The sequence below is a fragment of the Nocardiopsis sp. NPDC058631 genome, assembly GCF_042716955.1.
Lineage (GTDB): Bacteria > Actinomycetota > Actinomycetes > Streptosporangiales > Streptosporangiaceae > Nocardiopsis.
On sequence record NZ_JBHXQY010000019.1, the window covers coordinates 1 to 55,495 of the forward strand.

56 protein-coding genes are annotated in these 55,495 nt (G+C 69.2%); 33 read left to right on the forward strand and 23 right to left on the reverse strand.

What is annotated here, in order from left to right:
• Positions 1 to 514: 514 nt before the first annotated feature.
• Together ACFWTE_RS09190 and ACFWTE_RS09195 are read left to right on the forward strand one after the other, a co-directional pair.
• Entirely contained in the window at positions 515 to 3,025 is a 2,511-nt protein-coding gene (locus tag ACFWTE_RS09190; RefSeq protein ID WP_378778803.1) for an ATP-dependent Clp protease ATP-binding subunit, read from the forward strand.
• A gap of 378 nt (positions 3,026 to 3,403) precedes the next feature.
• Positions 3,404 to 4,042: a DUF3105 domain-containing protein gene (locus tag ACFWTE_RS09195; RefSeq protein ID WP_378778804.1), complete on the forward strand. Its 639-nt coding sequence runs from the start codon at positions 3,404 to 3,406 to the stop codon at positions 4,040 to 4,042.
• Between the two features lie 25 nt (positions 4,043 to 4,067).
• Here ACFWTE_RS09195 and ACFWTE_RS09200 read toward each other — a convergent pair whose 3' ends face one another.
• A complete protein-coding gene (locus ACFWTE_RS09200) occupies positions 4,068 to 4,943 on the reverse strand; it encodes an A/G-specific adenine glycosylase (RefSeq protein ID WP_378778805.1) in 876 nt (291 codons plus the stop codon).
• Between the two features lie 63 nt (positions 4,944 to 5,006).
• Between ACFWTE_RS09200 and ACFWTE_RS09205 the strand changes: the two genes are divergently transcribed.
• The gene (locus ACFWTE_RS09205) at positions 5,007 to 5,762 is read left to right on the forward strand and encodes a hypothetical protein (protein ID WP_378778806.1); all 756 of its coding nucleotides are present in this window, start codon (positions 5,007 to 5,009) and stop codon (positions 5,760 to 5,762) included.
• A gap of 284 nt (positions 5,763 to 6,046) precedes the next feature.
• Complete coding sequence (locus tag ACFWTE_RS09210) at positions 6,047 to 6,460, forward strand: SSI family serine proteinase inhibitor (RefSeq protein ID WP_378778807.1); 414 nt, start codon at positions 6,047 to 6,049, stop codon at positions 6,458 to 6,460.
• Between the two features lie 236 nt (positions 6,461 to 6,696).
• Here the strand turns inward: ACFWTE_RS09210 and radA are convergent, their stop codons facing one another.
• Positions 6,697 to 8,079 carry a DNA repair protein RadA gene (radA, locus tag ACFWTE_RS09215; protein ID WP_378778808.1) on the reverse strand — a complete coding sequence of 461 codons (1,383 nt, stop codon included), beginning with the start codon at positions 8,077 to 8,079 and terminating at the stop codon, positions 6,697 to 6,699.
• A gap of 170 nt (positions 8,080 to 8,249) precedes the next feature.
• Between radA and ACFWTE_RS09220 the strand changes: the two genes are divergently transcribed.
• Positions 8,250 to 9,167, forward strand: a complete 918-nt coding sequence (locus ACFWTE_RS09220; protein ID WP_378778809.1) for an SGNH/GDSL hydrolase family protein — start codon at positions 8,250 to 8,252, stop codon at positions 9,165 to 9,167.
• Between the two features lie 227 nt (positions 9,168 to 9,394).
• Positions 9,395 to 9,991, forward strand: coding sequence for a C40 family peptidase (locus ACFWTE_RS09225; protein WP_378778810.1), 597 nt, complete (start codon positions 9,395 to 9,397; stop codon positions 9,989 to 9,991).
• A gap of 90 nt (positions 9,992 to 10,081) precedes the next feature.
• On the opposite strand, the gene ACFWTE_RS09230 is transcribed toward ACFWTE_RS09225, so the two are convergent.
• A complete protein-coding gene (locus ACFWTE_RS09230; RefSeq protein WP_378778811.1) occupies positions 10,082 to 10,774 on the reverse strand; it encodes a class I SAM-dependent methyltransferase in 693 nt (230 codons plus the stop codon).
• 184 nt (positions 10,775 to 10,958) lie between these two features.
• Between ACFWTE_RS09230 and ACFWTE_RS09235 the strand changes: the two genes are divergently transcribed.
• The 10 genes from ACFWTE_RS09235 to ccsB all read left to right on the forward strand — a co-directional run bounded on the left by ACFWTE_RS09235 (position 10,959) and on the right by ccsB (position 22,572).
• Positions 10,959 to 11,900, forward strand: a complete 942-nt coding sequence (locus ACFWTE_RS09235; RefSeq protein WP_378778812.1) for a sugar phosphate isomerase/epimerase family protein — start codon at positions 10,959 to 10,961, stop codon at positions 11,898 to 11,900.
• A 143-nt stretch (positions 11,901 to 12,043) separates the two neighbouring features.
• On the forward strand, positions 12,044 to 12,838 hold the full coding sequence (gene proC, locus ACFWTE_RS09240; protein WP_378778813.1) for a pyrroline-5-carboxylate reductase: 795 nt from the start codon (positions 12,044 to 12,046) through the stop codon (positions 12,836 to 12,838).
• A 658-nt stretch (positions 12,839 to 13,496) separates the two neighbouring features.
• Positions 13,497 to 15,020, forward strand: a complete 1,524-nt coding sequence (locus ACFWTE_RS09245; protein WP_378778814.1) for a DUF1109 domain-containing protein — start codon at positions 13,497 to 13,499, stop codon at positions 15,018 to 15,020.
• 213 nt (positions 15,021 to 15,233) lie between these two features.
• Positions 15,234 to 16,394: an acetoin utilization protein AcuC gene (locus ACFWTE_RS09250; RefSeq protein WP_378778815.1), complete on the forward strand. Its 1,161-nt coding sequence runs from the start codon at positions 15,234 to 15,236 to the stop codon at positions 16,392 to 16,394.
• Positions 16,395 to 16,824: 430 nt separating this feature from the next.
• A complete protein-coding gene (locus ACFWTE_RS09255) occupies positions 16,825 to 17,622 on the forward strand; it encodes a phosphatase (protein ID WP_378778816.1) in 798 nt (265 codons plus the stop codon).
• 254 nt (positions 17,623 to 17,876) lie between these two features.
• A complete protein-coding gene (locus ACFWTE_RS09260) occupies positions 17,877 to 18,080 on the forward strand; it encodes a helix-turn-helix domain-containing protein (protein WP_013155995.1) in 204 nt (67 codons plus the stop codon).
• Positions 18,081 to 18,317: 237 nt separating this feature from the next.
• Complete coding sequence (locus ACFWTE_RS09265; RefSeq protein WP_378778817.1) at positions 18,318 to 19,061, forward strand: TlpA family protein disulfide reductase; 744 nt, start codon at positions 18,318 to 18,320, stop codon at positions 19,059 to 19,061.
• Positions 19,061 to 19,888, forward strand: a complete 828-nt coding sequence (locus ACFWTE_RS09270; protein WP_378778818.1) for a cytochrome c biogenesis CcdA family protein — start codon at positions 19,061 to 19,063, stop codon at positions 19,886 to 19,888. The genes ACFWTE_RS09265 and ACFWTE_RS09270 overlap by 1 nt, the downstream gene beginning before the upstream one ends.
• A complete protein-coding gene (locus ACFWTE_RS09275; RefSeq protein ID WP_378778819.1) occupies positions 19,888 to 21,552 on the forward strand; it encodes a cytochrome c biogenesis protein ResB in 1,665 nt (554 codons plus the stop codon). Before ACFWTE_RS09270 ends, ACFWTE_RS09275 begins: the two co-directional genes overlap by 1 nt.
• Positions 21,553 to 21,555: 3 nt before the next feature.
• Positions 21,556 to 22,572: a c-type cytochrome biogenesis protein CcsB gene (gene ccsB, locus ACFWTE_RS09280; protein WP_378778820.1), complete on the forward strand. Its 1,017-nt coding sequence runs from the start codon at positions 21,556 to 21,558 to the stop codon at positions 22,570 to 22,572.
• Between the two features lie 109 nt (positions 22,573 to 22,681).
• Here ccsB and ACFWTE_RS09285 read toward each other — a convergent pair whose 3' ends face one another.
• Entirely contained in the window at positions 22,682 to 23,680 is a 999-nt protein-coding gene (locus ACFWTE_RS09285) for a LacI family DNA-binding transcriptional regulator (protein ID WP_378778821.1), read from the reverse strand.
• Positions 23,681 to 23,938: 258 nt separating this feature from the next.
• Here ACFWTE_RS09285 and ACFWTE_RS09290 point away from each other — a divergent pair, with 258 nt between their 5' ends.
• On the forward strand, positions 23,939 to 25,237 hold the full coding sequence (locus ACFWTE_RS09290) for a polysaccharide lyase family 1 protein (protein ID WP_378778822.1): 1,299 nt from the start codon (positions 23,939 to 23,941) through the stop codon (positions 25,235 to 25,237).
• A gap of 218 nt (positions 25,238 to 25,455) precedes the next feature.
• Here ACFWTE_RS09290 and ACFWTE_RS09295 read toward each other — a convergent pair whose 3' ends face one another.
• Together ACFWTE_RS09295 and ACFWTE_RS09300 are read right to left on the reverse strand one after the other, a co-directional pair.
• Complete coding sequence (locus ACFWTE_RS09295) at positions 25,456 to 25,812, reverse strand: PLD nuclease N-terminal domain-containing protein (protein WP_378778823.1); 357 nt, start codon at positions 25,810 to 25,812, stop codon at positions 25,456 to 25,458.
• 117 nt (positions 25,813 to 25,929) lie between these two features.
• Positions 25,930 to 26,130 (reverse strand): BldC family transcriptional regulator, encoded by a 201-nt coding sequence (locus ACFWTE_RS09300; protein WP_017535950.1) that lies wholly within the window; start codon positions 26,128 to 26,130, stop codon positions 25,930 to 25,932.
• A gap of 424 nt (positions 26,131 to 26,554) precedes the next feature.
• Between ACFWTE_RS09300 and ACFWTE_RS09305 the strand changes: the two genes are divergently transcribed.
• Positions 26,555 to 26,980 (forward strand): DUF4229 domain-containing protein, encoded by a 426-nt coding sequence (locus tag ACFWTE_RS09305; RefSeq protein WP_378778824.1) that lies wholly within the window; start codon positions 26,555 to 26,557, stop codon positions 26,978 to 26,980.
• A gap of 101 nt (positions 26,981 to 27,081) precedes the next feature.
• Here ACFWTE_RS09305 and ACFWTE_RS09310 read toward each other — a convergent pair whose 3' ends face one another.
• Together ACFWTE_RS09310 and ACFWTE_RS09315 are read right to left on the reverse strand one after the other, a co-directional pair.
• Positions 27,082 to 28,347, reverse strand: a complete 1,266-nt coding sequence (locus ACFWTE_RS09310; RefSeq protein WP_378778825.1) for a hypothetical protein — start codon at positions 28,345 to 28,347, stop codon at positions 27,082 to 27,084.
• 259 nt (positions 28,348 to 28,606) lie between these two features.
• Positions 28,607 to 29,995 (reverse strand): DUF6177 family protein, encoded by a 1,389-nt coding sequence (locus ACFWTE_RS09315; RefSeq protein WP_378778826.1) that lies wholly within the window; start codon positions 29,993 to 29,995, stop codon positions 28,607 to 28,609.
• A 384-nt stretch (positions 29,996 to 30,379) separates the two neighbouring features.
• Between ACFWTE_RS09315 and ACFWTE_RS09320 the strand changes: the two genes are divergently transcribed.
• The 8 genes from ACFWTE_RS09320 to ACFWTE_RS09355 all read left to right on the forward strand — a co-directional run bounded on the left by ACFWTE_RS09320 (position 30,380) and on the right by ACFWTE_RS09355 (position 38,121).
• Positions 30,380 to 30,694: a hypothetical protein gene (locus tag ACFWTE_RS09320; protein ID WP_378778827.1), complete on the forward strand. Its 315-nt coding sequence runs from the start codon at positions 30,380 to 30,382 to the stop codon at positions 30,692 to 30,694.
• Positions 30,691 to 31,038: a DUF6507 family protein gene (locus ACFWTE_RS09325; RefSeq protein ID WP_378778828.1), complete on the forward strand. Its 348-nt coding sequence runs from the start codon at positions 30,691 to 30,693 to the stop codon at positions 31,036 to 31,038. Before ACFWTE_RS09320 ends, ACFWTE_RS09325 begins: the two co-directional genes overlap by 4 nt.
• Positions 31,039 to 31,184: 146 nt before the next feature.
• Entirely contained in the window at positions 31,185 to 34,400 is a 3,216-nt protein-coding gene (locus ACFWTE_RS09330; protein ID WP_378778829.1) for a hypothetical protein, read from the forward strand.
• Positions 34,401 to 34,540: 140 nt separating this feature from the next.
• On the forward strand, positions 34,541 to 35,290 hold the full coding sequence (locus ACFWTE_RS09335) for an immunity 49 family protein (protein WP_378778830.1): 750 nt from the start codon (positions 34,541 to 34,543) through the stop codon (positions 35,288 to 35,290).
• 414 nt (positions 35,291 to 35,704) lie between these two features.
• Positions 35,705 to 36,568, forward strand: a complete 864-nt coding sequence (locus ACFWTE_RS09340) for a hypothetical protein (protein ID WP_378778831.1) — start codon at positions 35,705 to 35,707, stop codon at positions 36,566 to 36,568.
• 129 nt (positions 36,569 to 36,697) lie between these two features.
• A complete protein-coding gene (locus tag ACFWTE_RS09345; protein ID WP_378778832.1) occupies positions 36,698 to 37,153 on the forward strand; it encodes a toxin-antitoxin system YwqK family antitoxin in 456 nt (151 codons plus the stop codon).
• Between the two features lie 21 nt (positions 37,154 to 37,174).
• A complete protein-coding gene (locus ACFWTE_RS09350) occupies positions 37,175 to 37,594 on the forward strand; it encodes a hypothetical protein (protein WP_378778833.1) in 420 nt (139 codons plus the stop codon).
• A 98-nt stretch (positions 37,595 to 37,692) separates the two neighbouring features.
• On the forward strand, positions 37,693 to 38,121 hold the full coding sequence (locus ACFWTE_RS09355; protein ID WP_378778834.1) for a hypothetical protein: 429 nt from the start codon (positions 37,693 to 37,695) through the stop codon (positions 38,119 to 38,121).
• A 44-nt stretch (positions 38,122 to 38,165) separates the two neighbouring features.
• Here ACFWTE_RS09355 and ACFWTE_RS09360 read toward each other — a convergent pair whose 3' ends face one another.
• Positions 38,166 to 38,429 (reverse strand): alpha/beta hydrolase family protein, encoded by a 264-nt coding sequence (locus tag ACFWTE_RS09360; RefSeq protein WP_378778835.1) that lies wholly within the window; start codon positions 38,427 to 38,429, stop codon positions 38,166 to 38,168.
• 270 nt (positions 38,430 to 38,699) lie between these two features.
• Between ACFWTE_RS09360 and ACFWTE_RS09365 the strand changes: the two genes are divergently transcribed.
• Positions 38,700 to 39,467, forward strand: a complete 768-nt coding sequence (locus ACFWTE_RS09365) for a DUF1963 domain-containing protein (protein ID WP_378778836.1) — start codon at positions 38,700 to 38,702, stop codon at positions 39,465 to 39,467.
• A gap of 80 nt (positions 39,468 to 39,547) precedes the next feature.
• On the opposite strand, the gene ACFWTE_RS09370 is transcribed toward ACFWTE_RS09365, so the two are convergent.
• Both ACFWTE_RS09370 and ACFWTE_RS09375 read right to left on the reverse strand, forming a co-directional pair.
• On the reverse strand, positions 39,548 to 40,702 hold the full coding sequence (locus ACFWTE_RS09370) for a PP2C family protein-serine/threonine phosphatase (protein ID WP_378778837.1): 1,155 nt from the start codon (positions 40,700 to 40,702) through the stop codon (positions 39,548 to 39,550).
• Positions 40,703 to 40,969: 267 nt separating this feature from the next.
• Positions 40,970 to 41,518 carry a TetR/AcrR family transcriptional regulator gene (locus ACFWTE_RS09375; RefSeq protein ID WP_378778838.1) on the reverse strand — a complete coding sequence of 183 codons (549 nt, stop codon included), beginning with the start codon at positions 41,516 to 41,518 and terminating at the stop codon, positions 40,970 to 40,972.
• A gap of 96 nt (positions 41,519 to 41,614) precedes the next feature.
• Between ACFWTE_RS09375 and ACFWTE_RS09380 the strand changes: the two genes are divergently transcribed.
• A complete protein-coding gene (locus ACFWTE_RS09380) occupies positions 41,615 to 42,364 on the forward strand; it encodes an alpha/beta fold hydrolase (RefSeq protein WP_378778839.1) in 750 nt (249 codons plus the stop codon).
• A 105-nt stretch (positions 42,365 to 42,469) separates the two neighbouring features.
• Here the strand turns inward: ACFWTE_RS09380 and ACFWTE_RS09385 are convergent, their stop codons facing one another.
• The 6 genes from ACFWTE_RS09385 to ACFWTE_RS09410 all read right to left on the reverse strand — a co-directional run bounded on the left by ACFWTE_RS09385 (position 42,470) and on the right by ACFWTE_RS09410 (position 45,461).
• Positions 42,470 to 42,832, reverse strand: a complete 363-nt coding sequence (locus ACFWTE_RS09385; protein WP_378778840.1) for a hypothetical protein — start codon at positions 42,830 to 42,832, stop codon at positions 42,470 to 42,472.
• Positions 42,833 to 43,086: 254 nt separating this feature from the next.
• Positions 43,087 to 43,563, reverse strand: coding sequence for an ATP-binding protein (locus ACFWTE_RS09390; protein WP_378778841.1), 477 nt, complete (start codon positions 43,561 to 43,563; stop codon positions 43,087 to 43,089).
• Positions 43,560 to 44,054, reverse strand: coding sequence for a hypothetical protein (locus ACFWTE_RS09395; RefSeq protein WP_378778842.1), 495 nt, complete (start codon positions 44,052 to 44,054; stop codon positions 43,560 to 43,562). The genes ACFWTE_RS09390 and ACFWTE_RS09395 overlap by 4 nt, the downstream gene beginning before the upstream one ends.
• A gap of 210 nt (positions 44,055 to 44,264) precedes the next feature.
• Complete coding sequence (locus ACFWTE_RS09400) at positions 44,265 to 44,438, reverse strand: DUF397 domain-containing protein (protein WP_378778843.1); 174 nt, start codon at positions 44,436 to 44,438, stop codon at positions 44,265 to 44,267.
• A gap of 23 nt (positions 44,439 to 44,461) precedes the next feature.
• Positions 44,462 to 44,647 (reverse strand): DUF397 domain-containing protein, encoded by a 186-nt coding sequence (locus tag ACFWTE_RS09405; RefSeq protein ID WP_378778844.1) that lies wholly within the window; start codon positions 44,645 to 44,647, stop codon positions 44,462 to 44,464.
• Positions 44,634 to 45,461, reverse strand: a complete 828-nt coding sequence (locus ACFWTE_RS09410) for a helix-turn-helix domain-containing protein (RefSeq protein WP_378778845.1) — start codon at positions 45,459 to 45,461, stop codon at positions 44,634 to 44,636. The genes ACFWTE_RS09405 and ACFWTE_RS09410 overlap by 14 nt, the downstream gene beginning before the upstream one ends.
• 197 nt (positions 45,462 to 45,658) lie before the next feature.
• Between ACFWTE_RS09410 and ACFWTE_RS09415 the strand changes: the two genes are divergently transcribed.
• Entirely contained in the window at positions 45,659 to 46,162 is a 504-nt protein-coding gene (locus ACFWTE_RS09415; protein WP_378778846.1) for an ATP-binding protein, read from the forward strand.
• A gap of 10 nt (positions 46,163 to 46,172) precedes the next feature.
• A complete protein-coding gene (locus ACFWTE_RS09420; protein ID WP_378778847.1) occupies positions 46,173 to 46,565 on the forward strand; it encodes a MerR family DNA-binding transcriptional regulator in 393 nt (130 codons plus the stop codon).
• Between the two features lie 44 nt (positions 46,566 to 46,609).
• Here ACFWTE_RS09420 and ACFWTE_RS09425 read toward each other — a convergent pair whose 3' ends face one another.
• The 6 genes from ACFWTE_RS09425 to ACFWTE_RS09450 all read right to left on the reverse strand — a co-directional run bounded on the left by ACFWTE_RS09425 (position 46,610) and on the right by ACFWTE_RS09450 (position 52,180).
• A complete protein-coding gene (locus ACFWTE_RS09425; RefSeq protein WP_378778848.1) occupies positions 46,610 to 46,774 on the reverse strand; it encodes a hypothetical protein in 165 nt (54 codons plus the stop codon).
• On the reverse strand, positions 46,771 to 47,235 hold the full coding sequence (locus ACFWTE_RS09430) for an immunity protein YezG family protein (protein WP_378778849.1): 465 nt from the start codon (positions 47,233 to 47,235) through the stop codon (positions 46,771 to 46,773). Before ACFWTE_RS09430 ends, ACFWTE_RS09425 begins: the two co-directional genes overlap by 4 nt.
• Before the next feature lie 18 nt (positions 47,236 to 47,253).
• The gene (locus ACFWTE_RS09435; RefSeq protein ID WP_378778850.1) at positions 47,254 to 48,138 is read right to left on the reverse strand and encodes an immunity 49 family protein; all 885 of its coding nucleotides are present in this window, start codon (positions 48,136 to 48,138) and stop codon (positions 47,254 to 47,256) included.
• Entirely contained in the window at positions 48,135 to 51,368 is a 3,234-nt protein-coding gene (locus ACFWTE_RS09440) for a hypothetical protein (protein ID WP_378778873.1), read from the reverse strand. The genes ACFWTE_RS09435 and ACFWTE_RS09440 overlap by 4 nt, the downstream gene beginning before the upstream one ends.
• Positions 51,369 to 51,483: 115 nt before the next feature.
• A complete protein-coding gene (locus ACFWTE_RS09445; protein WP_378778851.1) occupies positions 51,484 to 51,855 on the reverse strand; it encodes a DUF6507 family protein in 372 nt (123 codons plus the stop codon).
• 25 nt (positions 51,856 to 51,880) lie between these two features.
• Positions 51,881 to 52,180, reverse strand: a complete 300-nt coding sequence (locus tag ACFWTE_RS09450) for a hypothetical protein (protein WP_378778852.1) — start codon at positions 52,178 to 52,180, stop codon at positions 51,881 to 51,883.
• A 254-nt stretch (positions 52,181 to 52,434) separates the two neighbouring features.
• On the opposite strand from ACFWTE_RS09450, the gene ACFWTE_RS09455 reads away from it, so the two are divergent.
• The 3 genes from ACFWTE_RS09455 to ACFWTE_RS09465 all read left to right on the forward strand — a co-directional run bounded on the left by ACFWTE_RS09455 (position 52,435) and on the right by ACFWTE_RS09465 (position 55,440).
• On the forward strand, positions 52,435 to 53,145 hold the full coding sequence (locus ACFWTE_RS09455) for a demethylmenaquinone methyltransferase (RefSeq protein ID WP_378778853.1): 711 nt from the start codon (positions 52,435 to 52,437) through the stop codon (positions 53,143 to 53,145).
• 429 nt (positions 53,146 to 53,574) lie between these two features.
• The gene (locus tag ACFWTE_RS09460; protein ID WP_378778854.1) at positions 53,575 to 54,879 is read left to right on the forward strand and encodes a geranylgeranyl reductase family protein; all 1,305 of its coding nucleotides are present in this window, start codon (positions 53,575 to 53,577) and stop codon (positions 54,877 to 54,879) included.
• A 201-nt stretch (positions 54,880 to 55,080) separates the two neighbouring features.
• Positions 55,081 to 55,440, forward strand: coding sequence for an NADH-quinone oxidoreductase subunit A (locus ACFWTE_RS09465; RefSeq protein ID WP_378778855.1), 360 nt, complete (start codon positions 55,081 to 55,083; stop codon positions 55,438 to 55,440).
• The last annotated feature ends 55 nt before the right edge of the window (positions 55,441 to 55,495 follow it).

Sequence of the window (55,495 nt, forward strand, 5' to 3'; positions counted from 1 at the left end):
GGGCCCCCCCCCCCCCCCCCGGGGGTGCTCTGGGTGTGCCCGCCCGGCCCCCGGCGGGCCCGGGGGGCGGGGGGGTTGGCGGCCGCGGGGGGGCCGGGGGGGGGCCCCCCCGCCCGACGCGCATTTCCCGCTTTCCCGGCCGTCTGATCCGGCCGGAAGAACAACACGCGGTTCGGCTTGTTCGCTCAGAGCCGATTATTCGGCTTGTACACGTGCGGTCCGGGCACTCTCGTGATGGATGGGAGTGTCCGGGCCGTTCGCCTTCGGCGTACAGGGAAATCTGACGCGCCAATTGGTAGTTGGATGTTGGGTGAACGCCCTATCGTCGGGGAAAGTCTCTGGCACGGACGGCTGGGAGGTCGGCCATGCGGAGAGGTTCGCCCGGTCGGCAGCCTGTCGACCGGCGGGTGCGACAGTGCTCCCCTGGGCGGTTATCCCTGTGGGGCCGATATGCGGAAGAGTTGGGTCGGCGAGACCGTCCCTGCCTGACCGCTCTGTAGAGGAGCGACGAGACATGTTCGAGAGGTTTACCGACCGCGCACGGCGAGTGGTGGTTCTGGCCCAGGAAGAGGCCAGGATGCTCAACCACAACTACATCGGTACGGAGCACATCCTGCTCGGCCTCATCCACGAGGGTGAGGGCGTCGCCGCCAAGGCTCTGGAAAGCCTCGGTATCAGCCTCGAAGCGGTTCGGCAGCAGGTTGAGGAGATCATCGGCCAGGGCCAGCAGGCGCCGTCGGGGCACATCCCCTTCACCCCGCGTGCCAAGAAGGTCCTTGAGCTGTCGCTGCGCGAGGCGCTCCAGCTCGGCCACAACTACATCGGTACCGAGCACATACTGCTGGGCCTGATCCGTGAGGGCGAGGGCGTCGCCGCCCAGGTCCTGGTCAAGCTCGGCGCGGACCTCAACCGCGTCCGCCAGCAGGTCATCCAGCTGCTGCACGGTTACCAGGGCAAGGAGCCGCAGGCCACGGCCGGCTCCTCCGAGTCCACCCCCTCCACCTCGCTGGTCCTGGACCAGTTCGGTCGCAACCTGACCCAGGCCGCCCGGGAGAGCAAGCTCGACCCGGTCATCGGCCGGGACAAGGAGATCGAGCGCGTCATGCAGGTGCTCTCGAGGCGGACCAAGAACAACCCGGTCCTCATCGGTGAGCCCGGCGTCGGCAAGACGGCCGTGGTCGAGGGCCTGGCGCAGAAGATCGTCAAGGGTGAGATCCCCGAGACGCTCAAGGACAAGCAGCTGTACACGCTGGACCTGGGCGCGCTGGTCGCGGGCAGCCGGTACCGCGGTGACTTCGAGGAGCGCCTCAAGAAGGTGCTCAAGGAGATCCGCACCCGCGGCGACATCATCCTGTTCATCGACGAGCTGCACACGCTCGTCGGAGCGGGAGCGGCCGAGGGTGCCATAGACGCCGCCTCCATCCTCAAGCCCATGCTGGCCCGGGGTGAGCTCCAGACCATCGGCGCCACCACCCTGGACGAGTACCGCAAGTACCTGGAGAAGGACGCCGCCCTGGAGCGGCGCTTCCAGCCCATCCAGGTGGACGAGCCGACCATCAAGCACGCCATCGAGATCCTCAAGGGGCTGCGCGACCGGTACGAGGCCCACCACCGGGTCTCCATCACCGACAGCGCCCTGGTGGCTGCGGCGCAGCTGGCCGACCGCTACATCAGCGACCGGTTCCTGCCGGACAAGGCGATCGACCTCATCGACGAGGCCGGTTCGCGGATGCGCATCCGCCGGATGACCGCTCCGCCGGACCTGCGCGAGTTCGACGAGAAGATCGCGGGCGTGCGCCGGGACAAGGAGTCCGCGATCGACGCGCAGGACTTCGAGAAGGCCGCGTCGCTGCGCGACGACGAGAAGCAGCTCCTCAACAAGAAGGCGCAGCGGGAGAAGGAGTGGAAGGCCGGCGACATGGACGTCGTGGCCGAGGTCGACGAGGAGCTCATCGCCGAGGTCCTGGCCGCGTCCACCGGCATCCCGGTCTTCAAGCTCACCGAGGAGGAGAGCTCCCGGCTGCTGCGCATGGAGGACGAGCTGCACCGCCGGGTCATCGGCCAGGAGGACGCCATCAAGGCGCTCTCCCAGGCGATCCGGCGTACCCGCGCCGGCCTGAAGGACCCCAAGCGCCCCGGTGGTTCGTTCATCTTCGCCGGCCCGTCCGGTGTCGGTAAGACCGAGCTGTCCAAGACCCTGGCCGAGTTCCTGTTCGGGGACGAGGACGCGCTGATCCAGCTGGACATGTCCGAGTTCATGGAGAAGCACACGGTCTCCCGGCTGTTCGGCTCGCCTCCCGGCTACGTCGGCTACGAGGAGGGCGGCCAGCTCACCGAGAAGGTGCGCCGCAAGCCGTTCTCCGTGGTCCTCTTCGACGAGATCGAGAAGGCCCACAGCGACATCTTCAACTCCCTGCTCCAGGTGCTGGAGGAGGGCCGTCTCACCGACGCCCAGGGTCGCAACGTCGACTTCAAGAACACGGTCATCATCATGACGACCAACCTGGGCACGCGGGACATCTCCAAGGGCCAGGCCATGGGCTTCGCCAAGGAGGACAACGCCCAGACGAACTACGAGCGGATGAAGGCGAAGGTCAGCGAGGAGCTCAAGACCAACTTCCGTCCCGAGTTCCTCAACCGTGTGGACGACATCATCGTCTTCCACCAGCTGACGGAGGGGGAGATCTTCCAGATCGTGGACCTCATGATCACGAGTCTGGACGGTCGCCTCAAGGAGCGGGACATGGGGATCGAGCTGCGCCCGAAGGCGAAGCAGATCCTGTCCGAGCGCGGTTTCGACCCCGTGCTGGGCGCCCGTCCGCTGCGCAGGACCATCCAGCGGGAGATCGAGGACCAGCTGTCCGAGAAGATCCTGTTCGGCGACCTCAAGGCCGGCCAGATCGTCGTGATCGACGCCGAGGGCGAGGGCACGGACGCCAAGTTCACGTTCAAGGGAGTGCCGAAGCCGGCCGCGGTTCCGGACACCCCCGAGGTCGAGGAGCCGGCCGCCGGTAAGAGCGACTGACACCGCTGAACCGGGCGACGTCCGTCACGGGGGCATCCCTTCGGGGTGCCCCCGTCGGCGTTCGGCCGTTAGTGTGCGAGCGTGACTCATCCAGATCCCCAGCAGCACGGTCCGTGGCCGCCCCACGGCCGCCCGCCGCAGCAGCCCCCGTCCGCGCAGCAGCCCCAGTACCCGCAGCAGCCCCCGTACCCGCAGCAGGGCCCGGTCGGCGGCCCCCCGCAGGGGGGTCCCGCGGGGCCTCCCCCCGGCCAGTACGGCGCCGTTCCCCCCGCAGGGATGCCTCCGGGCGGAGTACCGCCGGGTGGCGGGTACCCCCCGCCCGGCCCCCAGGGCCACTACGGTCCCTATGGCCCGCAGGGCCCGTACCCCCCGCAGCAGGTGCGGAAGAAACGCGGTGCCGGCCTCGCCCTGATCATCGGGGCGGTCGTGCTGGCCGTACTGCTCGTCGTCGGCGGCGGCCTCCTCTACGTGGTGACGACACCCGGAAGCGGCGGCGGGTCCGGAGAGGCCGGCACCTCCGCCGGAGGCAGCCTGGAGGCGGTCGAACACTACGAGGACCTGTCCGCCGACCACGTCGAGGAGGGCGAGACCGTCGAGTACGACGTGTTCCCGCCCGTGGGCGGGGAGCACTACCCGGTGTGGCAGGACTGCGGCGTCTACTCGGAGCCCCTGCGCACCGAGTACGCCGTGCACTCCCTGGAGCACGGGGCCGTGTGGATCGCCTACGACCCGGGGCTGCCCGCCGACCAGGTGGAGGTGCTCGCCGGACTGTACTCCCCGGGCGACTACCTGGTGATCAGCCCGGTCGAGGGCCTGCCCTCGCCGGTGGTGGCGTCGGCCTGGGGCTCCCAGATCCTGTTGGAGGGTGCTGAGGACCCCCGGCTCGTCGAGTACCTGGTCGAGTACGTCCAGGGCGAGAACACCCCGGAACCGGGTGCCCCGTGCAGCGGCGGTTTCGCGGGGACCGAGGCGGAGTTCGACGCGGGCACCGGTACGAGCGCCCGCATGGCCGACTGACCCCGCCCCGGCAGGTGGTGCGGGATCAGGCGGGGAGGGCGTACCGGCCGTCGTCGAGCGGGTCCACCAGGCCGTCGGACACGAGCGCGTCCAACGCGCGCTCACGCTGGACGTGGTCGTCCCAGACGGCGTCCAGGGCCCGCTTGGCCACCGGGTGCGCGGAGTCGCGGAGCACGGCGAGCAGACGGCCGCGCACCTGGCGGTCGGTGCCCTCGTAGGTCTGGCCCCGCCGGGGCGGCCCGTCGTAGGCGGGCTTGCCCGCGAGCTTCCACGCGCACTGTCCGGCGATCGGGCAGGCCGCGCACGCGGGGGTACGCGCGGTGCACACCAGGGCGCCGAGCTCCATCACGGCCACTCCCCAGCGCGCCGCGACCGAGGCGGTGGGCGGCAGCAGCGACTCCGCGAGTGCCGTCTCCGCCTTGGTCTGGGTTTTCGGCGGGTACTCAACTCCTGTTTCGGCCCTGGCCAGGACACGGCGGACATTGGTGTCCAGAATGGCGTGCCGCTGTCCGTAGGCGAAGCTCGCCACGGCCGCGGCAGTGTAGGCACCGACCCCCGGCAGGGAGAGCAGTGTGGCGTGGTCGTCCGGGACGCGGCCGCCGTGCTCCTCGGTGACGGCCACGGCGCAGGCGTGCAGGCGCAGCGCCCGGCGCGGGTACCCGAGCCTGTTCCACATGCGCACCGCCTCCCCCGAGGCCTCGGCGGCCAGGTGGGCGGGGGTGGGCCAGCGTTCCATCCAGGCGCGCCAGGCGGGCAGGACCCGCACGACGGGTGTCTGCTGGAGCATGATCTCGCTGACCAGGATCGACCAGGGGGTCGCGTCCGGCGCGCGCCAGGGGAGGTCGCGCGCGTGCGACTCGTACCACGCCAGAACGGCGGTGCTGTAAGGGTTATCGCTCATCTTTAACAGGGAATCGGCGGGTTGAGTAGGTGAGTGGCACGCAAAACCGCAATACTACGGCCCATGGCGTCAAGTACCGGACATCCAGGAGCCGTCAGCCGAGAGACCTACTGGAAGCGGCGTGCCTTCGTCCTGCTCGGGTTCCTGATGGTGCTCGCGTTGATCGCGTTCGTCTTCAAGCCCTCGGGCGAGGAGAACGGCGAACCGACCCGGTCCGAAGCCGGGGCCGGCTCCTCGCCTTCTCCCAGTGTCCCACCCGGGGACCCCTCCGCGGCCGAAAGCGCCGAACCCACGGCCGAGGCCTCCGAGGGGGCGGAGGAGAGCGACTCGCCCTCGCCCGGCGGCGGGGAGTCCGGGGGCTCCGGTGGCGGTGAGGGCGGTGAGGGCGGCGGCGTGGCCGCGCCCGAGCGCGCCGAGGACCTCTGCCGCCCGCAGGACGTCGTGGTGACGTTCGAGTTCGCGGAGGAGGACCAGGAGGTCTACGGCGCCGGGTCCGACCCGGGCTTCAGGATCACTGTGGTCAACACGGCGGAGCAGACCTGCACCGTGGACGTGGGCGGCGGCGCCCTGGAGGTGCGGATCCACTCCGGGGACGACCGGGTCTACTCCACCGCGGACTGCCTCAAGGACGGTGGCACCGAGGAGCGCCAGCTCAGCCGGGGTGTCCCGCACGAGTTCACGGTCGAATGGAAGCGCAACCGCTCCTTCACGGACTGCCGTGAGACCAGCTCCACGGCCCAGGCCGGCTGGTATCGGGCCAACCTGCACGGAGACTACGCCGGCGACCAGTCCCAGCTGCCGTTCCAGCTCAAGGCCTGACCCCGGCCGACGCGGCCGGGGAAGAGGCAGGGGCCCTCGGGGGCCGGGAGCCGCGTGCTCCCGGCCCCCGCGCCGTGCCGGCGCCCGTGTGTCGGCCGGACGCGGGCGCGGAACCCCCACGCGCGGATCCTGGTCGCCCAGATCATTCCGATGGACTCGACCGCGGCTGCGCGGGGTGCGGCCAGAATCCACCTCCGGAGGTTCTGGGGCAAAACCGGAGCGTCGTGTAAGAAGGGCCGCGTGTTTTGGTAAAGACGGCTGCTTCTGGTGATCGAATGGTTACGATGCGTGGTGTTCTGATCATTCGCACACCGGGAGCAGCCGTGCACCGCACCGCCCTGGCCCTCGTGGCCACCGCCGCCCTGTCCCTCGCGTTCGCCGCACCCGCGCACGCCGTCCAGACGGAGCGGACCGTGACGACCAGCCATACCCTGAGCATCCGGAGCCTGTCCTCGGGGGAGACCCGGCAGGTCACCCTGGAGTGTCGGCCGACCGGGGGGAACCACCCCGAGGCCGAGAAGGCCTGCGCGGCCATCACCGGGGCCGGGTCGATCGCGCGGACCAAGGGCGAGGACCGGCCGTGCCCGATGATCTACGACCCCGTCGTGGCCACCGCCGAGGGCTCCGAGGACTACGAGGAGGAGTTCGCGAACTCCTGTGTCCTCGTGGGCGGCAAGGGCGCGGTCTACGACTTCTAGGGCGTGGTCCGGGGACGCTTTCGGTTGACTCGGCGCTTGCGCCGATCGACGCGAGCGGCTGCCAGGCCATCTCTCGCAAGACGAGTAGCGCAGGTCAGCCCGGGTTTGGCTGTCCAAGCGCAGTCGGCGCGGCGAGAGGCAGCCCGGGTGACGCGAGCCCGGAATGATCCGCGGAACGCGGCCTAGGCACGCACGCCGTGGCCGGCGGTCCGGGGGCCTCCCCCGGACCGCCGGCCTCAGTCGTCGTCCTGGGACTTCCGGGGCCGGCGCGACCGCCTGGCGACGCGCAGGAGGGCTTCACTCAGCTCCTCCACCTCCTGGGTGCGGATGCCCGGGATCGGATCGCCGAAGTGCTTGGGCACGATCGCCTCGGTGAACCCGAGCCTCTGCGCCTCCGCGACCCTGCGCCGTACACCGGAAACGGTACGCACGTCACCGGCCAGCCCGACCTCGCCGATCGCGATGAACCCGACGGGGAGGGCGACGTCGTTGCTGGAGCTGGCCGCCGCCATGGCCAGGGCCAGGTCCACGGCGGGCTCGGTGAGCTTCACGCCGCCGACCGTCGACGCGTACACGTCCATGTTGGCCAACCGCATGCCCGTGCGCTTCTCCAGCACCGCCAGGATCATGTTGACCCGGGAGGTGTCCAGCCCGGAGGTCGCGCGGCGCGGGGCCGGCAGGGGGGTGGGCGCGACCAGCGCCTGGACCTCGGTGATCAGCGGACGCCGTCCCTCCATGGCGACCGTGACGCAGGTACCCGGCACCGGGTCGGTGCGCTCGGTGAGGAACAGCCCGCTGGGGTCGGGCAGGCCGACGATGCCGCTCTCGGTGAGCTCGAAGCAGCCGATCTCGTCGGTGGGGCCGTACCGGTTCTTGATCGCGCGCAGCAGCCTCAGCTGGGAGTGGCGCTCGCCCTCGAAGTGCAGCACCACGTCGACCAGGTGCTCCAGCATGCGGGGGCCCGCGATGGACCCGTCCTTGGTGACGTGGCCGACCAGGATCGTGGCGATCCCGCGCTCCTTGGCGATCTGGATCAGGGCGCCGGTCACCTGGCGGATCTGCGTGACGCCGCCCGGGACGCCGGTGGCGTCGGGGGAGACCATGGTCTGCACCGAGTCCACGATCAGCAGGCGGGGGCCCACCTGGTCCACGTGGCTGACGAGGGACGCGATGGAGGTCTCGGCGGCGAGGTAGAGCTTGTCGGAGAGCGCACCGAGCCGTTCGGCGCGCAACCGCACCTGACCGGCCGACTCCTCACCGGTGATGTACAGCACCGGGCCCTCCGCGGCCCGCATCGCCGCGACCTCCAGGAGCAGGGTGGACTTGCCGACACCGGGCTCGCCCGCGAGCAGGACCACGCCTCCGGGGACGGCGCCGCCGCCCAGGACCCGGTCGAGTTCACCGACGCCTGTGGGGACGGCCTCGGCGCTCTCCACGCTGATCTCGGTGATGGGGCGGGCCCGGGAGGTGACGGGCGCGGCGGCGACGTAGCCGGCGGCGGGGGCCCCGGCCTCCTCGACCGTGCCCCAGGCCTGGCACTCGCCGCAGCGGCCCACCCACTTGAGGGTGCTCCATCCGCACTCGGCGCACCGGAACGTGGTTTTCGCTGCCTTTGCCATGGTCGCCACGCTAGCGGTTGCCGGGGACAGCTCCGGCGGGCACGGAGCGGATTCCGCGGGACACACGAAAGTTACCTACGGGTTATGGGTAACTTCCGGTAAGCCGTGTTAAAGAATCTGTAAGGGTCCGACTACTCCCTGCCCCCCGCTCCTTGGAGAGGAACACCCGCGTGCCCCGTAACGACGCAAACCCCGCCATCCCCCGTCTCCGGTGGCTCCGCAGAGCCCTGGTCCCCGCGGCCGCCGCGATCCTGGGCCTGTCCCTGGTCTCGCCGCCGTCCGCCGCCGCGGAGGAGGCAGAGGCGGCGGCCTTCCAGCACTACGTGGCGCTCGGCGACTCCTTCGTCGCCGGCCCCCTGGTCCGCCAGCAGCAGGCCAGTGCCCAGGTGCCCCTGCTCGGCTGCATGCAGTCGGCCAACAACTACCCGAAGATGCTCGCCGATAGGATCGGCGTCGCCGAGCTCACCGACGCCAGTTGCTCCGGCGCGCGGATGGAGCACTTCTACGAGCGGCAGTTCAACGACACGCTCCCGCAGTTCGACGCGCTGCGTCCCGAGACCGACCTGGTCACGGTCGGTATCGCGGGCAACGACTTCGGGTTCTCGGATGTCTTCATCGAGTGCGCGAAGCGGAGTCTGGGCAACCCCCTGGGCAGCCCCTGCTCCAACTACTACGGGGACGAGCTGGACGTTCGGATCGACGGCCTCAGGGGTGAGATCTCCCAGGTCTACGCCGACATCGCCGAGCGCAGCCCCGACGCCACGGTGCTCAGCGTCGGCTACCTCCAGATCCTTCCCGAGAGGGGGGGCTGCTGGCCGAGCACGCCCGTCGCCCGGGGGGACGTCCCGTTCCTGGACGCGGCGCAGACGAGGCTCAACACGGTGATCAAGGAGGAGTCGCAGGCGCACGGCGCGGTGTTCGTGGACGTCCTGGAGCGCGGCCGGGACGTGTGCAAGCCCTCCGGCACCCGCTGGGTCGAGGGCCTGATCCCGGAGAACGGGGCTCCGGTGCACCCGAACCGGATCGGTATGGAGGCGACGGCCGACTTCGTCCAGGCCGCGGTCGGGGTGCCCTCGCCGGCTCTGTAGCGGAGGGGTCTTGGCCCACGGGCGGGCTGTCCGGTTATCACTCGGATGACCGTTATGTCCCCTCAAGTAAAGCAGTCTTTGCCGTTTTTAGGAATCAGCCGTACTACGGAGAGTGACATTTTCGGGTGACTGTGTGACGAATGGTGGTGCGACGAGGCGAAGAGATCCGCGTCATAGCGGCGTGGGCGCCTCGACGAGTCGACTCACACGAGTGGAGCGCCACCGTCATGCGACTACCTCGACAGCACGAGCAAGGGCAGGCCTGTCGTCCTACGGACCCGGGGCGACAGGCCGCCCCCGCCCACTCCACACGGGGTGGCGGACCTCGCTCGTTCACCGTCGCGGCGCTCGCCGCGGCAGTCCTGGCCTCCGGCGCCGCACCCGCGTTCGCCCATCCCCCGCAGCCGGCCGGACGCGCAGGGGTCGCCGCGAGCCCCGGAGGACCGGAACGGGTCCACCAGGCCCTGCCCACGCGGACCGTCGAGAAGGCCATCAGGGCCGCCGAGTCCCAGGAGGGCACCCCGTACGGCTGGGGTGGCACCGGGCCGGACGCGTTCGACTGCTCGGGCCTCGTCCAGTGGTCGTTCAAGCAGGCGGGGGTCAGCCTCCCCCGCATCGCCCAGGACCAGGTCCAGGAGGGGACCAGGGTCTCCTACTCCAGCGCGAGGAGGGGCGACATCCTCTACTGGAGCGACGGGGGATACGCCTACCACGTCGCCATCTACCTCGGCGCCGACCGGATGATCGACGCCCCGCACTCCGGGGACCACGTCCGCGAACGGGACGTCAACCACTACAACCTCGCCGGGGCCGTACGGCTGTGACCGGGGCAGGCCTCACGAGTGAGGCTGACAGCCGCTCCGCGGACCCGGGTGGCGGACCCGCAGCCCCGAACGCATCCGTGCGCCGGCCGCTCAGTACCGCCGCCACCACAGGTTGACCGCGTAGTCCACCGTGAGTCCGGGATGGGACTCCACGATCTCCGCGGCCAGCGCGGAGGGGAACTCGATCCGCACCACCGCCTCGAAGCCGCGGCGGTCGGTGAAAGACCAACGCATCGTCAGGGGCTCGCGGGTGAACCCGCGGGCCGACCAGAACCGTTCCACGGCGGACGGGTCGTACGACGGCAGCGAACGCCGGAACCAGGAACCGAAGGTGGAGCGTGTGGCGTCGTTGTCGATCACGAAAGCGACCCCGCCCCGCCGCATCACGCGGTCGAGCTCCGCCAGCCCGGGCTCGCACCCGGGGCCGAAGAAGTAGGCCCAACGCGCGTGCGCGACCTCGACGACGGAGTCGGGGACGGGCAGCCGCTGGGCCGTTCCGTCCAGGACCCGGACGTGGTCCAGATCACGCACCCGGGACCGGGCGGCCTCCGCCAGACCCGGGTGCGGCTCCACACCGGTGACCCGTCGCGCCCGCGCCGCGAACCCCGGCAGGTGGAAGCCGGTGCCGCAGCCGACGTCCAGGACGTGGGCGTCGTCCACCGGCCGGACGCGGTCCATGGCCGCGCCGATCACGCCGTCCGGATCCACCGCGCGGTTCTCCAACTCGTACGTCTGCGGGTTCCGCCAGATGTTGGGGCTGGGGACCGCGTCCCTGGGGATCATGCACCGCACACTAGCCACCACCCGGAGCCCGCCCCACCAGCACGTCCCCGTTCCGGCGGGTTCCCCCGCGCGGGAGCGCGCGCACCGGGCCGGGGCGGAGGGCACCCGGGGCACGGGGACACGGCACGCCGCGTTCACCCGGGCGGAACGCACGAAGGGGGCGATAGCGCATAGTCTGGGTTCCGTGAGTCCTATCCAGGTCCCAGACGCACCCGTCGTCCTGTCGTCGGCGTCGGTCTACCCGGAGAAGACCCCGGCCGCCTTCGAGATCGCGGCGAAGCTGGGGTATGACGGGGTCGAGGTCCTCGTCTCCTCCGATCCGGCCAGCCAGGACATCGATCTCCTGCGGCGCCTCTCGGACTACCACCAGATACCCGTCACCGCCGTCCACTCGCCCTGCCTGGTCCTCACCCAGCGTGTGTGGGGCCGGGAGCCCTGGGGCAAACTCGTGCGCTCCAAGGAGATGGCCGAGGCCCTGGGCGCCAGGACCATCGTCGTCCACCCCGCCTTCCGCTGGCAGCGCGAGTACGCCCGCGAGTTCGAGAGCGGTATCGCCCGCATGCAGGACGAGACCGACGTCGTCTTCGCGGTGGAGAACATGTACCCGGTCCGGGTCCGCGACCGCGAGGTCGTGCCCTACGCGCCGAGCTGGAACCCGCTCGACCGCGACTACCCCGACGTCACGCTCGACCTGTCGCACACCGCCATGTCCGGCTCCGACGCCATGGAGATGGCCAAGCAGCTGGGCGACCGGCTCTCGCACGTCCACGTCACGGACGGCCTCGGTGGCCAGAACCTCGACGAGCACCTCATCCCCGGGCGCGGTACCCAGCCGGTCGGCGAACTCCTGGAGTACCTCGCCGAGGGCGGCTTCGGGGGTCAGCTGGTCCTGGAGGTCAGCACCCGCAAGGCCGCCGACCGCCAGGCGCGCATGCGCGAGCTGGCCGAGGCACTGGCGTTCACGCGGCTGCACTTCGCGCAGACGTCGTCGACCGGCCGCACGCACGACCGCCGCGAACGCATCGCCCTGCTGCGCCGCAGGCCGCCCGCGCCGCCCCGCCGGTTCTCGGTGGACGGCGGCGGAACGGTCGACGACAAGGGGACGGTCGACCCGGGCGGAAGCTGACACGGCCCGGGTGCGCCCGCGGGCCGGAACGGCACCGGTGGGCCCCTCCTCCCCGCACACAGCCGTCCACGGGCTGAGACGACCGGTCCACCCCGGGCCGCGGGGGCGGCTAGCGTGGAGGTGAACCGCAGAGAGGACTCTTCATGATCGCGATCATCGGTGCCGGGAAGATGGGCGAGGCACTGCTCGCCGGAATGCTGGCCAGGGGCCACACCCCGGAGGACGTCCTGGTCACCGAGCCGCGCGAGGAGCACGCGCAGGAACTGCGCCGCCGCTACCTGGTCGAGGTCGTCCCCGCGACGGACGCGGCCAAGCGCGCCGACACGCTCCTGATCGCCCTCAAGCCCCAGGACATGGTGGCCCTCCTGGACACGCTCTCCCCCCACCTGGACTCGGACCGGCTGGTCATCTCGGTCGCGGCCGGCATCACCACCGCCGTCCTGGAGGACCACCTGCCCCCCGGGACTCCCGTCGTACGGGCGATGCCCAACACGCCCGCCCTGATGGGCCAGGGGATGACCGCCGTCGCGGGTGGGGCCCACACCGACGGGGCACACCTGGACCGCGCGGAGGCGCTCCTGGCCACGGTCGGCGAGGTGATCCGGGTCGGCGAACAGCACATGGACACCGTCACCGCCATCTCCGGCAGCGGCCCCGCGTACTTCTACTTCATCGCGGAGACGATGATCGAGGCCGGAGTCGCCATGGGCATGCCGCGCGCCACGGCGCAGCGGCTCGTCGGGCAGACCATCACGGGCGCGGCCGCCATGCTCAACGGTTCGGGGGAGCACCCGGTGGTGCTGCGCGAGGCGGTGACCTCTCCGGGCGGCACCACGGCCGCCGCACTGCGCGAACTGGAGCGGCACGGTGTCCGGACCGCCTTCACGGACGCCATCGAGGCGGCCCGCGACCGGAGCGGCGCGCTCTCCGGAAACTAGGCCGTGGCCCGTGAACCCTTCCGGTCACCGCACCGGCGGGGCGGGACCAGGGGCGGAGCCGCCGCGTCGGACGGGGACTTGGCCGGAAACGGCCTCTTCGTACGAACCGGACGTCGTGGTCCATAGGTACTGTGCATAGGAAAGGTCGCACACGTCCTTTTCTGTCTCGCTCGGGCGAGCCATCCCCCTTCTCCTGCCTCCAGGGTCCTCCATGACATCTCCCCCACCCCCGTTCGACCCCTCCCAGCCGCCCGGCGGGGGACCTCCCCCGGAAGGCCCGCCCCCCGGCGGCGCCCCCTCCGGCGGACCTCCGCAGCACCCGACCGGTGGACACCCCACCGGTGAACACCCCACCGGTGGACACCCCACCGGTGGACACCCCACCGGTGGTCAGCCCTCGGGCGGACCCCACACCGGTGGTCAGCCCTCGGGCGGACATCCCACCGGTGGGACACCGCGCGGCGCTCCTTCCTTCATGCCGGCCGGGGGCCAGACCCCGGGCGGGCGGGGGTTCCCCTCCGGCGGCCACCCCTCCGGCGGCTTCCCCGCGGGTGGCGCCCCCTCCGGCGGCCCGTATCCGGGAGGCATGCCTCCCGGCGGTCCCCCACTCGGTCCGCCGCCCGGAGGGATGCCCCCTGGCGGGATGCCGCCGGGAGGGATGCCCCCCGGCGGGTTCGGCGGCCCACCGCCCCCCAAACCGAGCCGGATGCCGCTCCTCTCCTCACCGTCCGCGGTCCGCGCCTCCCTGCTCAACGCCTCCGGCTTCGGTGCCGGGTACGCCTACCTGCGGCAGTGGCCGTTCTTCGCCGCCGCGATCGTCATCACACTCGGGCTCCTCGTCACCGCCGCGGTCCTGGGCGCGGCCGACAACCTCCTGCTCTGGGTGCCGATCCTCCTCGTCTGGTTCGTGGCGGCCGCCGTGCACGGCCTCTTCGCCGGGCGCTCCCGCGACGAGCGCGCGCTCACCCGGGGCGAGCAGCCCCGCCGGGGCCGGATGGCACTCCTCACCGCGGGCGGGCTCGTGCTCGCCCTGGTCGTCTCCCTCGTCGGTGTGTGGCAGGCAGGGGAGTGGCGGCTGCGCGTCGCCGACGCCGCCCACGCCCGGGGCGAATGCGGCCAGTCGGAGGCCGTCGCCGCCTACGGAAGCGTCGAGGACCTCTTCCAGCTCTCCTTCTCCCCGTCGCTCATGTCCCGGGCCCGCGCGGGCGCCGAGGCCTGCGCGCTGCTGGAGCGGGCCCAGGGCGACGTCGCCGCCGGTGACTTCGAGCAGGCACTCGACTCCTACGCCGCCTACTTCGGCCACGCCTCCTCCCGCTGGGAGGACACCGACGGCGAGATCGCGGACATCCACTTCTCCTACGCGGCCGACCTGGCCTCGACGGCGGAGGAGGGGTTCGGCGGCGAGGTCACCGAGGACTACCGGGAGAGCATGCGGCAGGCGCACGAGGTCTACAGCGTGATCCCGGTGGACTACGAGGGCACCGAGGCCGCGGGCGAGGTGCCCGCCGCGCTGGCCGGGCTCTACGAGAGCGGCACCAGCGAGTACGCGGCCGAGAACTGGTGTGCGGCCTTCGACCAGATCGAGATGTTCAACGACCTGTCCTGGGACAGCACACCGGAGATCACCGAGCGGCTGGCGGCGGAGCGACCCGACGCGGCGTTCAACTGCGGCTGGGAACACGTGGACGAGGGCCGGTTCGAGCCCGCCGAGACCATGGTCGCCCTGCTCGGCGACGAGTACCCCGACCACGAGGCGGACGAGGTGGAGACGATGGTCGTCCACATCGGCGCCGGTCGTATCGAGGCCGAGATGGACGCTCTGACCAGCATCGGCGAGGTGGACTTCGCCCCGGCCGCCACCGGGGGCTCCGGAAACGACAAGGCCGTCCTGGAGGTCACCAACAACACGCCGTACGACATGCGGTTCCTCTACGTCGGCCCGGACAGGGTGCACGACGAGATCATCACCGAGGCGTGCGAGGACTGCGAGACCTACAGTTCGCCTCCGACCGGCAACTCGTGCTTCGAGGACGGCGAGGTCATGCGCGTCGAGCTCGACCCCGGCGAGTACCGGATCCTGCTCACCTCCGAGGACGGGTTCTTCGGTGCCGCGCCACTGCACGGCAACGTCGACCTGGGCGGCGGTGACCTGCACGAGTCCTGCTACTTCATCACCGAGTAGGCGGGGGCGGGCGGGGACGCGGACCGCGTCCCCCCGGACCGGCGCGGGCGTGGACCCCCGCGTTGGTCCGGGGGCCCGACCGGCCCTCCGGAGCCGGTGACCGGGGACCCGGGGTTCGGCCCGGGACCCGGTTTTGCGTACTGTGTGCTTCGGAGCACGCACACCTGAAACGGGGGTCACCACATGGGAGGGCGCACGTCCTGCTCGCTTCGGGTGGCATGGGATGACGAACTGACCGCCTACGACTTCGGGCCGCAGCACCCGATGGCGCCGATCCGGGTCGAGCTGACCATGGCCCTCAGCCGTGAACTCGGTGTCCTGGACGCGCCGGGGGTGGGCCTGCTGGACGTCGAGCCCGCGTCGGACGAACTCCTGTCCCTGGTGCACGACCCCGCCTACATCGAGGCGGTCAAACGCGCCGGCCGGACCCTGGAGCCCGACGAGGCCCACCTGCTCGGTACCTCGGACAACCCCGTCTTCCCGGACATGCACGATGCCGCGGCCCTCATCACGGGCGCGTCCGTGGCCGCCGCGAGAGCCGTGTGGACGGGGGAGTCCGCGCACGCCGCGAACATCGCGGGCGGGCTGCACCACGCCATGCGCAGCAACGCGTGGGGTTTTTGCGTCTACAACGACCCCGCGATCGCCATCGCCTGGCTGCTGGAACAGGGTGCCAAGCGCATCGCCTACGTGGACGTCGACGTCCACCACGGGGACGGCGTGCAGAACGCCTTCTACGACGACCCGCGCGTGCTCACCATCAGCCTGCACGAGTCGCCGGTGACCCTGTTCCCCGGCACCGGTCAGGCGTCCGAGACCGGAGGTCCGGGCGCCGAGGGGTACGCGGTCAACGTCGCCCTCCCGGCGGGGACCGGGGACACCGGGTGGCACCGTGCCTTCGACGCCGTCGTCCCGCCCCTGCTGCACGAGTTCCAACCGGAGATCCTCGTGACCCAGCAGGGTTGCGACACCCACGCCCTCGACCCGCTCGCCAACCTCACCCTCAGCGTGGACGGCCAGCGGCGCGCCTACGCCGAACTGCACAAGCTCGCGCAGAAGACGGCCGGCGGACGGTGGCTGCTCCTCGGCGGCGGGGGCTACGGGCTGGTGCACGTGGTCCCGCGAGCCTGGACCCACCTGCTGGCCGAGGCCGCCGGACACCCGGTCGACCCGGACACCGAGACACCGCAGGCCTGGCGCGACTTCGTGCGGGAGCGCACCGGGGAGCTGGCCCCCCTCTACATGACCGACGGGCGCGAGGTGGCGTTCGCGCCCTTCGTGGACGGCTACGACCCCGGCGACCCGGTGGACCGCGCCATCCACGCCACCCGGACCGCCGTCTTCCCCAGCCACGGTATCGACCCGAGCCTCTGACGGGCTGACCGGAAGCACGCCGGTGTGGTGTGAGGGGAGTGCCCCCGACGGCCCTGTCGTAGCCGGCGCCGGTGCCGGAACCCGCTACGAGGACAGGAGCGCGGCGGAGGGGGCGGGCCCGTGAACCTTTCCGGTCACCGCCCGAGCGGCTCCGGCCGGATCCCCGCCGGACGACTCCGACCCCGGGGAGCGGTTCCGGTACGCCCCTTTCCGCGGCCTTCCCGCGGTCGGCCGCGCGTGCCATGATTCCGGTCCGCTTCCCGGGCAGCGGCGCTGCCCAGGCGTACGGAGGTGAATTCGTGGGGATTGCGCGTTGTGGGCCTCAGAGGGGTAGGACAGAGGTTGAATACCGGGCGAACAGGGGCCGGCGTCGTGGTGGCATCGCGGCGTGGCGCACACCCGGTGCGCAGACGAGGAAGGGGAACGCCAGGTGACGCCGCCGACACGCGCTGAACTCATCACCTATCTGGTTCGCACGGGGATCGCCGGGCACGTCGACACCCCCCGCCAGAACAACCTTCGGCACTATCGGCGGCTCGTACAGAAGGACCCCTACCACCAGTTCGGACTCACCTTCTCCCACGACTGGACGTTCTCCGAAGTCCTCTCCCTGATGAGCAAGCGGTGCGGCGTCGTGGGAGACGAGGAGTACGTGTGGGGGATCGACACCATCGACCCCGACCTGACCGTGGACGCCCTGGAGGCGCTGGGCGACCGGATGGCGTTGGCCGCCGAACGGGGGGAGCGGGTCATGTTCGCCACGGGACACCCCAGCAAGCTCAGGGAGACGTACCGGGTCTGGAAGGACGCACTGGCCTCACGCGGCTGCCAGGTCGTTACCGCAGCGGGTGGCTATTCGTACGAAGTGACCACGGAAAGGCCACCCAACCGTCGAACCGTGGTCTGGAAGGACGAGGTCGCGATCGTCACGGACGGTCACCTCGCGCGTCACAGCCATCACCCCTTCGCCATGCGTGCCATTCTCGGGGACCTGGAGGAGCGCGGTGAGGAGTGGCCGCAGTTGGTCATCGCGGATCACGGGTTCGCGGGTGCGGCAGGGGAGGCCGGGGTGCCGACGATGGGGTTCGCGGACTGCAACGACCCCGCGCTCTTCCTCGCCGAGCACGAGGGAAAGCTCCTGGTCACCGTGCCTCTGGACGACGGATACCTGACCGAGGACTACGCCCCGCTGCGCGAGTACGTGCTCGCCAGAGCCGGTCTGATCTGACCGGGGCCGACCATTTATACCCACCGTTAAACCTCATCCGTCCCGCCGTCAACGTGTATCCCCGAAGACAGGGCAATCGACCTTTCGCAGACGGGGACTCGGCTCTACCCTGAAAACGGACGTGTCAGTAGTGACAGCGTGACACGCTGGCGTGGCGTTGGGACGGGCACATACCGGGGTCGCCCCTACCGCCGTACATCACGCCGGGCTGAAGAGTAGACAATGCTCACGTCCGGGAATGAGGGCGTCGGAAGATGAACGGTAGCAAACCACCTCTCGAAGAGGTCAGGTTCTTGACCGTGGCGGAGGTCGCCACGATCATGCGTGTGTCCAAGATGACCGTTTACCGAATGGTGCACTCGGGAGTTCTCCCCGCGATCCGCGTGGGGCGTTCCTACCGGGTTCCCGAACGGGCCGTGCACGACTACCTCCGCGAGGCTTTCGTCGAGGCTGGTTGAGCCAGGGCCAGGCCGGCCGGGGCGGTGGAACGCCGACCCCGGTCGACCGGTAACCCCCGGGGCGATGGCTGATGGCCGTCGCCCCCGCCGGGGTTCCCCCACCTCGCCGAGCGCCTTCCCGCGCACCGGACCGAAGGTCCCTTGTGCCGGGGCGGCCGAACGGGCTCCAGAGCATCTACTACAATCTGTCGTTGTTGTAGTCCGCCCTGTTCACACCCGGTTCGCGAGGTCCCCTCGATGCCCAGTACCAGCTCCGGTACGCGGTCACGCCGCAGCGTGCCGCGCTTCGCGGCGACCGCGGTGGCCGCCGCCCTCGCCCTCACCGGCTGTGCCGGGGGGAACGAGATCGAGGCCGGCGGCGAGGACGACCGGTTCATCTCCGGCGACGGGAGCGCCACCGCCTTCGACACCGCCGAGCGCGTGGACGCCCCGGAGGTGGACGGCACCACCCTCGACGGGAACGACGTGTCCCTCAGCGACTACGAGGGCGGCATCGTCGTCCTCAACGTCTGGGCGAGCTGGTGCGGCCCCTGCCGCGCCGAGCAGCCCGTGCTCGACGAGGTCCACGCCGAGTACGGCGACCTCGGAGTGGACTTCCTCGGCGTCAACATCAAGGACGACGAGACCGCCGCCCAGGCCTACCTCTCCAACAAGGACGTCGCCTACCCGAGCCTGTACGACCAGCCCGGCGAGGTACCGCAGGCCTTCCGCGACACCGTCCCCCCGCGTGCCATCCCCAGCACCCTCGTCATCGACCCCGACGGCCGCATCGCGGCCCGCGTCATCGGGCCCACCACCTACGGCCAGCTCACGGACCTGCTGAACCCGGTGGTGGTGGAGTTCGACCTCGGCGACCCGGAGGAGCGCCCCCGGGTGGCCGACCAGGAGAACGCCGACGTCTCCGAGGGCGCCGAGGACGCACCCTCCGCCGAGGACGAGGAACAGCCCTCGGACACACCCTCCGCCGAGGACGACCGCTGATGGACCCGATCGGCACCACCGTCCTCACCGGGTCCCTCCTCGCCGCCGTCCCCCTGGCGCTGGCCGCCGGGCTCCTGTCCTTCCTGTCCCCCTGCGTGCTCCCGCTCGTGCCCGGCTACCTGTCCTACGTGACCGGGATGAGCGGTGCCGACATGCGCGAGCGCGCAGCCGTGGCGGCCGGGGCAGAAGGAACGGAAGGGGGCTCCACGGCGACGGCCCTCGCCGACGTCGACACCGAACTGGCCTCGCGCCGGTGGACCATGGTCACCGGCAGCATCCTGTTCATCGCCGGGTTCACCCTCGTGTTCGTCGCCGTGGGCGGCTTCATCGGCTGGCTCGGCGATCTCCTCGTGGACTACACCGACCCCCTCACCCGGGTCCTCGGCGTCCTCACCGTCGTGCTCGGCCTCGCCTTCATGGGCGTCATGCCGGGGTTCGGACGCGAGTTCCGCTTCCACCGCCTGCCCAGGGCCGGGCTGGCCGGAGCACCCCTGCTCGGCGTCCTCTTCGGACTCGGCTGGACCCCGTGCATCGGGCCGACCCTGGCCGCCGTGCAGACCCTCGCCTTCGTCGAGGGCGGCGCGGGGCGGGGCATGCTCCTGTCCCTGGTCTACTGTGTGGGCCTGGGGCTGCCCTTCGTCCTCGCCTCCCTCCTCTACCGGCGCGCCCTGGGCGCCTTCGGCTGGCTCAAGCGCCACACCCGCACCGTCACCGTCGTGGGAGGGGCCATGCTCGTCCTCGTCGGCCTGGCCATGGTGACCGGGCTGTGGACGCAGCTGACCATCGCCATGCAGGGCTGGGCCGCCGACTTCCAAACGGTGATCTGATGAGTACGACGACCACGACCGACAACGACACCGGGGGCGGAACCGGCTCGGGCGACGGCGCCGGAGCCGAGGGCAGCGGAGGCGGCCCCTCCCGGGGACTGGGCCCGCTCGGCTGGCTGCGCTGGGCATGGCGCATCCTCACCTCGATGCGCACCGCCCTGGTCCTGCTGTTCCTGCTGGCCGTCGGCGCCATCCCAGGCTCGATCCTGCCGCAGAACGTCGTGAGCGTGGACGAGGTCAACGCCTACGTCCGGGAGAACCCCGACCTGGCCCCCTGGCTGGACCGGTTCTACCTGTTCGACGTGTTCTCGTCGCCCTGGTACGCGGCGATCTACCTGCTGCTGTTCGTCTCCCTCGCGGGCTGCGTCATCCCGCGCGCCCTCATCCACGCCCGCGCCGTGCGCGCCCGGCCGGTGCGCACCCCCCGCAACCTGGGACGGATGCCCTACGCGGCGACGTTCACGACCGGCGCCGACACCGCGACGGTGCTGGAGCAGGCCCGCAAGGTCCTCAAGGGCTACCGGATCGAACGGTACGGCGACTCCGTCTCCGGCGAGACCGGCTACCTGCGCGAGGCCGGGAACGTGCTGTTCCACTTCGCGCTGCTGGGACTGCTGCTGGCGCTGGCCGCCGGATCGTTCTTCGGTTACCGGGGCAACATGCTCATGGTCGAGGGCGACGGATTCGCGAACACCCTGCCCTCCTACGACGCCATCTACCCCGGGCACTGGACCGACACCGACGACCTGGAGCCCTTCACCCTGCGGCTGGACGACTTCGAGGCGTCGTTCATCGAGGACGGCGACCTGCGGGGGCAGGCCGAGTCCTACGTCGCCCAGCTGACGTACAAGGAGTCCCCGGAGGCGGAGGAGGCCCAGCACACGCTGGAGGTCAACCACCCGCTCACCGTGGACGGCGTGCAGGTCTACCTGCTGGGCCACGGGTACGCGCCGGAGTTCGAGGTCCGCAACGCCGAGGGCGAGGTCGTCTTCGACCAGGCGGTCCCCTTCCTGTACCGGGAGACCGCGACCTTCACCTCCGACGGCGTCGTCAAGGTTCCCGACACGGGGGCGGAGGAGCTGGGCTTCGTCGGGGTGTTCCTTCCGAGCGCGGTGGAGACCACCGAGGGAGACCTGGTCTCCAACTTCCCCGGCGCCGAGAACCCCCAGGTGACCCTGGAGGGCTACCGCGGCGACCTGGGCATGCTGGATCCGCAGTCGGTCTACCAGCTCCAGACCAGCGGCATGGAGGAACTCGGAAGCTCCCCGGTGCTCGACATCGGCGACAGCTGGGACCTCCCCGACGGCGACGGGTCGATCACGTTCACCGGGTACAGCGAGTACATCAGTCTCCAGGCCAACCGCGACGGTGCCCGTGTCCCCGCGCTGACCGCGGCCACCCTCGCGGTCCTGGGCCTGGTCACGACCCTGTTCGTCCGCCCCCGCCGCGTGTGGGTGCGTGCGACCGAGGGCGAGGACGGGCGCACGCGGGTGGAGCTGTCCGGCCTCGGCAAGACCGAGGTGGCCGGCAACAACGCGGAGTTCCACGAACTCACCACAGAGCTTGCCGGACGGCTCCGGAAGGACGAGTCGGACGACAACCCCCGAAATCCCCGAAGCAGCACACCATCCGACCCGCCAGAGTCGACGACAACGAGGGAGTGACCGGTGACGTACACACTCGCCGGAACGGTGGACGAGACGATGGCGTCGACCAGCGACATGTTGATCATCGCGATGATCGTCACGTACGCGGTGGCCCTGTTCCTCTTCGCCATCGAAGCCGCCTACGGAGAGCGCACCAAGCTGAGGGCCGGCAAGCTCATGCCGGTCGGCGCGGGCGCCGCGAAGGACGCCGGAGCCGCTGAGGGCGGCGTCGACGACCTCGACATCAACGTCAACGTCCGCACCACGGAGGGCGAGGCGCAGGCCTCCCAGAGCAACCTCGGCCGGGTGGCCCTGGGCGTGACCACGCTCGGGTTCGTGATGGGCGTCGCCCAGATCGTCACCCGCGGCCTCGCCGCCGGCCGGTGGCCGTGGGGCAACATGTTCGAGTTCATCGTGGCGCTGTGCCTGGTCGCGGTGGCCGGCCTCCTGTACGCCTCGTTCCGCTACCAGGCCCGGTTCCTCGGAGCGTTCGTCCTGGTCCCGGTCCTGATCCTGCTGGGTGTCGGCGTCAAGTGGCTGTACGTGGACCCGGGTCCGCTGATCCCGGCCCTGCACTCCTACTGGGTGCCCATCCACGTGACCGCGACCATCATCGCGGGCGGCGCGTTCATGGTCTCCGGCGTCGCGGGCGTCACCTACCTGGTCTCGCACCGGGCGGAGGCCAAACGCGCCCTGGGCCAGAAGGTCGCGGGCATCGCGGGACGCCTGCCCAGCCCCGAGCTGCTGGACCGCATCTCCCACCGGTTCATCCTGTTCGCGTTCCCGCTGTGGACCTTCGGCATCATCGCCGGGTCGATCTGGGCGGACGAGGCCTGGGGCCGCTTCTGGGGTTGGGACCCGAAGGAGGTGTGGTCGTTCATCTCCTGGGTGATCTACGCCGCCTACCTGCACGCCCGCGCCACGGGCGGCTGGCGCGGCCCCAAGGCGACCTGGATCAACGTGCTGGGCTTCCTGACCATCCTGTTCAACTTCTTCGCCGTGAACTACATGTTCAGCGGTCTGCACTCCTACGCCTGACCCTGCCTGCCCCGGAGCCGACGGTGAGGACCCCGCGACAGCGGAGTCCTCACCGTCAGCCGTGTCGGCCCCGGGAACGCGGCCGGGGCGGCCGGTGGGGGCGCGGCGCTCAGGTCCGGGCGGACGCTCCCGCAGAGGGGGGCGCCGTCGACTCACGGACCACGAGCCGGGTGTCCAGGGTGACGGTCCCGGGGTCCTCTCCCGTCGTCACCCGGTGGAGCAGCAGGTCGATGCCCCCGCGCCCGGCGGCCACGACCGGCATGTCCACGGTGGTGAGGGCCGGACGGCAGTGCCGTGCGATGTGGGTGTTGTCCACGCCGACCACGCTGAGGTCCCCGGGCACGGACAGCCCGAGGGCCTCCACACCCCGGATCAGGCCGAGCGCCACCAGGTCGTTGTAGGCGAGCACGGCGGTCGCCGGGCCGGACGCCACCTCGGCGGCGGCGCGGAACCCGCCCTCCTCGGTGGGAGGGTTGGGGCCGACGGGGTGCAGAACCGCGCCGTGGCGCGCGGCGGACGCCTCCGCGGCGCCCCGTATCTCCTGGGCGGTCCAGGACGCGCTCGGCCCGGTCAGCACCGCGATGTCCTGGTGCCCCAGCGCCACCAGGTGATCCACGGCCTGACCGGTACCCGAGGCCACGTCCATCAGCACGCAGGGCAGGCCCTTCACCCTGCGGTTGACGACGACGAACGGCACGTCCCGGCCGAGTTCGGCGATCACGCGCCCGCTCAGCCGCGAGGCGACGAGCAGCGCGCCGTCCACCTGCTTGGCCATGGAGCGCACCAGCTCCTCCTCCACCCGCGCCCGCTCGTCGGTGTCGGCGACGAACACGTGGTAGTCGTGTGCGCGCGCCTGGGCCTGCGCCGCCTTGATCAGCGGCGGGAAGAACGGGTTGGCGATGTCGGCGACGATCACGCCGAGGTTCGCGGTCCGCTGCGTGGAGAGGGCGCGCGCGGCGCGGTTGGGGCGGTAGCCGAGCCGTTCCGCCGCGGCCCTGACCCGGGTCCTCGTCACCGCGTTGACCATGTGGGCCGCGGAGAAGGTCCGCGAGACGGTGGAGACGTGGACCCCGCTCTCCCTCGCGACGTCCCTGATGGTGACGGCCACCGGGGCCTCCGTTCCTGGATGTTCCGACGTGCTCGGCTGAGTCCTGAGATTACGGCAACCGGTTGTGGCACGGCAGAGCGGAAGGGATGCTGACTCTTTTGTTATCGGAAGGAGTGCGGGGAAGGGTTTTCCGAGTTTTCCGCGGCGAACACGTGACGGGAGGGTTGACGTGGACAGGGGAGTCGGGAGATGTTCATGCAAACGTTTGCATCCGGCTGCGGACCAGCACCCGGTATCCCCCCGACCAGGAGCACGATCATGCGCAGGCTCATACTCCCCCTGACCGCGGCGGTGGCACTGACCACGGCCCCGGCCACCACCGCGCACGCCGACCCCGTACCCCCCGACCTCGCCCGGGAGGTCCTGGCCGACGGCGACGGATGGGGTTCGGCCGGGTCCGGGACCACCGGCGGCTCGGCCGCTGCCCCGGAGAACGTCTTCAGGGTCTCCACCCTGGAGGAGTTCCGCGACGCGGTGGCCGGGGACGCCCCCAAGATCGTCCTCGTGGAGGGCACCATCGACGCCAACACGGCGCCGGACGGCACCCGCACCGCGTGCGAGGACTACGCCGTCGACGGCTACACGCGGGAGGGCTACCTGGCCGCCTACGACCCCGAGGTGTGGGGGTGGGAGGACCCGGTGGGCCCGTTGGAGGAGGCCCGCGCCGCCTCCCAGGACGTCCAGGCCGAGCAGATCCGGGTCCGGGTCGGCTCCAACACCACTGTGGTCGGCGCGGGCGACGACGCAGTCATCGCCGGGACGAACCTGCTGGTCCACGACGTGGACAACGTCATCCTCCGCAACCTCACCTTCTCCGACACCCACGACTGCTTCCCCGGGTGGGACCCGGGCGACGGCGGAACCGGCAACTGGAACTCGGAGTACGACCACGTGGAGGTCTCCGGGGCCACCAACGTGTGGGTGGACCACAACACGTTCGACGACGGCGACAACCCCGGTTCGGACCTGCCCGAGTACTACGGGCGCAAGTACGAGGTGCACGACGGCCTGCTGGACATCGTCCGGGGTACCGACCTGGTGACCGTCTCCTGGAACGACTTCGTCGAGCGGGACAAGGCGATGCTGCTCGGCAACAGCGACGGCAGGACCACGGACCGGGGCAGCCTCAGGGTCACCTACCACCACAACCACTTCGACGGGCTCGGGCAGAGGGCGCCCCGCGTCCGCTACGGCCAGGTACACGTGTACAACAACCACTACACGGTGCGCGGCGACCTCTTCCAGTACAGCCTGGGCGTCGGGGTCGAGTCCCAGCTGTACGCGGAGAACAACCTGTTCGACCTGTACGACGGGATCGGGGCGGAGGAGGTCCTGTACAACTGGGGCGGTGACGACATCGTGGAGCACGGCAACGCGGTGATGCGCGACGGGCGCGGACGCCTGACCCCGGTCGACCTGGTGGAGGCGTACAACGCGGCCAACCCCGGCAGGGAGCTGGGCACCGGGACGACCTGGGTCCCGGAGTTCACGGCCGGGGTGGAGCCGGTGCACGCGCTGCGCGGGCTTCCGAGGGAGGTCGGCGCCGGACTCCTCTGAACCGGGGCGGAAGGGCCGGGGCCCCGGCCCTTCCGTGAGGGGCCAGCGCGACGGTGGGGCCGTGTTCGCACACGGCCCCACCGTCGTCCTCACACCTGTCGTGCCCCGGGGGCCGGGGCGGCCGCGGTCCACACGGTCCGGCGGCGAGGTTCACCCGGCCGGTCCGACGGCGAGGGGGGCGGTGGGCCCCCGTCTCCGGCCGGTCCGGCGAGGAGAACCTATTCTTCCGGGTCGATGCGCCGTTTGAGGCGTCGCAGGAACTCGGGGTCGTCATCGGGTCCGAGCGGGTGCGGGCTGTCGGAGGGCTTGGCGAAGTCGGACGGGTCAAGGTCGTCGGCCGACGCGGCCTGGGTCGTAGGGGGCGCGCTTCCGTCAGCGGGGGCGACCGCCTGGCGCGGGCGGCCGAGGAAGAGCCACAGGATCGAACCGACGGGCATGAACAGCGCGATGACGACCATCCAGAGAACCTTGGGCAGGTTGCGGACCTCTTGCGCAGGGGTGGTCAACGCGTCGAAGAACGCGTACACCCAGAGAACGATCGATACGAGCGTGATCAGGCCACCAAGCCACACCATGGTTCCAGCCTACTCTTGCTGTCGACTCCTCACGGTTGGGACACCGGCTCAGGGGCGAGGAACACCCCGCGGAGTCCGATGGTCCGGGGCCGAGGGGTGGGGGGACTTACCTCGCTCTCAGGGAGTGCTCTCGCTCGGTTCCCCGAGGAGGAGGGCACGCACCTCGGACTCGCGGAACCGGCGGTGCCCGCCCGGGGTACGAATGCTGCTGATCCGCCCGGAGGCGGCCCAGCGCGTGACGGTCTTGGGATCCACCCGGAAGAGTGAGGCCACTTCCCCGGGGGTCAACAGACGTTCGCTTGCTCGTTCCACCTTCACATTCCCCCAATCGTGCCCGCCTCGGACTGCGGGGGCGGCGGGCGTTTGATCCCCTAGTGTGCACGAGTTGGTCCGTTTCCTCCCTAGTTTTCGGAGAAATTGCGGAGATGGGGGGAGGAGTACCGGATATGTGACCGGAACGTGATGTTCAGGCCCTGCTGTCGGGATTGGAAACATCCCATGACTATGTGAATCCAGTGGCTTGTGTGGCCCTGTCGCCTTGGCGACGGGGGACACGCCGCCCCGGCGCCCGCTGTACCCCGCACCCCCTTAACCTGGTGGTGAGGGCATGCGGGTACCACCCGTTCGTCCTGTTCGGGGGCCCGGTACCACCCGGGCCACATGTGTGGACCCGGTCGTCTCGTGTACTGATGGGCGTAGCGACCAATCTAGTCCAGGTAATCGTCTGTTGTGAGGCTTTTTGATGCGTAGCTGGCTGACCTATACCGCCGCCCGGGTGGGCCTCTTCCTGGCGGCCTTCGGAGTGGTCTACCTATTCGGCGCCCGAGCGTGGGTCGCGCTCATCCTGGCCTGGCTGGTCAGCGGTCTCGCGTCGTACGTTCTGCTGTCCCGACTACGCGACCAGCTGTCGGCCCAGACCGTGGATCGGCTGGAGCGCCGCCGCGGCGCCAACGTGGGCGACCGCCTGGCGGGCGGCGCGTCCCGCGAGGACGACCTCCAGGAGGCGTCCGATTCCGTGACCGTCGGGGAGCCGACCGGTACGGCCGCTGCGGGCACCGGTACCGGCACCGCGGCCCCCGTCGGCTCCGAGGCTGCGACCGCCGACGTGAGCGGTGACGAGGAGACGAAGAGGGACGAGGACGCGGCCACCGCGTCCAAGGAGGGCTGACGGGGAACCTGCCGGGGCGGCCTCGTGCGCGGACACGGGAGAGACCCCGCCGTTCGGCGGGGTCTCGTGTCAGTGGTGGGCGAACCCCGGGGCGGCGGGTCTCAGACCAGCGGGAACATCCCGAGGCGTGCGTGGTACTCGCCGGCGAGGCTGTCGGTGTCGCTGCCCACGTACAGCCCGTCGGACGTGGCGTGCAGGGCCTCGGCCCCGTGCCCGCGGGAGCGGCCCGGGTTCCACGGCAGCGCGCGGCCGGTCCGCGGGTCCACGGCCGCGATGCCCTCGCGTGCCACCGACCCCGGTCCCGGGTTCATCGCGCCCTCCTCGTTGTCCATCCAGCGCTGGTGTCCGCCCACGTACACGGCCGACTCGGTGACCTCCACCGAGTACAGGGAGTCGCCGCCGGTCTTGTTGGACCAGGTGGGCCCCGAGTTCGGTTTGTCAGTGTTCTCGAACCGGGTGGTCGACTTGCACAACCCGGGTTTGGACTCCGGGCCGCCCCCCGTCACCACGGCGAAGTACGACCCGTCGGGGGAGAACGACATCTGCCGCATGTACGTGTGGATCCGCTCGGAGTCGCACGGGGCCTCGTAGGCGGACGTGGACCACGGGGTGACGAACGCTCCCGCGGTGTCGATCATGGCGATCTGGTAGCGGTGCTTGTTGTCCACCTTCGTGAACGTCCCGTTGATGGCGAGCCGTCGGCCGTCAGGGCTCAGGGCCAGTTCCTGCACGCGCAGGTTGCCGCGGCGCGGCTCGGAGATGCGCGGTGTGAAGTTGCGGTCGACCTTGCCGGTCCGCGTGTTGAGGCGGGCCAGGCCGGCGCGCTCGGTCTTGTTCACCCCGGTGAAGTTGCCGCCGACGTAGAGGCGGGCGCCGTCGGTGGCCAGGCGGTTGGTCGCGCCGTCGTCGAGGGTCGCGGTGAACCCCGGCACGGGGCTGCCGTCGGCCAGGGACAGACGCGCCAGTCCCCGCGAGGCCTTGCCGTCGACGGTGGTGAACCGTCCTCCGACGAGCACGCTCCTGTCCGGACCGGGGGCGATCGAGGTGACCATCGCGCTGACGTCCGGCGCGAAGTCGCGGATGATCCGCCCGGTCCCGTGCTCGAAGGCGAAGAGGTTGCGGAGGTCGTGCTCGTCGCCGTCGGCCTCGGCGACCCTGGTGAACTCGCCCCCCACGACGACGGTGTTCCCGACCCTCAGGATGTCCTTGACCGTCCCGTCCAGGACGTGCGGCGTCCACTGGACGGGCTGCTCGTCGACCACGCCCTTGTGTGCGGCGTACGCTGCCTGCGTCGTCACCGCGATGCCGACAGGGGCCAGGAGCATCGTGCTCATCGTCAGCGCGACGAGGGAACGGGTGGGTTTCACGGAGGATTCTCCTTGGTGGTGCGGACGAGCTGTCGACATGAAGACGGGCCGTACTGCCGAGGGGTTGCTCGTATTCTTGCAAAGAGTCACCATGAAGTCACTAAGAGTAGTGATCTTTGCTCTGCCTGTACCCGATCGGGGGTGTGTGGTCGGCCCGCCGGTCTGCCTGACGGTGGGGCCGCCGTGCCGCCACGCCGTCATGTCCTTCCGCGCGGCGCCGTGCCCGGCGGGGCGGCAGGCATGCCGGGAGTAGGGGCGGTCAGGCCCGGGGGGCCGCGGCGATGTGCCGCAGCTGGGCCGCCATGGCCTCGGACGCGCGCTGGCGCGTCGCGCCCCCGGGTGCCGGATACCAGATCGCGCGCGCCCCCGCCCCGCCCAGAAGTTCCCCTTCCAGGGGACCGGTCAGGGCATGCTCCTCCCCGGCCCGCCGTACGCCGTGGGGGCCGAGGGCCATGCCGACCGGGACGGCGAGCCCGTGCCAGCGCGGCTCGAAGGTGACGTCGCGGCGCCCCCGCGCCCGGCGTACGTGGAGTACGTCCAGGAGCCCCTCCTCGGCCAGGGCCTCCACCAGGTGGGGGAGCGACCCCAGGGGCAGCGCCTCCTCGTCCTCGTAGCCGACCGCCAGGGAGATCCGCTCGGCGGCCCGCTCCCCGTCCGGGGCCCAGGAGACGCGGGCGCAGCCGGAGAAGGGGTGGCCCGCGTCCAGGGGGCCCGAGAACTGGAGGACGGCGGCGCGCGGCGCGCGATGGCGCACCAACCGGACCAGGCGTTCGCGCTCCCAGGGGGCGAGAGCGGGTTCGTGCGGCCCCCACCCGGCCGGGAGGGCGCCGGCCAGGTGCTCGGCGACCAGCTCGACCGCCCGGCCCAGGGGCGGCGCGAAGGACGCGCCGTGCCGGACCGACAGGTCCACCACCAGGTGCGCGCCGAGCGGGGAGATGTCGAGGAACCCGTCCGCCGGTTCGGGCGTGTTCCCCCTGTGCGACGCGGGAACGTACCCGTGTACCCGGTCCCAGCGGAGCGGGAGGCCGCTGACGCCGTCGAACTGGCCGCCCTCCCCGTCGCGCACCACCCATCGGGCCATCGGCTGTGTGAGCAGGGTGCGCAGCGCGTAGGTGAGCCGCGACGTCCTCGGGGCGACCACCTGCAGGACCGTGCCCCGCAGCGCGTTGGCCGACACGGCGTCGGTGATCCAGGAGGACAGAGGCACGACCTCGCGGTCCTGGGCGACGACGAACGCCTCCTCGGCCTCGATCTCGACGGCCGGGTGCCCGGTCTCCTCCCACAGGGAGAAGTCACCCGGTCCGGACGTCCACACGCTGCCGCCCAGGCGGAGGGCGAGGCCGTCGGCGACGCGGTGAGCGGCCTCGCGGCCAGCGGCATCGGGCCGCGCCCGCACCTCGGCCCACCAGCACGTGTCCGGCAGGTTCGCGGCGGCCTCGGGGCCGAGGAGCCGGGCGACCTCCCCCCGCGACTCGACCGCCTGCGCGGGTTCGAGAGTGGCCAGGGCGCGGCGGTCGGCGTCCCGCAACTGGAGGACGCCGCCGTCCAGGGGGCGCACCGAGAGGTCGGCGCCCGCGTCACGGAGCGCGTGGGAGACCGCGATCATGCCGGGTTCCGCCGCCAGCAGTGCGACCACGTCGTAGCTCAACGGTTCTCCTTGGCGATACCGCCGGGGTGGGATCCGGCGGGAGGGGTTCGGGGGGAGGGGTTCGACGGGAACGTGCGGGACGGAGGGTCGCTCGGCGATGGGCTCGAACGGTGTCCCGGTGTCCTGGGGAGGGTGGTTCGGGTCGGGGGGACTCGGTCTGCGGGCGGGGACCGCGACACGGAGGACGCGGACGTCTCGGGGCCGGCCTTCGGCGTGGGTCCCCGGACGGGGAGCGCTGCGGTCAAGGGGAAGCGGGAACTCCGTGCCAGCTCGAACCTCCTCCGCTAGGACGAGGTCACCCTTTGTCGCCGTGCATCGGCATAATACGCACAAAGCGCCACAGGGGGCGCCGGTGTTGACGGAGACGGACAAGGTGGCCGCCACATGAAGTTCGAGCTGGTAGAGACCCCGCAACCCGCAGGGGAAACCGCGGGGGACTTGTCGGAGGGCGAGGAGGCCCCGCCGCGCGCACCGTTCGTGCACGGGGAAGCGGCCGTGCGCATGCGCGAGCGCACCGGAGAGCTCCGAACACGTCTGACCAGGACCATCGAGGCGGTGCGCCCCGCCCTGAACCGCATGGAGGCGAGCATCGTCCGCTCCGAGCGCGCCTTGGCCGATACCGGCCATGATTCGACCGCGGAGCCCCCCGCGAACTTCCGGGGCGAGCGTTTCGGGACCCGGGCAGGTGATGGACGGTGAGCGCGTGGGACATCGACGCCCCGTCCGTCGGAGTGGTGCTCAACGAGGTACTGGGCAAGATCGGCGACGGTAGCGGCGACGCACTGGACGGCGCCCTGACCACCACCGGCGACGAGATCATGAACGCCGCCACGGCGGCGTGCAGCGGTCCCGTGGAGGGCGAGCTGTACTACTTCCTCGAACACTTCGGCGTCCTCGCCGAGGAGATGGTCGATCGGGCGGGCTCCGCCCTGGAGGGGTGCGCCCTGGCCGTCGACGCCTACCTCGTCGGTGACCTGGAGATGGCCGAGGAGTCGCAGAACAACGCCACGTACGTCGAGAACCCCATGGACGCCCCCCACTGACGCGCGGCCCTCCTGACCCGGTCACCTCCCCGGCTCCTCGGATCATCCCCACGATCCCCGCCACCCCTGGTCCGGCCCCTGGCACCCGGCCCGGCCCCGAACCCCTGCCCCACACCTGAGCCTCCCCCCACACCTCCGGAGCCGCCGTGCCCCCCGTCGACGTGATGAGCCCTGAGCCCGACCCGCGGAACCAGCAGCCGCTCGACACCGACTTCACCGTCCTGATCGTCCCCGACGCCATCCCCATCCCCGGAACGTCGGTGGAGGTCCTCCAGACGGCCGCCGCGAACCTCCAGGCGGCAGCGGAGGAGGTCGCCGAAGGAGGCGCGGGGGTCGAGAGTTCGTGGCAGGCACTCCAGGCGCACTACACCGCGCCCGAGGCGGAGACCCTCTTCTCCGCGATGGGCCCGGTCGCCCGCAAGGGCGACACCATCCTGGAGGACGTGGCCACGGTCGTGACCGCCCTGGAGGCGTTCGCCGAAACCGCGCAGAGCACGCGGACCCGGCTGCGCACCATCAAGAGGGACGCCGAGGCCTTCGTCGAGGAGATGCGGGACAAGGAGTACTGGGCGCTCAACCCCCTCCACTACAACGAGAACCGCCACCTGAAGCTGTGGGCCAACATCGTCTGGGCGGAGTTCCAGGAGGCGGAGAGGGAGTGCGGCACCGCCATCTCGTCGGTGAACGGCCAGGGCAACACCTACACGGCTGTGGGAGAGGACGCCCCCGGGCCCGGGGAGATCGTCTACGGCCTTGATCCGGACGACGTCCCCGACGTCGTCTACGACTTCAGCGAGTTCTCCGAGTGGCAGCGCGCGGGGGAGGAGAGCTGGGCCCACCTCGCGGGGTCGGACAAGCCGTGGCCGCTCGACTGGGCGGCCGACGCGTTCGTGGCGCAGCAGGAGAACTTCGGTATCGGGATGCTCTGGGGCCTCGGTGTGGGGGCCGTGTCCGCGACAGGCCTGTGGCGTGACGGTAGCGGTTGGGCCGGCAGCGTCGGCGAGGTTGTGGACAACGCCGTCACCCACAAGGAGGAGGCCTTCCAGGGGTACGGCGCGCTCGTCGGGCTGCACGGCGAGGACGGGTGGATGAACCCGTTCGACTCCGAGGAGCGCTCGGGACAGACCTGGCGGGAGAACGCCGGGGCGGCGTGGACGGAGGTCGGCCACGACCTGGTCCCGTGGCGCGAGTGGGAGGACCGGCCCGCGTACACGGTGTCCACGGGGGTCGGCAACCTGGCGCTCACCGTGGTGGCGTTCCCGGTCCGCGGCGGGATGATGCTCAGCCGGATCGGCGGCGGCGGGCCCGGCCTCCCGGACATCGACGTGCTGGACCGACCGGGAATCACCTGGGAGCCGGGGGCCGCGGCGCGGCCGGGGTTCAGCCTGGCCCAGACGCTGAGCGGGATCAGGACCGGTTACTCCGACGTCACCGCTGGCATCGGGCTGCGCCTGGAGCAGATGAAGCGCGGGGCGCTCGGGAGGTTCGCCGACTGGACGGTGGTGGAGGGTGTCCCGGAGCCGGGTGGGGCGGGGAGACCGGTCGGGCCCGACTGGCCCGGTGCCGAGCCGGTACCGGTGCACACGGGGGGCGTGGGGGACGCGGAGGACGGCGCGGGGAGGCCGCTGGGCGCCGTCCCGGTGCACGACCCCGACACGGCGGGGGCCGAGGGGCCCGCCCGTACGGTGTTGGCCGGCCGCGACGACATGAGTACCGCCGACCTCGTCGACGACCTGGAGCGGTACAGCGGGATGGACGCCGACAGGCGTGTCGAGCTGTTGCGCGACCGGCACCAGGTCATGGTCGGAGCCGATGGGATGGAGATCGCGGGCACGGACGGCCCCGGGGAGCGCTCGGACTTCCGCATTACCGCCGCCCACGACCCGGATTCGGGATCCACCGAGCGGACGTCGGACCCCCGAGACGGCACCTCAGGCATTCACAGCACGCCTCTCACCGGCGACTCCGACAGTGCCAGCTCGGGCCACGGCTCCGGTGGTGACGGCACAGGCCGCCCCGTCGGCGGTCTCCCGCCCACACCGCCTTCCGAGGAGACAACCGGCTCCGACGGACGCGGAGCCGCCAGTGAGGGCGGGGATGGCAACGCGGGTCGACAGCCTGTCGCTGGCAACCGCCCGCCGAGCCCGACCACCCTGGAGGGACTTGAGGCCCATTCCTGGGGGGACAGGGAAGACCCGGCCAACCGGCAGGTATTCCGCCAAGACCTACAAAGACTCATCAACACCGACCCTGAAGTCTACGGGGAGTACTACAAGGAAAACAACGGGCACCGGAAAAGTATACGCACCACTATCGGTCCCGAAAATTATCCTTTGCCCAAGATCACCATGGATGAAAACACTCACCAGTGGGTCTGTTTGGATGTTCCGAAGCAGGCGACATATATCGGCGAGCGGATTATGTTGCGGGTCCATGATCCAGATTTCATTCCAGAGCTACACGATGGGCTTTCTGCCGAGGAACGGAAGCGAAGAGAGAAGCTTCGGGGAGAGATCGGAGCGGAGGAACTCCAACGCCGTGAGTGGATCAGGTCCGAGTTCTCCGCGCTTGACGCGCTGGCTACTGAGCGCCGTGATTCGATCACCGCTGCGGGAGATGCGCAGGGTTGCCTCGATGCGATGCAGAAAATCCATGGACCCTATATAAAGAACGGTCAAAATCATACGGATCTCGAGATGGCGAAATCTGATCAGAGGCTCGCCGATGCTGTAAGAACCGATGTTGCTGAAAGATTCGGAGAGCAGTCGGCCAGAATTGCAGCAAGGTACCAATTCGATGGTTCTCCTATTCTAGATTCCAACGGCAGGCCTCTGATGAGGGATGTGGTGGACGCGGACGGAAATCCCGTCGAGTCCAACGGGCAAATCCAGAGGGAAGAGATCCGACCGAACCTCGATGGTGCGACCTACATAGAACCGGCTGAGAACGCCCCGCGTAACGGGAACGATCAGTTCGACCAGATCTATCGGACCGTGGATGGCGACATCGTCATCATCGAGGCAAAGGCCGATAGTGCTACGAAGCTTGGGGACAGAATTGCTCGACCGGGCGGCAGGCCGCCTCGAGACGTGCAGCAGGGGACAAGAGAGTACCTTCTTGATATCGTGAGGACGATGCAAGCGAGGGCCGTGCAGCTTCAGGGGGAAAGGGGGATGGATGATATAAATGCCCTCAGGGAACTGGCTCTCGTTAAAGAGATTCGAAAAAAACTCGACCAAGGCAAAGTGGTCTACGCCCTGTTCAAGGGAAATGCAGAAACCCCCCCTGGGGAGTTGGGGCTGTCGGGGGAAATTGCAAACGGATATGCACACCAGGTATTCGATGTTTCTGATGGGGATTGAAGTTGAATCGAAAAGTTGTTCGTCCTAATGTGGCCGGCCTGGTTAACGATGAAAAAATCGCAGAGAACTCAAAGGAGAGAGTAGCGCACCTTAATGCAATTTCCAGAAAGCCCTCGTCGTTCGACGTGTGGATGGATCCAATGTTTGACTACGCGAAGGAGGCCCTTGTTGCTGACCCGGAAGCAGGAAAACTGGAGACGTGGGAGGCCTGGGTTGCTCTGATGCAGTACTACGGTGCTGCCTTTGCTGCGACCACGGGGCCCAAGGGCGTGGAGGTCACGTGCCGGCTTGGGCAGCAGACCAGGACGATCACGGGTATCGGGCCGAGATACTTCTCGAACGCCGGTAACTGGGAAATGGCGTTCTACCTGGCGGTGACATGCCGGGACAAGGAGCGTGTTGAGGCCTTGTGCTCGATTCCGGTGGACTTCCTTCGGCAAGCTGGGGAAAGTGATGGTGCTCAGTACAACCAGTTCACCTACCACTGGGTGGCGGCGTTGCAAGCCTATGTCAGGGGCAGCGACGACTTGGTGGGGGAGTTGCGCCAGGCGATGGAGCTGTCCGATCCGCGTAACGGTGCGTTCGGTGGGGAATATCTGAACCTGGTCTCATTTCCGCAGATGGATGTTTTCCGATGCCTTCTGATGGGTGACTCGGATAAGTTCAACGAGGCATTGACTCAGGGGCTGGAGTGGTTCAGGGATTACTATGGCACGGAGCGCCCGGGGCAAAGTCCCTTGGATGGTCAGGTGCCCTTGGGCTTGCTGGCGTTGGCATGCCTGGGCTACGACCGAAATCAGGTCGACCCCCAGTTCAGGTTCGAGGTCGAGTCGGACTACCTGCCCAAGCACATCGTGGAGAATTCCTGGCGCGGTGAATTCCCCATCTGATGGGATTAGAAAGTAGCGCTCTGCATCGAGATGATCATTATTGTGCGAGATCCTGAGAACTATACATTAGAAGAGATGATTCAGATGTATCTGTATGAGGGTTTTGATCGCGAGCATGCGGGGACCTATGCGCAGATCGCCAAAAACCCGCCGCGTGGCATTAGGATCGAATAACTGTTCTGGATTCCCCTTGGTGTTGATTCTTGGGGTTTGCGATAGTCCTCTCTCGGGTTATTGGGGATATCTGTCCAGGGTTCGGTTTCGTTCCGGAGTGGTTCAGGGAATACTGCAGTACTGACCGTCCCGGCCAGGGCCCGTTGGTTGGGGTGGTGCCGTTGGGATTTTTGGCGTTGGCGTGTTTGGCATACGGCCGAAGCCAGGTCGATCCCCAGTTCAGGTTTGAGGTCGAGTCGGATGATCTACTATCTGCTTTTCTGTGGGAAAGTTGATCCGATACTTTTGCGGAGAGCTCTGTCCAAGGTGTTCGGCGTGGCTGAAGCGAGCGTCGACGTGGCAAGCGAAGACGACATCGACTCCCGTAACTGGGACGCTGCGGTTTCTGCAGGGTACTCGGAGACGATGGGAGATATTGATTGGTCCCTGAGTGTCTACTCGGCCGAAAGTGTAGAGAATCAGCCTACTGAAAAGGATCTTTCTCTGGAGCTAGCCCGAATGCTCGGAGGCGTCGTGATGTTTCCGGGCGCGGAAGTTGCTCCTAGTATCTGGAAGCTCGCGACATCTCGTGGAGAAATAGCTTACGCGCGCGTCGAGGAGCCTGAGTACGAGGGGCAAGAGCTCAGGGTCGTCGGCGTCGAGATCGCTGTTCCGGAACTCCCTCGCGCAAGAGTCTCCAGATTCCCCGAGGTGATAAAAGTGCTTCAGCTTCCAACACTGATTGCGGATTCCTTCATCTCCGAAGATGCGGAGGGTGCGATGAGAGAGATTCGTGGGCTGGCCATGAATTGGGAGCGTCTTTCCGTGCGTATGTCTTCGGGTTGGCCTCCCCTGTCCTGGTATCCCGCGAGTATTTATGTGGAGGACTTGCATTGCAGGGACAAGGCTGATCGGATTCAGCGAGAGCTTTCCAGGGATGAAGCAAAGCTGGCGAGTGAACTTTTTGGGGTGCTTGATTCCAGATATAGCGATAACACTGTTGAGGACGGAGGACACGCTCTTGTTGAAGCGCGTGAGGTTGCCTCCGATTTCCTGCTGGCCTGTTCGTGGTACTGGCTCCGTCGGCCTATTGATGTTCCTTGGGTTGGTGGTCGGTTCGGTTGAGATGCGGGAGAAAGAGTTCGTCCTGGATCGGATATGGGGGCAAGAAGAGAGGGGGTTCGATGTTTTTTGAAGAGCAACATACGACCTGGCAACAGATCGAATCCTTCGCCCTCAAGGAAGCCCTGACGATTGGTCCGATATCAGGATTCGATCTGGTTGAGTACTTCAGGGGGATGGGTGATAAGGGTTGATGAAGAGGACTTGGATCATCCGGACGACCTGACAGCCTTTTTGGATGGGAAACCGTTCACGGGGCAGGCCATCGAATACGATGACAATCAGCCAGTTGAGTTGATGACCTACGTGGGTGGCGTGGAAAACGGCCCAAGGCTCACCTGGAGTCCGAATAATGGGCAACTGGTTGTCCAGGGGAACATGCGCTATCCCCATCCTGTTGGCCCTTGGCACTACTGGGACGAGGGCGGAAAGCTCGCACGGGAGAGAATCTTTGATACGGCAGGAAATCTTCGTATCATGAGAACGTGGGATGAGATGGGTAACCTCACCAGCGAGGAGCGTTACGAGCCGGAGGTGGGGTTCAAAGATCAAGCCACCGGAAGGCGAAACGCCCTGCGTTGGCGCTGAAGCTCCCAATTTAGGGTCCTCATGAGGATGCAGCAAGTCGATATTGGAGAGATCGATTGCCTTGAGGGATTGGGGGAGAAGGCCCTGTATGAGGGTGAGCCCTTCACCGGTGAAGCGATCATCTGCGAAAACGGCATCAGTGTTGGCCTGAGGACATTTATAGAAGGGAGAGGAGGCGGGCCAAGACTCAGATGGTCTCCTAGTGGAAAACTGGTAGCCCAGGGAAATTATCAGTTCTCTGTTGGTCCTGTGGGTTCCTGGCATGAGTGGGATGAAGAAGGGAGTCTTCTCTCTGAGGCGATCTATGATGCGCTGGGTAATCTCATCATCTTTCGGGAGAGGGATGGATTCGGCAACATAGGAAAGGAAGAGGTCTATCCTCCGGTGCGCTTGCTGCGGGATCCCGGCACTGGGGAGGGCCGACCTGCACCATGGCTTTAGAATCGCTGACTTCTGGGTGGGCTAGCTCGTGCCCGGTTTTTTGAGTGATCTGGTGAAGGTGGCTTTTGATTATGCGTTATCCCGTTGGCGATGTGGGAATGCTGGAGCAGCAGGAGATGCTGCAGGAGGTCGGTGCGGATCTTCTGGGGGGTGCGCCTGAGGGTTGGGTGCGGCTTGAATACGAGTACTCCTCCGTGGCCCGGTATGCCACCGATGGGCTCACGGCTGAATATTCGGACGGGACGTCTGAAATGGTAAAATGTCCAGTGTCCGTTCTGTTAAAGCTTGCCAAGCTGCGTGCGGGTATGTACCAGGAGGACAAGGGGACGTGGTTCTCGATCAAGTACACGATCGAGCGTCCCTCCCGGTACAGCGTGGACTTCAACTACGACGAGTATCCGAACTTCACGTTCCGTCCGAGCCCCGAAGACTTCGTTGATGACCTGGAGACCTTCCCCCGGTCGGACGAGTTCGTCCCCGATTGGCTGAGGGAGCAGATCGAGGCAGCGCGGGGCGGGGCCGGGTAGCCCGCACGCCCCCCGCACGTCCCCCGCTCCGCCTCCCACCAGCCCTACTGTGCTCCGGACCGCCCACCGAGGTGCTCCGCGAAGTGCCTCTCGATGGCGCGGTGGAGCAGCACCTGGTTCTCGGGGTTGGTGAAGCCGTGACCCTCGTCCTCCGCGACGATGTACTCGACGGGCACCCCGCGTGCACGCAGGGGTTCGACGATGTTGTCGGACTCCGCCTGGACCACGCGGGCGTCGTTGGTGCCCTGGGTGATGAGCAGGGGGGTGCGGATGCGGTCTGCCATGGTGATGGGCGAGCGGGCCAGCATGTCTGCCTCCTACTCCGGGATGTCGGGGTCGCCGACGTAGCGGTACCAGTTGTTGGCCAGGCTGGGCCCGAGGAACGGCGGCAGGGCGCGCGTGAAGTTCGCCAGGTCCGAGATGCCCACGTAGTCCACCGCCGCGGTGAAGTAGTCCGGGGCCGCCCGGTGGGCGGGCCCGGTGCCAACGCAACACCATGCCCCAGGGACACGGTCAACCCCGTGCGGCGACCGCCCGGGCCGTGTTGAGTGTCCTCGGAGCTGGGCAGCATGTCCGGTATGGATAGTTCTGATGCGTATCGCGACGAGGCTCGTAGGAACGGCGTCCCCGAGCACGCCATCGACCTGGCTCTGAGCCTCGCCCGCCCCCAGATCGAGCTGAGCCCGTCGGGCGAGGGCGGTGGGGTCCTGGCCGGTCGGTACGGCGGGCTCCCCTCGCTCCCCCCGGACTCCACGTGGGACGGCTACCTGGATCTTGTGGCGTCAGTCGACTGCGCGGCCCTCCCGCGGGACGCGCTCGACATCCCCCTGCCCAGGGACGGGCACCTGCTGTTCTTCGCCGACAGGTGCGACATCGACGGGGCCGTGCTGATCGGCAGGGGCAACTCCGTGGTCCACGTCCCGGCCGAAGCGGCCACGGTGGAGAAGGCCCCCGACCGCGAGGACGCCTCCCCCGCCATCGACCCGCACCTCCTCTACGCCCGCACCGTCCGGTGCCTCCCGACGAGCGCCGACGACGCCGTCCTGGGTGACGTGGAGACCGCGCGGCTCTACATGGAGTACGAACTGGAGCACCAGGACAGGAGGAGGGAGATCGATGAGATCGATCTGTTCCTGGGCGGATACGCCTACTCGCCGCAGGACCCTCCGATCACGGGTTCCTCCCCGGACGACGAGAAAGGCGGTTGGGTGCTGCTGGCCCAGGCGCAACTCGACATGCCCGACAACCCCGGCTTCACCGCGTGCCCGTTCTGGATCATCCAGCGCGACGAGCTGGCGGCCATGAACTTCGAGGCCGCCGGGTTGGTGACCCTGACCTACCACTGAGGAGGTTCCGGAACCCGGTGCGGGTCCGTTTTGAGCGGGGTGCCCTGCGGCGGGTTCCCCGGGCGCTCGCCGGCTGTATCTCAGAAGAAGTAGTCGGGTGAGCGGGAGGGGTGCCACTGGAACATCACGATGGTGGCGTCGTCGACGAGGGGGCCGTGCTGGTACTGCAGGATGGCTTTGGTCAGGCGGCGCAGTGTCTCGGGCGGAGCTTCGTCGGCGGCGATGGCGCGCAGGATGAAGTCGGTGAACCGGTCGATGCCGAAGTCCTCACCGGAGGGGGACCGGGCGTCGACGACGCCGTCGGTGTAGAACAGGACCCGGTCCTGGGGCTGCAGGTGGGCTTCGTGGACGGTACGGGTGGATTCGGCCAGACCGTCGGGCAGCCCGAGCGGGGGCTCGGGGTCGCGCTCCAGCGCCCGGTCGACGACCTCCCCGTTGCGCAGCAGCAAGGGCGGGGGGTGGCCGGCGTTGACCCATTCCAGTTGACCGGTCTCCAGGTGCAGCTGGGCGAAGATGGAGGTGGTGTGCCGGGCGTCGAAGGCCTTGAGCAGAGCCCGGTTGACACCCTCGACGAGGGGTCCCAGGTCGGGCGTCCCGGAGCGGCGGGCGTTGCGGCAGGCGGCCAGGGCGACCGCGGAGCTCATGCCGGCACTGAGGTCATGGCCCATGCTGTCGATGATGGTGACGTGCAGCATGTGGTCGACCAGGGAGTGGTCGAAGGCGTCGCCACCCAGATCGTAGGCGGGCTCCAGGGTGGCACTGGACGTGGTCATGCGGCTGCCGATGGAGCGGGGTGGCAGGAAGGCCCACACCATCTCGGCGGAGATCTCCATCTTCTGTGTCCGCTGGAAGCGGGCGTAGGTGTCGCTGAAAAGGCCTTGGGTGAACATCACCAGTGTGACGATCGTGGACAGGCTTCGGCACAGCTGAAGGGCCTGGGCGCTGATGGTGTCGGCCTCGACGCACAGCACCCCCAGGCGTTCGATGCCGTCGATCAAGGGCAGCCACAGGACCAGGCCGCCGCTGTCTCCGACGGCGATGTGTTCGGTGACGTTGCGGTAGGCCCGGCCTGCGTCGGAGGAACCGATGGGTAACTGGCGCTCGGTGTTCCCGTAGCGCTGGGGCAGCATCACCAGCTGATCCTGCTGCACATCGGCCACATAGACGCTGATCCGGTCCACCCCCAGCATCGAGGCGTGGTGCTGTAGCGCTTGCGGAAGCTCGGAGGGCTCCATGCGGTGCATCTTGTCCAGAAACGCATCGAGAACCATATCGGGTGCGACGGGCTTGGCCATGGCCCTCATCTCCGGCTCGCGTGGGGCGTGTGTCTGCCTGCGGCGACTGCGGTGCTTCCACCTCCAAGCTATCCCTCCAAGGCCCATCAACAGGAAAAATGTCCTTTTCAGGGCGCCGACGCGGACAGTGGAGCAGGTCGACCTCTGGCGCTGGTGAACGCGAGGATCCACCCTCGTCTCCCGCCGCCACCGGACACGGTCGACGCCTCAGGTGGCAGGGCCGGCCACCAGCCCGTTCTGGAGGAGGCGCAGGTAGGCGTCGGCCGCCGCCTGGCGCCGGTCGGCGGGGTGCTCGCTGATCGCGTGGATCAGTCCGCACAGCAGCTTGAGCATGTTCTCCCCGGTGAGTGGCGGCTCCGTGCGCGCGCGTTCGAGGAGCTGCTCGGTCGTCGCGACCAGTTCGCCTTTCGCCTGCCGCAGGGATTCCCGCTCGTCCTCGACCGTGATCAGGACGTCGAACAGCCCGGGCTGTTCGAGCGCTGCCGTCAGGGCCGCACGGAGGAACTCGCCGAGGGCGCGGCGGGGGTCGGGGCCGAGCGCCGCCTCGGCCGCCACGCGGTTGAGGTCGGTGACGGCCTCCTCGACCACGGCCTCCAGCATCGCCCGGGGTGTGGGGTAGAGGCGGTAGACCGTCCCGACGCCGACCCCCGCCCGACGGGCGAGCTCGTTGAGCTTGAGGTCGGTCTCCCCGGCGGCGACCGCCTCCCGGGCCTTCTCGAAGATCTTCTGGTTGTTGCGCGCGACGTCCGCCCGCATGGCCGCCTCCTCCTGGGACCACAAAGTTGATAACTCATCAACTTTTCGTGCTACGGTGAATTTGATAGCTTATCAACTTCCTTGTGGGGGACCCGCATGACCATCGTCTTCGTCCACGGCGTGCCCGAGACACCGTCCGTCTGGAACAGCGTCCGGGCGCTCCTTCCCGAGTCCACCGTGGCCCTGCGCCTGCCCGGGTTCGGCAGTGCGCGACCGGCGCACATGCGGGACAAGGAGGACTACGCCGCCTGGCTGGCCGAGGAGCTGCGCGCCATCGGCGGGCCCGTCGACCTCGTCGGACACGACTGGGGCGCCCACCTGGCCATGCGCGTCGTCTCCTCCTACGACGTCCCGGTCCGCAGCTGGGTCTCCGACGTCGCCCACGGCTGGCACCCCGAGTACCAGTGGCACGACGCGGCCACGCTGTGGCAGAAGAGCCCCGAGGGAGAGGAGTCGCTGGCCGGGCTGCGTGCGGCGGTTCCCGGCAGCGGGGCCACCTTCGGGGACGTGCTCCGGTCCCGGGGCATGAGCGCGGAACTGGCACAGGAGGTGGACGCCGCCCACGACGAGGAGATGAGCGCGGCCATCCTGGCGCTCTACCGGTCGGCGTGGCCCAACTTCCACGCGGACTGGGGCCGGGACCTCGACGGTCCGGCCGAGGTCCCGGGGCTCCTGCTCGCGCCGACCGGGGACCCGATGGCCCGCCCGGAGCAGGATCGAGAGATGGCCCGACGCCTGGGCACCGGGTTCGAGGAGCTGGACGGGCTGACCCACTACTGGATGCTCCAGGACCCCGAGCGGGGAGCGGCCGTCCTGCGACGGTTCTGGTCCTCCCTGGACAGCTGAGACCGGGATCCCGCCGACGCGTGGCCCGGCAGCGGTTGTTCCGGGGGGTGCGGTTCAGCGGGTGAAGGCGCAGGGACGCAGACCCGGAGGGGCCGCAGGCCTACGTCACTCCCCTTCGTAGAGGCGTTCGAGGTCGACGAGTTCCACGCGCGGATCGGAGGCGGCGGCACCACGCAACTCGGCGGTGAACCCGGCTCCGCTGAACAGCAGGAGCTTGCCCGGACGCTGTCCCCTGCCCTCTAGCAGGTCAGCGATGTGCGCGAGCCTGGCCAGGTGGTGGGAGTCCATCGTCTCCCCCCACTTGGCCTCACCGATCGCGAGCAGGCCCCCTTCGTCTCCGGACACGACCACGTCGACCTCGTGGCCGACCCGCCGGGCACTGTCGTAGACGACCCCGGTGCGCGCGTCGGAGGGTTCGCCGCCCAGGGTGCCGGGCCCTGCGAAGTCCTGGGCCCAGAGACGGCACATGCGGCGGAACCGGTGAGGAGCCTGCCCATGAACGACATCGAGGAGCCGCACAGCAGGAGGCGTGCCCGAGAACACGCCCAACGGTTTGACCAGCACCGATGCCTCCGCATTTTTTAGTAGTGCATTTATAAGATCTGTACTCCTCAAAGCTGCACGAGGACTCTCGGCCTTCAGGATCCCGGTCGTGGGGCGGACTCCGGTGACGCGGGGGAGTCCCCGTCGCGGCGGGCGGGACGGGGACTCCCCGGGGCGGTTCAGCGGGTGAACACGTAGGGGCGCAGGCCCGGCGGGACGCCGGCCGGGTCGACGGGCAGGGTGGCCCACACGTGTGTGCCCAGGTCGGCCCAGGGCGCGAGCCGGTGGTGGCCCCACGCCGAGGCCAGGTTCTCGATCATGAGCAGGCCGCGCTGCCCCTCCGCCCGGTCCCACTCGTCGGCGGTCCGCTCGTGGGGGACGGCGGGGACGCCGCCGCCCCCGCCGAAGTCGGACAGGCCCACGCGCAGGGTGCCCGGATCGGGCATGGACAGCGCGCGCAGGACCTCGCCGCCCTCGTGGCCGGAATCGGTGTACTTGCAGCAGTTGGCGAAGACTTCGCTGGTGACGAGGGTGAGCGTGTCCACCGTGTCCGGGTCGAACCCGGCCAGGTCGGCGGCGAGGTCCGCGCGGACCCCGCCCAGCTCGGACAGGTGCCCGGGGTAGACGCGGTGCTCCCAGAAGACGTGGGGCCTCATGCCGGGACCCCCTGACGGGCCTGCCGACCGCCCCACACGTCGGTGGCGGCGGCCAGGTCGTCCCAGTTCTCCGGGGCGGTCCTGGGCGGCGGAATCAGGGCGAGCGCCGCAACGGGCAGCGGGGACGGGGCGGCGAGGAGGTCGCCGGAGGTGCGGGGCCGGGTAACCCAGCCGTGGAGGCGGGCGCTGGCCTCGGCCTGGACCCGGAGCAGCTCGCGCTCGTGGGCCTCGTAGTAGGGCCGTACGAGGGCGACGTCCTCGGCTTCGGCGGTGTGGCGCGGGGGAGCCAGGTCCCGTACCGGGCGCGGAGATGTCACCGGGGAAAGAGCGGCAGCCGGGACCGGGACGGGAACGGGCGCGTAGCGGCGGACCCGGGTGGACCGGCGGCGACGCAGCCGCCCGGGGGAGGCGTGGCGTCCGCGAGGGGCGAGGAACAGGGCCATGACCAGCCGAAAGGCAGGGGTCAGGGCCGCAGCGCTAAACTGGCGCATGCTGGCAATCCTTAGGTCTAAAGGTGTTGAAGTTGCTGGCCACGACCCCGAACGGTGTTTAGCCGTTGCGGGGTCATTTCGTTCAGTTGGGTTTTCGAGACAGAGAGTAGGGGGTCGGGGGGTCGGTGCGTGGAGATACCGGGAAGTAACGTGGGAGAAGTCGAAAAAACGGCCGACCAGCACGCTGGTCGGCCGTCGCTGTGTCCGGGATCAGGGGATAAGGGAGGTGGTGGAGCCGAGGAACGCCGCCCAGGCCTCGGGGGTGTAGCCGATGTGGCCGAGGGGTCGGTTGTCGGTGTCGCGCACCAGAACGGCCTCCCCTTCCGCGACCTCGACACAGCTCCCTTCGCCTCCGCTGTAGGTGCTCTTGTGCCAGGCGTTCACGGTGGCTCCTCTGCCTCGTCGGCTCAGGCGCGGTGGGTGGTCACCCCGCGCAGGAATGATGCCCACGCTTCGGCGGTGTAGTCGATGTGGCCGAGAGTGCGGTTCTGGGTGTCGCGGACCAGGACGGCCTTCCCTTCTGCGACCTCGATGCAGCTTCCTGAGCCACCGCTGTAGCTGCTCTTGTGCCAGTGGGTCTCACGTTTCGTCATCGAGTTCTTCCCTGACCTTCCTGATGAGTTCCCGGCTCGCACGGGGCGACAGCGCTTCGGCCTGCAGAACACCGAAGAGCGTCGCGCAGTGTTGCACCTGCATCATGCCATCCATGAGCTGCTCGCCTTCCATGTGTTCGGCTGAGGCGACCACGGGTTTGTCGGGGAAGGTATAGAGACGGAAGGGTCCTGAACCACCCGGATGGCACTCCGCGTCGCTCGGGATGACCTGGAAGCGGATTTCGCCCCTCTCGATCAACCCGACGACACGGGCCAGCTGTTCCCGAAGGATAGAACCGCCGCCCTGGACAGTTCGGCGGAGTACCGGCTCCTCCACGACGATCGACACCAAAGGACGATTTTCCTGCCGCTCTAGAACTTCCTGCCGTGCCATCCTCAGGGAGACCATTTGGTCGATTTCCTTCGGTGAGAACCACGGAACAGTGTCGGCCAACAGCCCTCGCGCATAGTTCTCACACTGCACCAGTCCAGGGAAGACCAATGGCTGGTACTCCCGGAGTTCGGTGGCCTCCCGCTCCAGCTGACCGACTTCCGTGTACCAGGGCGGTAGTGCGTCGGGCTCGTTCGCCGCGTTCCATGCCCGATTTATCGCACCCCCGGAATCGAACAGGTCATCCAGTTCAGCCGCCCGGTCGGACGGCAGCCTGCGCCTGCCCTTCTCCCACGCGGACACCGTGGACTGGACGACCTTCAACGCCTTGGCCACCTGGCCCTGCGTCATCCCGGCCTGGCTGCGGGCCGCCGAGATCTTCCTGCCCAGGGTCTTGCGCCTGGGGTTGGCCTTGAGGCTCACTACGACTCCCACTTCCGGGTTATCGCCACTACGACCCATGCAAGACCAGGACACGACGCGATAGGGCGCGCAACGACTAAGTGTGACCGTTCGGTGATTTTGCTGGAACCTTTTCTTGGGCGGCCCCAGGGTGGTCCCACGGGCCACGCAGTGGCCGTCCCAGGGAGGGAAACCAGGTGCGACCAGTCACCCGCATAGTGCCGAACCGTGACGCCGAGGGCAGCCCCGAGCCCCTGCCCCGCCGGGTCACGGACCCCGACGACCGCGCGCCGGTGGTGCTCGACCACTCGTGCCCGGCTCCCGCCTGCCACGCCCTGGCCGTCGCCGGACGCCCCGAACAGGCCTCCGTCCTGCGCAGGCGCATTGCCGCGGTCCTGTCGCCCGCCACCTCCGACGTCGCCCAGTACCTGGTCAGCGAGCTCTTCAACAACGCCATCACGCACTCGCGCAGCGGGGACGAGGGCGGGCAGGTGACCGTCACCCTCCACCGGTTCCCCGGCCGCGTGCAGGTGAAGGTCATCGACCAGGGGCCGCGCGGGGACGGCTCCTCCACCCCGCACATGCGCCCCCTCGACCTGGAGCGGGAGGGCGGGCGCGGGCTCCGCCTCGTGCACGCCCAGGCGGCACGGTGGGGAACCTTCCACGACCGCGACCGGACCACCGTGTGGTTCGAGCTGGACCGGCCGCGAACCCGGATCTGAGGAGCCGGCCGTGACGACGGGACGGGAGCGGACGCTGCCGGGCGCGGTCGACACCCCGGAGGAACCCGGTCGGCCCGCAGGGGGACTGTTGACCCCGAGCGAGGCCGCGCACATCCTCGGCGTCGGCACCGGGACCCTCCTCCGCTGGGAGGGGGAGGGGCGGCTCACCCCGCTCCGCACACCCGGTGGAGACCGGCGTTATCGGAGGAACCGGGTCCTCGCCCTGGCCGCCCCGGCGCCGCCGCTGGAGGAGGTCGTCGCCACCCTGCGCCAGGTCCACGGCCGTGCCCTGGAGATCGGGGCGCGGGAGGAGGCCGCCGAGATCGCCCGCCTCATGGCGGTTCTGGACGCCGGACACCGGACGCCCGCCGACCCCCTCAGGGGTGACCGCCGTCCGTCATGATCCGCCTCTGGTGCTCCGCGTTGTCGATCCTCTGGAGGGACGCGTCATCCAAGTTCGAGCCGCCACAGCGCGGACCGGCGCAGGTACTCCCGGGCGAGGCGCACCTGGGACCTCCTGTCGATCCAGGGCTCGTCCGACGCCCGGGCGGACTCCAACCGCGCGACGAGTTCCCCGGTGTGCGAGGTCTGCCTTCCAAAGTCGGGGATCACTCCGTGGCGCGTCCTTCGGCTTCCTCGACCAGCTTCTCGCGGAGCCAGTCGGGGATGTTCTCCTCGTCGCGGGGGAAGCACTTGAGGTCGTTGGTGAAGCCGAAGGCGGTGGGGAACGTGATGCCCGGGTCGTCGTCGTAGTTGTAGTTGACCGCGAACTTCCCGGGCCGGGTGATGACGTACTCCATGGAGAACCAGGTGCCCTTGCCCTCCTGGTACATCCCCGCGCGCAGTTCGTCGATCATCATCGTGATACCGGCGGGGGTGGCCGTCCTCCGGCTGGAGCCGTCCTCGAACTCGACGACCAGTTCGCTGGTCCCGTGCTCGACCACGGTCTCGATGCGGTAGATCAGGCGCGTCCACCCGTCCGGGGCGCCTTCGAAGATCCGCATCCCGATCTGGGTCAGGATCTCCTTCTGCGCCGCAACGTCCAGGTGGCCCTTCCGGAAGAGGTGACTCACCGTGTACGTCCTCCTGGGTCAGACGGGGAACTCGCCGTACCAGGATCGTTTCACGATGTGCTCGGGCAGGTACTCCGATTCCACGTCCAGGGAGAAGTCCGGATCGATCTGGGCCTTGTCGTGGGCCAGGCAGGCGATCGCCAGCAGCCCCAGGGGCACGATGCCGTGGACGCCCGCGGGGGCGTCCTCGCGCGTCTGGTAGCGCTTGAAGGATTTCAGTGCCTCGGCGAGTGCCTGGTTGAAGGCCGCCGCGTCTCCCATGAGCAGCAGGCGGAAGACGTCCATCTGGGGGAAGGTGACCAGGTCCAGGTATTCGCCGCCGAACGCGCCCCGGCGTGGGTCGGAGAGTTCCATGGCCCGGCGGAGTTCGGCCGCCAGGTCGTCGGTGCCGTTGACGTAGGCCTGTAGCGCGGCGGTCCAGTGGAAGCTGAACTCGTTGTGTGTGATGCCTCCGGCCTCTCCTGCTCGGCGCAGGCGGTCCGGGGGGATGCGGCACAGGGCTTCGGCGTGGGTGTTGGCGCGGCAGGTGACCGCGAGGAAGAACGCGGTCTGCCAGGTGCCGACGTTGGCGGTGTGGATCAGGCCCGGGGACTCCAGGGTGCGTACCTGTTGGTCGATCAGGTATTCGACCGTGCTGCCCTTCTCGGCCTCGGAGAGGGCGAAGACCGCGTTGTGGAACTGCATCGCGGTGGTCCACGACTCCCAGGTCTCCAGGTCGCGGGCCGAAGGGTCCAGCAGGAGGGCTTCCTCGGCGCTCTGGAGCACGGGGCCCAGCCACAGGCCGATGTTCGCGGCGTTCCGGACCGTCTTCTGGACCATCTTCGCCCGGCGCTTCACCTGGTAGGCGATCTCCTCCTCATCGATCCCGTGGTCCATCTCGTGCCGGGAGACGTAGGCGGTCATGAAGCCTCCTTGTTGGAGAGGTCGAAGATCTGGTGATCGTAGCCGTTGGCGTGGGAGTCTCCGGTCCATTCCCTCCGGCCGTCCGCATCCGTGACGGGCCGGCCGTCGGGGCCCTGGCGGTAGACGTCGACCGGGTCGCCTTTGAACACCGCGTAGGTCACCCGGCCCTGGTCCAGCTTGTCCAGGATCTCCTCGGCGAGGCGGCGTTCCGCGGCGTTGCCCGCCTGACCGCCGCGTTCGCGCATCACCCTGAGAATGTCCTCCACATACGCGCGCGTACCCTGGCTCACCCGCCTGGGGTCCTCGCCCGCAGGAGTGACGTTGCGTTCCCCGAGATCGGTCTTGGTGCTGCTCTTGGCCTCGACGATGACGATGTCGCCGTCCACGGTGCGGTAGACCTGGTCGAACTGGTCGTTGCCGTTCTTCGGCGCGAACGGCGAAGGGCTGATCTCCTCCGCGCCGTCCAGGTTCGGCCGCAGCTCCGTCAGCTCGGGCTTGCCGTCGTCTCCGTAGACGGTGTCGCCGTCCTCGTCGACGACGTGCCGCATCACCGGATCGCCGTTCCCGTCGCGGATCGTGCCGCCGTCGAACTCGTGCCGGGCACCGATCCTGGCGGTCTCCTCGCCGAAGTCCTCGGCGACGTCCGTGGCGTACTTGTGCGCCTCCCGGTACTTCTGCTTCGCCTCTTCGACGAGGGGGTGGTTCGGCCCCTTGTCCTTGTACTCGCCGTGCAGTTCCTCCATCGCCGCGAGGTGGTCCCGGGCCCGCATGGAGGCGTTGATGGAGACACGCCTGTCGTGGGCGAGGTGGTCGAGGCCGCCCAGGTCGTTCCTGAGCTGGTTGCGCCGTGCGAGCTCCTCAGGTGCCAGGTCGGTCCGCCTGAACTCGTCACCGTCGAGGCGGAGCTCCGTCTTCTCCCCGAGGAACCGGGGCTGCTCGGCGGCCTCCAACGGGATCCAGTCGCTGTTGCTGTCCGCACGGTCGATCCGCGGGAGCTGCCACTCGTCCGGGCCGATCGTGGTGTCGGCGTGCTTCCGGTGGCCGTTGCCCTCCTTGTAGTACTCCTTGTAGAAGTCGTTGTACGCGCGGCCGTCCTGGTCCTCGTTGAGGAGCCTGCGCAGGTCGTCGCGGAAGGCCTGCTGATTGGCGGGATCGTCCTTGTCCCCCCACGTGTGCTCCTGGAACTCCTCCAGGGTGGTCGGGCTCGGCGGGCGCTCGCCGTCGCCGCTCCCGTCGCCGTCATCGTCGCCACGGGAGCCGTCCGGGCCGTCCGAGTCCGAGCCGCCGCCCGAGCCTCCGTCGGCTCCCCCGTGGAAGTCGGGGGAGCCCGGGATCCCGGGACGGCCACCGCCCGAGCCGCCCTCGCCGCCGGCCGAGTCGTTGGAGACGGGCCCGGTGTTGCCGGTGTCCCCGTTTCCCGGCGTGCCGTTGCCGTTGTCGACGCTGTTGGTGACCGTGGGCGTGCGGTCCCGCGTCTCGGGGCCGTTGCTCGTGTCGCCGGTGTCCACCCGGGAGTCGAAGTCCTGGGGTCCTGTTCCGGTGAGCCGGTACACGTCCTCGGGGGAGGTGTCGCGGGGCCGGTCGGCCTCCATGGTGTCGCCGTTGGGGGTGACCGGCACCCGGGCGGGGTCGTTCTCCAGGTCGGGGCGGTCGGACTCGATGTCGTTGCCCTCCCACGAGCCCTCGCGGTTCGGGTTGGTCTTGGCGTTGCGGTCGACCTCGTCGATCTCGGCCTGGTTGCGCTGGGTCACGTCCCGGCCGAAGTCGGCGTTCTCCGGGTTGTTGACGATGTCCAGGAAGTCGTCCGTGGCCTGGATCTGGTCCGCGGTGGCGTTGCCGTTCCGGGGGCGGCTGCCGTCCGTGTCCGCACCGTCGTCGTTGACCGGGGTGACCCGGCGGTTGTCCGGCGTCCCGTCCGGGACGGGGTCGGTCCCGCCGGTGTTGCCGCCGTTGATCCGGTCCAGCGCCGCCCGCATCTCGCCGAGCTGCGACGGGCTGAAGGAGCTGGTGTCGAGGTCGCTCATGTCGAAGTCGAACGTGGGCGAGCCGCTGCCGCCGAACCGGCCGGGGATACCGAGGTTGAGGTTGTTCACGTTGAACTCCGGCACGTCCGGCGTGCTCACGCCCGGACCGTCGCCGCCCATCCGGTTGAGCATCGCCGAACCGCGCCACGCCAGCAGCGGCGCGCCCACGACCGCGCCCACCCCGGTGGCGGACAGGGCCACGCCGGCCACCGTCGCGCCGATGTTGAGCAGGGCCGTGCCGATCACGTAGCCGGGCCGCTCGCCCCACTCCTCCCACGGCACCACCGCGTGCGCGGCGTCCCTCCACGCCCCGGTGGCGATCTCCCCGGTGCGCTCCCAGCTCTGGAAGCCCCAACTGTCGTTCTCGGCGTCGTACATGCCTACCAGCGACGCCGCCGACTGGAGGTTGCCCTCGTGGTACTCCCACAGGTTGTCGCCCCAGCTGCCCTGGAACCAGCCGTCGGAGTTGTGGGCGCCGACGAAGCCGCCGACGTCCTCGGCGATGCCCACCCCGAAGTCCTTGACCGCGGACCCCGCGTCCACCCACCAGCCGTGGTCGGTCTCCTGGGAACCGCCCCACGCCATGTCGACATCCCCGAGGTACCCGTCGAACCCGTGCTGGTACTCGTTGGCCCCGGGCGGGGTGCCGTCCGCGTTCCCGGACACGAAGCTCGTGCGGTCGGGGATGTCGGCGTTGATCGCGTTCGCGCAGGCCCGCTCGGCCTCCTCGTACTCCCGGCGCAGCGCGTCGGCGCGGTCGAGCAGCGCCTGGTGCTCCCCGACCTTGTCGCTCTCGTTGCCCCAGAACCGGTCCCAGCCGCCCTCGGCCTTCTTCCAGTCGTCGTTGCTGGTGTCGATGGAGTTGAGGAAGGTGTAGGAGTCGCTCTTGAGCGTCGACCACTTCGCCTTGATGTCCCGCACGGCCTCGGCGAAGGTCTCCAGGGCCGTGGCGGCCTTGCCCGTGGAGGTCTCCACGGACTCGCCGTCCGTGGCCACCGGGTCGACCGCCGCGAACAGGGTCTCGGACTCGGGAGCGGTGTAGCAGCCGGACAGGCCCGCCCAGCCGCTCTTGATGTCGGCGCCGATTCCGGCGACCGTCTCCCCGCCCCTGCGCAGGTCCCCCGCCTGCCGCTCCAGCGTGGCGGGACTGGCGGTGGGAACGGGGAACATCGAGGGGTTGATCAGGCCGCCGGTGGGCGTGCACATCTCGGTCACGTGGACGTCTCCATCTGGGATCCGGAGCGAGTCGGGGTAGGGGTCTCCGGGGCAGGGGACCGGGGAGATCGAACAGGGCCGGGATCAGGGGCCGGGGGCGCGGCGCCTAGGGGACGTGGGGGCCGTACACCGGACGCTCGGGCTCCGGCTCGGGGACGACCCCGGCGTTCTCCTGGGCGTCGGCCGCCATGGTCAGGTTGCCGTTCACGTAGTGCGTGGTGGCCTGGCTGGCACCGGTGACGGCGCTGACCGTCACCCCGGCCATGTCACCCATGAGGCCGAAGTTGTGCTCGGCGAACTCACCGAGGGCGACGCTGATGGGCGCACTGTCCGCCTCCTCGCTGATGCTCGTGAGCAGGCTCTCCGTCGAGGTCATGGCACCGACCAGGCCCTCGCTGCCACCCTCCTCACCGATATGACCGGCGACCGCGGTCAGGACGACGCCGACCTCGGACGGCTGAATGTTCCAGGCGGACATGGAGTTCTCCTTCCAGGGCGGGGGGTCAGGGGGTCGGGGGCCGGGAGAAGGCGTCGGCGCGGAAGTTCGTTGGCGGCGACGCGGCGGGGGCCTCGTCGGCCTTGCGGCTCCGGGCGATCTCGATGTGCTCGTGCAGGCGGTTGAGGCTCTCGCCGAGGATACTGAGATCGGCCCTGATCCGGGTGTGCATTCTGCGGGAGGCGCGGTCCAGGCGCGGGTGGACGCCCGGGGGCAGGGGCGCCTCCTCGGGCTCCCGCTCCTGCCCGGTGTCCTCCTCGTCGAGGATGGCCTGCTCGTCGCTCGGGTCGACCACGTCGAACTTCATCTCCACCCCTTCCCACCGGCGTGCTTCCGTGGGGTAGGACGCACCGGACGCGCACGCGGTTCGGGATTCATCCCCCGAACGCGCCCGTTTGCACCCGGTGGCGCGCCATCCCTGGGTGTTCGGTCCAAGAATGCCCTACCGGCCGGTAGGGACGCACTCCCGTTTCCCTCTCGGACGGGGCCGATCCGGGAAGGGAGTGGAAGGCGGCGGCGGGAACGGTACGGCGGCCCGGGACGCACCCTTAGTCTTGTGCCATGACCCGCGCCAAGCTCGACAAGAAGCCCCAGGACGTCGCGGCGATGTTCGATGGCATCGCCGAAAACTACGACCTCGTCAACGACGTCATCTCGCTGGGACAGGACAGGATCTGGCGGAAGGCCACCGTCAACGCCGTCGAGGCCTACAGCGGCGAGCTGGTCCTGGACCTCGCGGCGGGCACCGGCACCTCCTCCGAGTCCTTCGTGAAGAAGGGCGCGCGCGTCATCGCGTGCGACTTCTCCCTGGGCATGCTCACGACCGGCGCCGAGCGCCGGGGCGGCGCCTCCACCGGCGGCGTGACCTTCGTGGCGGGCGACGCCCTCAGCCTGCCCTTCGCCGACGAGACCTTCGACGCGGTCACGATCTCCTTCGGCCTGCGCAACGTCAGCGACGTGGACCAGGCCCTGCGGGAGCTGCTGCGGGTGACCAAGGTCGGCGGCCGACTGGTCATCTGCGAGTTCAGCCACATCCCTGTCGACTTCGTGGACAAGCTCTACTCCACCTACCTCATGGCGGCCCTGCCCAAGATCGCGGGCGCGGTGTCCGGCCGGGGGGAGTCCTACGACTACCTGTCCGAGTCGATCATGGCCTGGCCCAAGCAGGCCGACCTCGCCCGCGACCTCCAGGACGCGGGCTGGTCGAGGGTCGCGTGGCGCAACCTGTCGACGGGGATCGTCGCCCTGCACCGTGGTTTCCGCCAGAAGTAGAAACCGACATAACGCCCAGGAAGTTCGATACTTCCTTTCTTGTCGCCAAGTACGCAAGGCCCGGAGAACGTTCCGTTCTCCGGGCCTTTTGTGTTGCCGCTGGGGTTCTTGGGATGTCGGAAACAATCATGAGCTGCACGTTTGTCAGAAGATGGTGGCTTTCGGTGTGCAGTGTGGCTATCTGGGAGCAATATCCCGTTTGGTGATAACGCGTCTCGCACGCCCCCCGGGGGTCGCCTCGTGGCGCGCGAGGGTCTAGACTGCGGAAAGGAGGCTTGTGAAGTGCTTCACAAGGCTACGAGGCGCAGGACACAAGACCCCATACCGGACATGTCGGAAGTCCCAAAACACCCATACCATCCCCCGTGAGCGGGTCGAACCCGCACTGGCCCGCCACGGTGCACCGCGCGAGCAGTCGAGGACCCACCCGTGAGCGAGACAGCCACCTCCTCTCCCAGAGGCCGGGAGCGGACCGAGTACGACGCCGACGTCATCGTTGTCGGCGCCGGCCCCTCCGGTTCCACCACCGCCTACTACCTCGCCCAGGCCGGACTGGACGTCCTGCTCCTGGAGAAGACCTCCTTCCCCCGGGAGAAGGTCTGCGGCGACGGGCTGACCCCGAGGGCGGTGAAACAGCTCACAGCCATGGGGATCACCTTCGAGGACGAGGGGTGGATCAAGAACCACGGCCTGCGCATCGTCGGCGCCGGTGTCCGACTCGAACTCCCCTGGCCCGACCTGGCCGCCTACCCCGGTTTCGGGCTCGTCCGCACCCGCTACGACTTCGACCAGATCCTGGTCAACCGCGCCGTCTCCGCCGGAGCCAAGCTCCTGGAGCGCACCAACGTCACCGGCCCCCTCATGGACGAGCGCAGCAACCGCATCGTCGGGGTGCGGGCCAAGGACGCCGACCGCGAGCCCGTGACCTTCCGGGCCCCGCTGGTCGTGGCCGCCGACGGCAACTCCTCCCGGCTGTCCGTCGCCATGGGCATCCGCAAGCGCGACGACCGCCCCATGGGCGTGGCCGTGCGCACCTACTTCGAGAGCCCCCGCCACAAGGACGACTACCTGGAGTCCTGGCTGGAGCTGTGGGACAAGAGCGGTGACAAGGACGTCCTCCTGCCCGGCTACGGCTGGGTCTTCGGCGTCGGCGACGGCACCAGCAACGTCGGCCTGGGCATCCTCAACTCCACCGCCTCCTTCCAGGACGTGGACTACCGCAAGCTCCTGCGCCGCTGGACCGAGTCCATGCCCGAGGAGTGGGGCTACACCGAGGAGAACCAGCGCGGCGCCATCCGCGGTGCCGCCCTGCCCATGGGCTTCAACCGGGTCCCCCACTACTCGCGGGGGCTCATGCTCGTCGGCGACGCGGGCGGCATGGTCAACCCCTTCAACGGCGAGGGCATCGCCTACGCCATGGAGGCCGGGAACATCGCCGCCGACGTCATCGTGCAGGCACACGGGCGGACCACCCAGCAGACCCGGGAGCGGACCCTGCTGAGCTACCCCGACGTGCTCGCCGACACCTACGGCGGCTACTACACGCTCGGACGCTACTTCGTGAAGGCCATCGGCCAGCCCGAGTTCATGAAGTACGCGACCAAGTACGGCCTGCGCCAGCGCACGCTCATGAAGTTCGCGCTGAAGATGCTCGCCAACCTCACCGATCCCACGCAGGGCGACGCCATGGACCGGGTCATCAACGGTCTGACCAGGATCGCCCCCGCGGCCTAGCCGCCCCGCGGGCCGGGCCCCTCCCGGAGGGAGGCGTCCGGCCCCCGGGAGACCCGGGACACGCGGAGCACTGGGAGAACACGGCCGGGCGGTCGGGTCCGGCGCCACAACAGGACAGCACGGGACGACCGAAGAGATGAGCTAGTGAAAGCAATCACAAGCATGCGCGAGCGTGCCGACCAGCCAGAAGGAGGGTGACCCGTGGAGCTCTACACACCGATATTCGTGCTCGGCGGGATCGGCGCCGCGTTCGTGGCGGTGTCGATGGTGGCCGGGGCGGTCATGGGCCCCAAGCGCTACAACCGGGCCAAGATGCAGGCCTACGAGTGCGGCATCGAGCCGACGCCGCAGCCCGCGGGCGGCGGCCGATTCACCGTCAAGTACTACATGACGGCCATGATGTTCATCGTCTTCGACATCGAGATCATCTTCCTCATCCCCTGGGCCGTCCACTTCGACGCCCTCGGCTGGTTCGGACTGGTCGCGATCGTCCTCTTCCTGGTGAACGTCTCCATCGCCTACGCCTACGAGTGGCGCCGCGGAGGCCTCGAATGGGACTGAGCAGTGTTTTCCCTGGGCCTGCGCTCCGCTTCGGCCCATGTTCGGGCGTCCCGAA

What these genes read in the sequence shown, in the direction of transcription:
- ACFWTE_RS09190 (WP_378778803.1), top strand. Translation starts at nt 515, where the DNA reads ATGTTCGAGAGGTTTACCGACCGCGCACGGCGAGTGGTGGTTCTGGCC.
- ACFWTE_RS09200 (WP_378778805.1), bottom strand. Translation starts at nt 4,943, where the DNA reads ATGAGCGATAACCCTTACAGCACCGCCGTTCTGGCGTGGTACGAGTCG.
- ACFWTE_RS09205 (WP_378778806.1), top strand. Translation starts at nt 5,007, where the DNA reads ATGGCGTCAAGTACCGGACATCCAGGAGCCGTCAGCCGAGAGACCTAC.
- ACFWTE_RS09210 (WP_378778807.1), top strand. Translation starts at nt 6,047, where the DNA reads ATGCGTGGTGTTCTGATCATTCGCACACCGGGAGCAGCCGTGCACCGC.
- radA (WP_378778808.1), bottom strand. Translation starts at nt 8,079, where the DNA reads ATGGCAAAGGCAGCGAAAACCACGTTCCGGTGCGCCGAGTGCGGATGG.
- ACFWTE_RS09225 (WP_378778810.1), top strand. Translation starts at nt 9,395, where the DNA reads ATGCGACTACCTCGACAGCACGAGCAAGGGCAGGCCTGTCGTCCTACG.
- ACFWTE_RS09230 (WP_378778811.1), bottom strand. Translation starts at nt 10,774, where the DNA reads ATGATCCCCAGGGACGCGGTCCCCAGCCCCAACATCTGGCGGAACCCG.
- proC (WP_378778813.1), top strand. Translation starts at nt 12,044, where the DNA reads ATGATCGCGATCATCGGTGCCGGGAAGATGGGCGAGGCACTGCTCGCC.
- ACFWTE_RS09245 (WP_378778814.1), top strand. Translation starts at nt 13,497, where the DNA reads ATGCCCCCCGGCGGGTTCGGCGGCCCACCGCCCCCCAAACCGAGCCGG.
- ACFWTE_RS09260 (WP_013155995.1), top strand. Translation starts at nt 17,877, where the DNA reads ATGAACGGTAGCAAACCACCTCTCGAAGAGGTCAGGTTCTTGACCGTG.
- ACFWTE_RS09265 (WP_378778817.1), top strand. Translation starts at nt 18,318, where the DNA reads ATGCCCAGTACCAGCTCCGGTACGCGGTCACGCCGCAGCGTGCCGCGC.
- ACFWTE_RS09270 (WP_378778818.1), top strand. Translation starts at nt 19,061, where the DNA reads ATGGACCCGATCGGCACCACCGTCCTCACCGGGTCCCTCCTCGCCGCC.
- ACFWTE_RS09275 (WP_378778819.1), top strand. Translation starts at nt 19,888, where the DNA reads ATGAGTACGACGACCACGACCGACAACGACACCGGGGGCGGAACCGGC.
- ACFWTE_RS09290 (WP_378778822.1), top strand. Translation starts at nt 23,939, where the DNA reads ATGCGCAGGCTCATACTCCCCCTGACCGCGGCGGTGGCACTGACCACG.
- ACFWTE_RS09295 (WP_378778823.1), bottom strand. Translation starts at nt 25,812, where the DNA reads ATGGTGTGGCTTGGTGGCCTGATCACGCTCGTATCGATCGTTCTCTGG.
- ACFWTE_RS09305 (WP_378778824.1), top strand. Translation starts at nt 26,555, where the DNA reads ATGCGTAGCTGGCTGACCTATACCGCCGCCCGGGTGGGCCTCTTCCTG.
- ACFWTE_RS09320 (WP_378778827.1), top strand. Translation starts at nt 30,380, where the DNA reads ATGAAGTTCGAGCTGGTAGAGACCCCGCAACCCGCAGGGGAAACCGCG.
- ACFWTE_RS09335 (WP_378778830.1), top strand. Translation starts at nt 34,541, where the DNA reads ATGTTTGACTACGCGAAGGAGGCCCTTGTTGCTGACCCGGAAGCAGGA.
- ACFWTE_RS09340 (WP_378778831.1), top strand. Translation starts at nt 35,705, where the DNA reads ATGATCTACTATCTGCTTTTCTGTGGGAAAGTTGATCCGATACTTTTG.
- ACFWTE_RS09350 (WP_378778833.1), top strand. Translation starts at nt 37,175, where the DNA reads ATGAGGATGCAGCAAGTCGATATTGGAGAGATCGATTGCCTTGAGGGA.
- ACFWTE_RS09355 (WP_378778834.1), top strand. Translation starts at nt 37,693, where the DNA reads ATGCTGGAGCAGCAGGAGATGCTGCAGGAGGTCGGTGCGGATCTTCTG.
- ACFWTE_RS09360 (WP_378778835.1), bottom strand. Translation starts at nt 38,429, where the DNA reads ATGCTGGCCCGCTCGCCCATCACCATGGCAGACCGCATCCGCACCCCC.
- ACFWTE_RS09365 (WP_378778836.1), top strand. Translation starts at nt 38,700, where the DNA reads ATGGATAGTTCTGATGCGTATCGCGACGAGGCTCGTAGGAACGGCGTC.
- ACFWTE_RS09370 (WP_378778837.1), bottom strand. Translation starts at nt 40,702, where the DNA reads ATGGAGCCCTCCGAGCTTCCGCAAGCGCTACAGCACCACGCCTCGATG.
- ACFWTE_RS09375 (WP_378778838.1), bottom strand. Translation starts at nt 41,518, where the DNA reads ATGCGGGCGGACGTCGCGCGCAACAACCAGAAGATCTTCGAGAAGGCC.
- ACFWTE_RS09380 (WP_378778839.1), top strand. Translation starts at nt 41,615, where the DNA reads ATGACCATCGTCTTCGTCCACGGCGTGCCCGAGACACCGTCCGTCTGG.
- ACFWTE_RS09385 (WP_378778840.1), bottom strand. Translation starts at nt 42,832, where the DNA reads ATGTGCCGTCTCTGGGCCCAGGACTTCGCAGGGCCCGGCACCCTGGGC.
- ACFWTE_RS09390 (WP_378778841.1), bottom strand. Translation starts at nt 43,563, where the DNA reads ATGAGGCCCCACGTCTTCTGGGAGCACCGCGTCTACCCCGGGCACCTG.
- ACFWTE_RS09395 (WP_378778842.1), bottom strand. Translation starts at nt 44,054, where the DNA reads ATGCGCCAGTTTAGCGCTGCGGCCCTGACCCCTGCCTTTCGGCTGGTC.
- ACFWTE_RS09405 (WP_378778844.1), bottom strand. Translation starts at nt 44,647, where the DNA reads ATGACGAAACGTGAGACCCACTGGCACAAGAGCAGCTACAGCGGTGGC.
- ACFWTE_RS09435 (WP_378778850.1), bottom strand. Translation starts at nt 48,138, where the DNA reads ATGACCGCCTACGTCTCCCGGCACGAGATGGACCACGGGATCGATGAG.
- ACFWTE_RS09440 (WP_378778873.1), bottom strand. Translation starts at nt 51,368, where the DNA reads ATGTGCACGCCCACCGGCGGCCTGATCAACCCCTCGATGTTCCCCGTT.
- ACFWTE_RS09445 (WP_378778851.1), bottom strand. Translation starts at nt 51,855, where the DNA reads ATGTCCGCCTGGAACATTCAGCCGTCCGAGGTCGGCGTCGTCCTGACC.
- ACFWTE_RS09450 (WP_378778852.1), bottom strand. Translation starts at nt 52,180, where the DNA reads ATGAAGTTCGACGTGGTCGACCCGAGCGACGAGCAGGCCATCCTCGAC.
- ACFWTE_RS09455 (WP_378778853.1), top strand. Translation starts at nt 52,435, where the DNA reads ATGACCCGCGCCAAGCTCGACAAGAAGCCCCAGGACGTCGCGGCGATG.